This is a genomic window from Paenibacillus sp. XY044, from assembly GCF_002257645.1.
In the GTDB taxonomy this organism is placed as follows: domain Bacteria; phylum Bacillota; class Bacilli; order Paenibacillales; family Paenibacillaceae; genus Paenibacillus_AQ.
Genome location: NZ_NQMO01000006.1, coordinates 403,701 through 460,465 on the forward strand (window position 1 = coordinate 403,701; position 56,765 = coordinate 460,465).

The following is a 56,765-nucleotide window of genomic DNA, read 5'->3' on the forward strand; positions in this document are numbered from 1 at the left end:
GACGAGAAGGGGCTCTTATACGTAGCCGACACGGATAATAACCGGATTGTGAAACTGGACGGCCAGGGGAAAGTGCTGGGCATCTTTGGGAAGGAACAAGGCGTCGAGCTCAGCAGTCCTAGCGGTATCTATGTCGATAACCTCGGTCATATGTTCGTAGCGGACACGGGCAGCGGCAGGATCATCCATCTATCTCCGGAAGGGGCATTGATCGAAGAATTCGTCAAACCGGAGTCATCCTTATTGAATGAAGATTTGGATTTTTCCCCGGATAAAGTCATCATGGATCGGCGCGGTTATCTATATGCGCTCAATAAAAATGATTACAGCGGCTTCATGATGATCGACGCGATGAACCAGTTCCGCGGCTACATCGGCGCCAACCGCGTTCCGTTCGACTGGAAGAAGCTTCTCATCCGGTTATTGGCAACGCCGGAACAGCGGGAGCAGTTGAACAATGCTGTTCCTCCACAAAATTCGAATATCACGATCGACGGCAAAGGGTTTATCTATACGCCGACGGTTCTGATCGAAGCGGATCAGATCAAGAAGTTCAATGCGATGGGTGAAAACATCTACAAGAAGGCGTTTTTCGGCGAATCCTCGATCGAAAGCGGAGCCCTGGAAAATCCTTATTTCATCGATATGGCCGTCGATCAGTACGGCGTTGTGAATGCGCTCGACGCGATGTCGCGGAAGATCTATCAATACGATCAGGAAGGCAATCTGCTTGCCGTATTCGGCGGGCAAGGTGATGAGAAGGGGCGCTTCGAATATCCGACGAGTATCGTCGTCGATAAGGCAGGCAAAATCTACGTGCTGGATCGGGACCGGAATAACATTCAAATTTTTCAGCCGACACGCTTTGCCGAATTGGTCCACCAAGCGAGCCAGCTGCACTTCAACGGGCGTTACCAGGAAGCGATGGTGCCCTGGAAGGAAGTGCTGAAGATCGACGAGAACTATCCGCTCGCCCACCGGGGCGTGGCGAAAGCGCTGATGAAGGAAGAGAGATGGAAGGAAGCGATGAGGGAATTCAAGCTGGGCAATGACCAGGAAGGGTATTCACTCGCCTTCGCCGAGTACCGGCATGGTTTGATGCGCGAATATCTGGGCTGGATCATCATTGCCGTCATTCTCATCGTGGTCGCCATCTACTTTATCGTCAAATTCATGATCCGCGTCACGAATACCGTCATAAGGAGGTATGGCTATTGATCAGAGCGGCGGATATTAAACAGTCGGGTCTCCGGTCACTGCGGCTGGGAATAGCAATACTGTTCCATCCCGTGGACGGTTTTGAGGAGTTGCAGAAAAACAAGCATCTGATTTCGGCATTCGTATTGATCCTGCTGACCATCAGCGTCAGAATTATCGCGATCTATATGACCAGCTTTCATATTACCTCACTTCAGCCGAAGGATGCCAATTTGAATTTGGAAATCATCCGCTTCGTCGTGCCGTTGATATCGGGAGTTATTGCCTGTTATTTAATTACGGCGATTATGGACGGCGAGGCATACTTCAGCCAAGTGCTGACCGCGATGTCCTATGCCCTGATCCCATACATCGTATTTACGATCCCGCTGGCTGCGGTCTCCTTGGTCATGTCAAGAGGAGAACTGGGGCTATACAACAGCATCAACATGATCATTTGGCTGTGGGTCGCCCTGCTCATCTTTATTCAACTGAAGGTGCTGAATGATTATACCTTTAAGAAGGCGGTCGGCGTCCTTCTCTTATCCGTCTTTGCCTTTATTATTTTCTGGGGGACGGTAGGGCTTGTCTTCGCCTTGACGAACCACGTTCTTCAATTTGTACGCGAGTTGGCCGTAGAAGTCAGATACTTACTGGAAAACTGAGGGGGGTACCATGAAAACGAGACTCGCCAAACGATGGATCTACTATTTAACCGTCAGCGTAATCATTGCTGCGCTCGTACTTCTGGCGTTACCCTCCTTACAAAGGGCCGTTGAACGGGCGAAGGAGGAAATGAGGCCGAATAAGAACCAAGTCGTTGAGAGTGAGCAAATGCCGGCTGCAGAGGAGGGCGGACAGCCGCAGAAGCCAACCAGTTATGAGAAGATCGCTGAAAACGACCGGCTGGAGCTGCTGTTCCGCTCATCCGATTCCGCCATCACGGTGATCGACAAGAGCAACGGTTACCGGTGGGAATCGGCAGTTCCGCTCCAGGATGTCGAAACGGACGGGAATGAGCTGTGGACAGCCAGCAGTCAATCGATTTTCCATCTGACCTACACGGATCCTCATCTGCCCGCGCTGGAAACGCAGGAAACGAACTTTGTTCTCGAGCAGCCGAAGATGACGACGACTTCTCTGGAAAACGGGATATCGGTCCGTTACGAGCTGCCTAGGCTGAAAATCAGTTTCGATATGAGCTTCCAATTGAAGGGGAACACCCTCGAAGTCACCGTACCCGGCCAATCGATCCAGGAAGGGGAAGACAACTGGCTCATGTCGGTTGCCCCGCTTCCCTTCTTCGGGGCAGCATCGGATCACGATCAGGGCTATGCGGTCTATCCCGACGGACCGGGTGCGCTGTCTTACTTTAAGAAGAACCATCCGAACTATTTGAATCCTTATCGTGCGAGCGTTTACGGTGCGGATACGATTAACTTCAATTTTTTCGGACGGGAACAGAACGCGATGCTGCCGATGTTTGGCCTAAAAGTGGGCGATAACTCTTTTATGGGGATCATCACCCAGGGGGAATACGACGCAAATATACTCTATTCGCCGAGTGGCTATCTAATCAATTTGAACCGCGTATCTTCCGAGCTTGTCTACAGGCGCGAGTATGAAGCGGTTAAGAAAGACGGTAATTTGACGAAGAAGCCCGAAAAGGATCTGATCCGGGAGGATCATACCATCCGCTACGTTTTCTTCAGCGGCAATGAAGCCGACTACAGCCATATGGCTACCGCCTACAGGGAGTATTTGGTCGACGAGCAGGGCGTGGTTCCGAAGGTGAAAAAAGGGGAGGCCGTTCCTTTCGGGCTTGACCTGCTCATGGGCATTAAGAAAGACCAGATTTTGATCGATCATTTCATTCAAAACACGACGTTCTCAGAGGCGCAGGACATGATGGAAGATCTCAGCAAACGCGGCGTGCAGTCGATCTCGGCGAACCTGCTCGGATGGACGGGCGAAGGCTACATGAGTTATCCGTCGGGATATAAGCCTTCCCGTAAGCTTGGGGGCATAAGCGGACTGGCGAAGCTGAGCGCGTATGCGAAGGGAAAGAACTACCAGCTTTTCCTTCAGGACAACTATGTTGAGGCATGGAAGGGCAACGACGGGTTCTCGTCGCGCAAAGACGTCGTTGTCGGAGCCAATCATTTTGTCGCGACCGACCGTTACAGCGAGCTCTTCTACTTGAATGCAGGCAAGCAGAATGCGCATTTCCAGAAGAAAGTGCTGAATCCGCTGCGCAAGCTGGATATTACAGGCATGAACTTCGACGGCATCGGCAGTCAGCTCTACTACGACTATAACGACGATTACCCGCTGAAGCGCGGGGGAACAGCCAAGCAGTGGACGGAGATGATGGAGAAATCGGTTTTGCAATTCGGCGGTGCGGCCTCTGTTGGAGGCAATGGATACAGCCTGAAGCAATCCTCCCGTCTGTTTGGCATACCGATGGAGGACAGCGGCTTCTTCTTTACCGACGAAACGATCCCGTTCTACCAAATGGCGCTGCATGGCATTATTCCTTACTCGGGCGATCCGCAAAATTTGTTCTACGATCCGCAGCTGCAGTACCTCAAGATGGTGGAATACGGCTATATGCCGTACTACCAATTAACGATGAACCACTCTGAGGATCTGAAGGATACCATCTACAGCGATTTGTTCAGCTCGGCCTACAACAACTGGGTCGATCAAGCGGTCAACTACTACAATGAGATGAACGACAAGCTGAAGCCGGTATGGTCGCAGACAATGAAGGAGCACCGCAAGCTGCAGGAGGATGTCTATGAGGTCGTGTATGAGGACGGGACTCGCGTCATTGTTAATTATACGCCGGATGAGGTGACGGTCGATCATCATCCCGTTCCGGGCAAAAACTTCATCGTGGTGCCGAAGGGGGGATAAGTGTGATAGGGAAAAAATGGAGTCTGGAAAGAAAAAAGATGCTGGCAGGCTATGTTTATATCGCTCCATGGGCGATCGGTTTCGCATTGTTCATGTTATATCCCTTGATTTACTCCCTTTGGCTGGCCTTTCATGAAGTGGTCGGCGTCGGCAATTTCGACCTGGAGTCAGTCGGCTGGGGAAATTTCAACAAAGCGTTCGTGCTGGATACGCAGTTTATTCCTTTGTTCATTTCGGTGGTACAGGATGCTGTTATCAATACGCCGCTTATCTTGGTCTTCTCTTTGTTTATCGCGATCCTGCTGAATCATAAGATCCGCGGGCGCGCTTTCTTCCGCGCGGCGTTCTTCCTGCCCGTCCTGATCGGCTCCGGCCTTGCGATGCAGCAGCTGCTCTATGCAGGGGTCGGCAAAGACACGCTGGTGAACGGAATCGGTGTTCCGGAAGAAGTATTCCTGTATATGGGCCCGACATTCTCGCAGATCGTCTTCGATATGTTAAGCAGGCTTACCGTGATCTTCTGGAAGACGGGTGTGCAAATCCTACTCTTTCTAGCCGGACTTCAGGGGATTTCTCTGTCGCTCTATGAGTCGGCAAGATGCGACGGTGCAACCGAATGGGAGATGTTCTGGAAAATCACGCTGCCGCTGATCTCACCAATCATCCTGCTTAATCTGGTCTATACATGCGTGGATTCTTTCACGGATATCAATAACAGGATGATGGTCTATATCAAAGATACGGCCTTTACGAAGATCGAAATGGGCTACGCGTCCGGTATGGGTTGGATCTACTTCTTGTTTATCTTCCTGCTGCTCATTATCGTATTTGTTTCGACCAGACGCTTAGTCGTATACACAGGTGAAAAATGAGAATGAGGGGCAAGGAGGTAGTGCAGCATGAAATCAATTCCGATTTCGAAGTCCAAGCAGCGTGTGGCTGTGCAGCCCGAAGGTATCGCTAACCGAGCGAAAGCGTTAAGAAATAACAGCGTAATAAGCCGAATAAGCAGCAAAAGCCGCTGGTTTGCACTCATTTACCGCATCTTCGTTTATGTGATTCTGATTGATTTGGCCTTTGTCTTTCTCTATCCGTTTATTTATATGATCACGACCTCGCTCAAGCATCCAGTGGATCTGATCGACTTCGCGATCAAGTGGATCCCGACCAGTCTGGCATGGGAAAACTTCTACTACGGCATGAAGGGGCTGCAATTTTGGACGCATTTCAATAACTCGGCCCTGATTTCCGTGGTGAGCGTAATCGGGCAGGTGTTATCCTGCTCTTTCGTCGCCTATGGATTCTCACGAATCAAGTTTCCCGGACGGGAAGTCCTGTTCGTGCTATGCATGTTCACGATGATTATTCCGCCGCAAACGATCATCGTACCTTTGTATATGCAGTACAAGACGATCGGGTGGCTGGACAGCATGATGCCGCTGATCGTGCCATCCTTCTTCGCCAATGGGCTAAGGGGAGCCTTGTTCATCTTTATCTTCCGCCAGCTGTTCCGCGGTCTTCCGTGGGAGCTGGAGGATGCGGCCAGGGTGGATGGATGCGGAAGCTTCCGCGTATACTGGAAAATTATTCTCCCGCTTACACCGCCCGCGATCGTTGTAACGACCCTTCTTTCCTTGGTATGGCATTGGAATGACTTCTTCGAGCCGTCAATCTTCCTGACGTCGGAGGAGAAGTTCACCTTGCCGATGATGCTTCCGCGGCTCTATCAATCTCTGGATACATTGACAGGCAGCAGCTTTGAAGTGTTCAGCTTGCCTGTCGTCATGGCTGCTACATTCCTTGCGCTGGTTCCGATGCTTGTGGTCTATCTCTTTCTGCAGCGGTATTTCATTCAAGGCGTGGAGCGCTCCGGGCTGGTTGAGTAAGCGTAGTGAACAGCACTCCAATTGTGTGTGGTTGAAAGGAGAGGAATGGCACCATGCTGTGGTCAGAACGCGCGGATGCGGCGCAGGAAGCGCTGCGCCGGCATTATTGGAACCCGGATATCTCGATGTTTAATATTGAAACGCCGTGCCCGAACGGCGACTGCAACACGATTTTCCACTACTGGTGGATGGCGCATGCCGCCGACGTGCTGGTGGACGGACTGCTCCGTACCGGCGAAGCAGTGTACGGGGAGATGCTCGCTGAGCTTCATGACGGCATCCGGCGCCGGAACGGCGGCGTGTACCCGAATGAGCTGTACGACGATATGGAATGGATGGCACTCGCCTGGCTGCGGGCGTATGAAGCAACCGGCGAGGAGAAGTACAAGGAAACCGTCCAAATTCTGTGGGAGGACATCAAGACCGGCTGGAATGACCATATGGGAGGCGGCATCGCTTGGCACAAATCCCAGCTGGCTTACAAAAATACCCCGGCCAATGCGCCCGCCGCCATTCTCGCGGCAAGGCTTTACCGATGTTTTGGCAGTGATGAGGATTTGGACTGGGCCTGCAACATTTACGATTGGCAGAAGCGTTCGCTGGTCGATCCCGCAACCGGCTTCGTCTGGGACGGCATGAACCGGACCGGGGACGGAAGCATTGATAAGGACTGGAAGTTCGCCTACTGCCAGGGTGTCTTTATCGGCGCGGGCGTGGAGCTGTGGCGGGTGACCGGGAAGGCGGTCTTCCTCGAAGAGGTTCTGCGCACGGCCAAGGCGGCCAAGGCGGAACTTGCCGCGGATGACGGCGTGTTCCCGGACGAAGGAAGCGGGGACGGCGGCCTGTTCAAAGGCATCCTGGTCCGTTACCTGGCGGAGCTGGGCCTAGCCTCGGAGGAGGCTGCCCGGCTTGCCGTCCCGATCGTCGCCGGAAACGCGGACGTTCTGTGGGACGCCGGGCGAAGCGCCGCATGCCTGTTCGGAACGGACTGGAGGCAGGCGCCGGAAGAACCGGTATCCCTAAGCACCCAGCTGAGCGGCGTAAAGCTGCTGGAGCGCATGGCGGAGCTGGAGAAACTGGGATTTGTCGATAATGACTATACCCTAAACATTAGGACTTAATCGTTGGTATGGAAGTCAGGCTCAGTAGACCGTTCACGTCATGTGGGCGGTCTATTGGTTTGGATTCCCTCCTTCTAAAAAAAGGATTGCGTTGAAAACGCTTGTATGGTATTTTATGTACATAAAAACGTTTTTATAGTAAAGGAAGAATGGTTATATGGGTAAGGTAACGATCAAGGATGTGGCTAGAGAAGCCGGAGTCTCGATTTCTACGGTTTCGAATGCATTGAATGACGTGGATGTATTGAGCCCGGAGACCAAATCACATGTGCTGAAGGTGGCAGAGCAATTAAATTATGTACCGAACCTGAACGGGAAGCTGCTGAAGTCGGGGAAGACCAAGATGCTGGGCTTCTTTACAACAAGTGTATCAGGGCCTTACTTCTACACACTGGTTGAGTCGATGTCACATGAATGTGATCGTCTGGGTTATGGATTGAATGTATTTATTACGAAGGATAAACAGGTTATCATGAGCAATATTATGGGCGGTCGGGTGGATGGCGTCATCATATTCGAAGAGCTGAAGATCGACGACAAAGACATCGCTGCCATGGAAAAGGACAAGATTAATGCCGTGTTCCTGGACCGCGAGGTTCAGAACGAGACGATGGGCAGCATCATTTTCGACTCCTATGTAGCCGGTTATGAAGCTACCAAATACCTGATCAGCCTGGGGCATAAGAAGATCGCCTATATTTCCGGCGTGGATACGATGTTTGACAGCGTTCAGCGGAGAGAAGGATATCTGGCTGCACTGCGCGAGTGCCAGTTTCCCATCGATGGAGACTATATCCTGCAAGGTTATTTTGAGGAAGAAGGTTCCTATAACGCTGTGAAATCATTTCTTCACTTACACCCCGGCAAAGTGCCCGATGCTTTTCTTGCCGGTAATGACGTTAGTGCCATCGGTTGTATTCGGGCCCTGAAGTCCCAGGGATACGAGGTTCCACAAGATATAAGCGTCGTGGGCTTCGATGATATTGATATCGCGCAGTATTTTACACCGCCCCTATCGACCGTACGCAATCAGATTGCCAGACAAGGCATTCTGGCCGTGGATCACCTGGTTCGCATGATTCAGAAGAAAGAGCAAGGCAAGACTCAGAAATTGCCGGGGGAACTTGTCGTTCGCGGCACCAGTCACGTAAAGATCAATCGGAATGAACCGGTTTAAGTGAAAGGGCCGATCATTCCGATCCGTTTTTTTGAAAATCATTCAAAATAAGAGGGTTTTTTTCGTCTAAAATAAAAACGTTTTTATTTATGTCAGTCATTTTGTGATCAAAGGAGGCTTACCAGGTGGGGAAAACAGCTGTAGTTCAGTCAACCGGCACAGGCCCGGTTCATCCAACCGGAAAGAAGCCGAGGGGGCAGAGAATCAAGGAGTTTTTCATTGATTTTAAGCGACAATGGGAGCTTCAATCGATGATTCTTCCTGGTATTATCTTTATGTTTATCTTTTGCTACATACCGATTTATGGTTTAACCATTGCTTTTAAAAATTACACCGTCATTGATACGCTGGATTCCGCTCCGTGGGTTGGCCTGGACAATTTCAAAATTATTTTATCGGATAAGTATTTTTGGGATTCCGTAGTCAACACGCTGGGCATCAGCTTTTTGAAATTGGCGGTGGGCTTTGTCATTCCGATCATTCTGGCCATTATGATTTACGAGGTAGGCATGGGAAGATTCAAAAAGTTCGTACAGACCATTTCGTATCTGCCTCACTTCTTGTCATGGATCGTGCTGGGCGGAATGCTCATAACCTGGTTCTCAACCTCCGGTTTACTTAACGAAATTCTGCTTGGTTTAGGGTTGATCTCGCAGCCGCAAAACATTTTGCTCGACCCGAGCAAGTATTGGTGGATTGCGACCTTATCGGATATCTGGAAGGAAGCGGGATGGGGGACGATTCTGTACTTGGCAGTCATGTCCAAGATTGATCCTACCTACTATGAAGCCGCAAAAATCGATGGCGCAAGTCGCCTCAGACAAATCTGGAACATCACACTGCCTAACATGAAGATGATTATCAGCTTAAATCTGATCCTTACTGTAAGCGGTTTATTGGGGTCGAATTTGGATCAAACCTTGGTGCTCATGAATTCACAGAACCGGGAAAAGGCAGAAGTCATTAACTCGTACGTGTACCGGATGGGTATGACGCAAGGGGATTTCTCGTATGCCACCGCCGTTGGTTTGGGTGTATCCATCATATCTGTCATTCTGCTCGTTACGGCCAATAAGGTGACCAGCAAATTAAACGATAATCAATCCGTTCTATAGGTCATGCAGGGGGAGGCATTACGGTGAATTTGAAAGCAGCAAAAGGGGATCTCGATAGCAAGATCTTTGATACGATCAACATCATCCTATTGGTTGTATTTACGATTATTATTGTCATTCCGTTATGGAACGTTATCGTTTCATCCTTCAGTTCGGGCAGGGCCCTTGCCGAGGGCGGGTTTATCTTCTGGCCTACGGAATTATCGCTTGAGAATTATCAGGCTGTGTTCAGAGATACAGGCATATGGCAGGCCTTTTTCATCTCGGTTGCCAAAACCGTGATCGGGGTTATCACCCATGTATTCTTCTGTGCCATGGTTGGTTATGGCTTGAGCAAAAAATACGTCCGCGGCCGCAAGTTCTATGTTGCGATGGGTGTCATCACCATGTTTTTCTCGGGCGGTATGATTCCGACCTACTTATTGATTAAAAGCTTGGGCCTGCTAAACAGCTTCTGGGTTTATATTATTCCAGCTCTCTTAAGTTTCTATGATGTCATCATTCTGATGAATTTCTTCCGCAATGTGCCGGATTCGCTGGAAGAGTCGGCGAAGATCGATGGCGGTGGCGACTGGAGAGTTTTTCTGAGCATATTCATCCCTCTTTCCATGCCGGCCATGGCCACAATCGCCTTATTTAACGGGGTAGGGCAATGGAATGATTTTATGACCACCAAATTGTATATCACGGATCAATCGCTATATCCCTTACAGATGATGCTGTATGAAATTATTGTGCAGTCTCAGACGCAATCGATGCAAAATATCGGTTCGGTAGCGATTCAAACCACCACGAAAGGGGTCCAACTAGCAACAATTGTCGTAACAACGCTGCCGATTGTTGTGATGTATCCAATATTGCAAAGATATTTTATCTCTGGAATGATGCTTGGGGCAGTCAAAGAATAGAGAAGCTGCTCTAAGGGGTTGTTCAAAAAGTCCGCTTTTGATAAGAAAACCAATCGAGGCCAATCAAGGATGAGTGACCGCGATTAAAAGGTAGGTTTTCTTGCGATATAGAATTTCATCAGCTCTGCTGATAACGAATAAATTCTATATCTAACACAAGTGAATCAGGGGGCAACTCAGCATCGAATCTTGAATTCAGCCGGGCCTTCCGGTGCTCACGTACCTAAAACGTACGCTCCGCTCCTCAGGCCCTAGCATCATTCAACCTTCTCGGTGCTGAAAACCGACCTTTTTGAACACGCGCTCTAAGGGAGTGGAAAAGAAGCTGCCTGTAAAGACAAGGCTCTATAAGGAAAGCGCTTTAATTAAAAGGGAGGGTATAGGATGTTTACGAACAAAGCTTTTGGAAAGAAAGGACTCACACTGTTTACTGTATTGATGAGTGTTGTATTGGTTGTGAGTGGCTGTAGCGGATCGGGCGGCAAGTCCGGCTCAAAGAAGGAGAATTGGATTTCGATAGAAGACCGTTATACACCGGATGCCGAGACTCCGGCTTGGAAACTGGATAAAAAAGAAGAGGTAACCAACCTGACTTGGTATGTAAATGCGGATTGGTGGAATACGGATTTCGGCAAGGACGTTGTAACTAAGAAAATCAAGGAAGATCTGAATATCAATATCAAGTTCATCACGGGTGACGATACCAAACTGAACACGTTTTTTGCCGGCGGGGAAATGCCGGATTTGATCACAACGTTTGACTCCAACTCCCCGGTGGTACAAAAAGCGGCTACATGGGCGCTGCCGTTAAATGATCTGGCCGAGAAATATGATCCTTACTTCAATAAAGTCGCTGCCCAAGACACAATCAACTGGTTCCAGCTCAAGGACGGCAAAACCTACGGATATCCGAACTATTCCAATACGCAAAAAGACTATGATAGCGGCAACATTCCTGCGAAAACGGCATTTATCATCCGTAAGGATGTTTACGAAGCCTTAGGTAAGCCGGCCATGGGCACACCGGAACAATTTCAGGCCGTTCTCGCGGATATCAAGAAGAAGTTCCCTGCCCTGATTCCATTAGGTTTCAACTCTATTGGTGAAGGAACAGGATCGCTTGGCGATACGCTGCAGGATTTCATCGGCGTGCCGCTGGAAGACAAGAATGGCGGATTCTATAACCGTAACCTCGATGAAGATTATCTGACTTGGGTAAAGACATTTAATTCTGTATACAGAGCCGGGGCTATCAGCGATGACAGCTTTGCCGATGACGGAACGGCTTTTGAAGAAAAGGTCAAAGCCGGCAAATATGCAACCATCATGCTGGATGGAACACCGCAGCAGGGCGGTAACCTGCAAAGTTTCTACAGTAATAATAAAGGTAAAGAGTACATCGCGATTGACGGGCCGCAGAGCACGGTCGGGCATGCACCGACACTGAATCAATCCGGTATCACTGGCTGGATGATCAGCTTTATTACGAAAAATAATGTGGATCCCGCTAAATCGATTCAGCTCTTCACCTACTTGTTAAGCGAAGAAGGACAAATGCTGATGAACTATGGTATTGAAGGCGAGACCTATAAAAAGAACGCGGATGGAACGGTGGAATTCCTGCCTGCTGTGAAGGAGCTTCAGTTAAATAACCCGGATTCCTTTAAAAAGGATTACCGCATGGGCGAATTCATGTTCTTTGGCCATGACCGCCATAAAGCGCTCAGTGGTGACGCATTCCCGGATGCAATCAAGCAAATGCAAGAGTGGGGTAAAGGGAAGCTGACACCACACTTTATTCTGGAGAATATCAACCCTGACCAAGGAACACCAGAAGCACGTTCTTTGGCCGCAATCAATACCAAATGGAACTCAACACTCATCAGTATGATTCGTTCGAAGGATGATGCTGCGTTCGATAACCTCTTGAATGAATACAAAAAGTTTTTGGATAGTAACAATTGGGACAAAATCGTGGAAGTTCGCAACGAGAAGATGAAAGCGAACAAAGAAAAGCTTGGGCTGAAATAAGCATCCACGGATAGGAAACGATATATAGAAATCTGGAGGGAACAACATGTTGAACATTACAATCTACCAGTCGAACGGTGAAGAGGAATTATTCATTAAGAAAACCAAGGAGGAGCTTTCGCCTGTATCTCCTACTGCACTGCTGAATACGGTTGTTATCGATGAGGAGCAGACGTATCAGGAGATGGATGGCTTTGGCGCGTCCTTCACGGATTCCGCTGCTTACCTGATTCATCAAGTACTGGAGGCCGAGCAGCGTTCGGAGCTCATGACACAATTGTTCGATGCGAAGGAAGGGATTGGTTTGTCGGTACTGCGCCAACCCATGGGTGCATCCGACTATGCACGTGACTTCTACAGTTATAATGATCTACCGGAAGGCCAGTCCGATATGGAGCTGAAGCAGTTCTCCATTGCACACGATGAGGACGATATTATTCCACTCCTGCAGGAAGCGCTGCGATTGAATCCGGATATTAAGCTGATGGGTTCGCCTTGGAGCCCGCCAGGCTGGATGAAAACTAGCGGGTCGATGATCGGCGGAGAGCTGAAGCAAGAGTATTATTCGGTTTATGCTAATTATTTCGTGCGTTATATTCAGGAGTATGCAGCAAAGGGTCTACCTATTTATGCGGTTACACCGCAAAATGAGGCATTGTATTCACCAGGTCATTATCCCGGCATGATCATGCTGCCTGAGGCACAAAGTGATTTCATTAAGAATCACCTGAAGCCGCAATTCGTGAAGAACCATGTCGATACGAAAATCCTCTGTTATGATCATAATTGGGATAAACCCGACTACCCGCTGACGGTGTTTGAGCAGGCCGACGATGCGGTGGATGGTGTCGCTTGGCACTGGTACGGCGGTAAGCCGTCGGTCCAATCGGACGTATTCGAAGCTTTCCCTGATAAAGAGGTTCATTTCACGGAAGGGTCAGGCGGGGAGTGGATCCCGCCGTTTGAGCAAGCCTTCTCGAATGTCATGCGAACAGGTATCGAGATTCTCCGCAATCATAGCAAGTCTTATGTATTGTGGAATATGGCGCTGGATGAGGAGAATGGTCCTACCGTACCAGGCTTTGGTACAAGCACCTGTCGCGGTATTGTGACCGTGAATCAACAGACGAAGGAACTAACCTATACGCTGGACTACTATGCGCTGGCGCATTTCAGCAAGGTGATCCGTCCGAAAGCACGGCGTGTTGCTTCGACCAGCAATGATCTAATCCGCTCCGTTGCCTTTAAAAATACGGATGGCTCGATCGCAACCGTTTTGTTTAACGACAGTGAAGCTTTGGAGAGTGTAGCTGTTCAGTTGCACGGAAAAGAGGCATTGCAGCTTGAGATGCCGCCAAAGAGCGCTTTGACGGTCATGTTTGGAGAGTAACTAGTAGACAGATCCGCGGTTAGCGGGCCGATTTACATTAAAAACCAGCTGATCACATGAAAAAACGGCCTTACCATTGAAAAGTATAAAAGAGGATTACATTGCACGGCGATCGCTTCCCGGTATTCAACCGGAGAGTGGCCGCCGATTTTTTTTATCCTGAAACAATAATCTTGGGCTTTACAATCACAATGTTCTAGTGTACTATTCAACTATAACACTAGTACAAAGGGGTTGTGAGTATGAACCTTCGAACAAATATGCAGGCGGATGCCAATGCGCCGGTTCTTTCGCTCCAGGGCGTTTCGAAACGGATCGGCAGCAAGTGGATCGTCAGCCAACTTTCTTTTGACGTTCATAAAGGCGAGGTGGTCGGCCTGCTGGGGCCAAACGGTGCGGGTAAAACGACGACCATCCGCATGATCGCCGGATTGATCGGGATGACGGAGGGGGATGTGTTGGTCCGCGGGAGCAGCATCCGCCGCGACTGGAAGCAGGCGATCCGCCATATCGGGGCGATTATCGAGAACCCGGAGTTCTACCCGTATATGACCGGCTATGACAATTTGAAGCAGTATCAGCGGATGAATCCTGGGATCAGCCGGGAGCGGATCGACGAGGTTGTCCGGCTCGTGGGACTGGAGCAGGCCATGAAGAAGAAGGTGAAGGCCTACTCGCTCGGCATGCGCCAGCGGCTCGGCATTGCCCAGGCGCTGCTGCATGAGCCGTCGGTCCTGATCCTGGATGAGCCGACGAACGGCCTGGACCCGGCGGGCATCCGGGAGATGCGCGACTACCTCAAAAATATCGCCCGCGAAGAAGGCATCTCTATCCTGGTATCGAGCCACCTCCTGCTTGAAATGGAGCAGCTCTGCAGCCGCGTCGTCGTCATTCAAGACGGCAAACTGGTGACGGTCCGCTCCATTGGCGGAGGCAGCGGGGAAGCGGAACAATCGGGACAGCAGGAAACGATTCGCGTCATGTTCCGCGTCGGCCGCTTGGAAGAGGCGAAGCGGCTGCTCGAAGGGCTGGATCAGGCCGAGGTACTCGCGGTGAATCCGGAGCAGAGCGAGCTGGTCCTTTCCTTAAAGTACAAGGACATTCCCGGGGTGGTGGAGCGGCTGGGCAGCGGCCGAATCCCGATTTACCTCATAACAGAGCTCAAGCAGTCCCTGGAAGACGAATTCCTGAAATGGACGGGAGGAAACCAAATTGCGTAGTTTTTCTTTGCTGGTGGTCAATGAATGGCTCAAGATGGCCAAGAAGCGCAGCTTCTTCATCCCTTATGCCATCGTGGCGGTGGCCGCGATCGCCCTCGGCTGGATTCTTCAGCGCTGGGGAGGAGAGATGATGACGGAGGCGAGCGCCCTTGATTATACGGTGCTGATGGCAGGTATGAGCGGCTTCGGCCAAATGACGGCCATGCTGGCGATCATCTTTACGGCCGGCATCGTATCCGGGGAGCACGGCCAAGGAACGATCAAGTTTCTGCTGATCCGCGGGCAGAGCCGATCCGCTGTTCTGGCATCCAAATACACGGCGGCCGTCCTGTTTACGCTGTCGCTGGCCGTATGGCTGACGGTGCTGAGCTTCGCGGCGGGCGCGTTCTTCTTCGGCACGGATGCAGGGCAAGCAAGCTGGCGGGATGTTCTGGTTGCCGGAGGCAGCTCGCTGGTATACAGCATTATTTTCATGACGCTGGCCTTTATGATGGGAGTGCTGACCCGGTCGACGGGAGCCGCGATGGGCGTGGGCATGGCCGCGGTGATGTTCAGCGGAATCGTGATTCCGAAAAGCTTCTATAAATATGTGCTGTTCCCGAACGCGGACCTGTCGGTGTACAGCCAGGGCGGACACGCACCGATTCAGGGGATGAGCCTTGGTTTTTCCATCGCCGTTCTGGCGGCATATCTCGTCTTGTTTCTTGTCGCCAGCTTTGTTACGTTTAAGAAACGTGATATTGCCTGATGCGCGAAGGAACATAAGCTGACGGCGAAAGGAGTCTGTCCTGAAGTGAGTATCGAATTCGACAACAATTTGCCGATCTATCTGCAAATCATGAACCATATCAAGAGACAAATTGTTTCGGGTATCCTGCAGCCGGGCGATAAAATCCCTTCCGTTAGGGAAATGGCGGCCGATCTGCAGATCAACCCGAACACGATCCAGCGCACGTTTCAGGAGTTGGAACGCGAGGAAGTCGTAGAAACCCGGCGCGGGCTGGGAAGATATGTGACAAGCGAGGAATCGAAGATTATGGCGATTAAAAAAGAAATGGCGGGCGATTTGCTTCACCGGTTTATTCATGGCATGCAGGAGCTGGGGTTCAAAAATCAGGATATCGTCTCGATCGTAAGCGAGGCGGTCTCGGAGGAACGGAAGCAAGGAGGAAAGGAGGGATCTGCGGATGGAAACACTACTCAAGGTTGACGGCGTGTCCAAGAAATACGGGGCGAAGCTGGCGCTGAACAGCGTGTCTTTTGGCATCGGGCCGGGACGGATCGTCGGTCTGCTCGGTTCAAATGGCAGCGGGAAAAGTACGCTGATGCGGATTGCCGCCGGGCTGACGCCGCCCTCCGCGGGAAGCATTTCCGTACTGGGCAAGCCGGTCAGTAAGGAGACGCGGAGCCTGATTTCATATATGCCTGACCTGCCGCTGACAGAGAGCTGGATGCGGGTGAAAGATGCAATTGCCTTTTACCAGGATTTCTATGCGGATTTTGACTTGGAAAAGGCGCGCGAAATGCTGGACTTCATGAATTTGAAGGAGAACGACCGGGTCAGCTCCCTCTCCAAGGGCATGGGTGAACGGCTGCAGCTGACGCTGGCCCTTTCCCGCCAGGTCAACCTGTATCTGCTTGACGAGCCGATCGGCGGCGTGGATCCGGTGGCCCGGGGCAAAATCCTCGACGCGATCGTCCGCTTCTACAGCGAGGACAGCAGCTTGATCATCTGCACCCATCTGGTGCGCGACATGGAGCGGATTTTTGACGAGGTCATGTTTATCCAAGACGGCGTCATCGTCCTGCATGAGGAAGTGGAGAGTATCCGCATCAACCGTGGAAAAGGCATTGACGATCTGTTTAAAGAGGTGTTTGGCGAATGATCAAGCTGTTAAAATACGATTTGAAGCGCAACGCGACGCTGCTCCTCGGCGGGATGGCGATTCTCCTCCTGTGCGAGATGGTCCTTCTCTTGTCCAGAGCCACGGATGAAGTGAAAATCGTACTCTCGGTTCTGTTCTTCGGCGCAGTCGCGGTTATTTATTTCATTTCCAGCCTCCGTGTGTTCGACTACAACATCACCACGGTCAGCCGCCGGCTCGTTCCGGTAGGTGCCTTGTCTTACGTGGGGGCTTCTCTGCTGTATGGACTGCTGAACACGCTGGTGCTGACCGTGATCGGCGCGGCGTTCACCGTTTATTTGGTGGCCAGCTTAGGGGGCGGATTCAGTTGGGTCGGCCAGATTCCGGTCTGGGCCATCGTGCTGATCGTGATAGAATACCTGTTTCTGCTTGTGTACGGCTTTCTTACCTTTTACGTGACGATCGGCTTGGCGCGCAGCCTGGCAACCAAAGGTGTGTTCTGGGTCGGACTGCTGATTTTTATCGTCCTGTCCATCGTCCTGTCTTGGATTGAGAATTTACTGTTCGGCCAAGATTCGTCTGCGGTATTCGGAAGCGTGGATGTGGAGTGGAGCTCCGAGTCCGGCATTTTGGCTCGGGAGCTGCCGGGACTCCTGTCTGCCTGGCAAACATGGGGCTCCATCGTGTTTGAAGGACTGGTGTGCGTCGTCTTTTTGTACGTGATCAAATGGTGTATAGAGAAGAAGATCGAAGCGAGATAAAGAAAAAGGTAAAGGGTAGTATAGGCGGCGTGACGCTTGGCAAACGGAATGCAGGACGTGAACTTTGACGCCGCTTGCCATAGAAAAAAGGGGGACTTAAACGGGTACCCGTACACTGGACACTTCAAAAAGTGTTTAGCGTACGGGTACCTTTTTGCATACGGAGCTATTTGAATTTAATGGTGTTTTTGATTTTGCTTCCACAGCCGCAAATGATCGTATGCTTCAAATCTTTAATTGGCTGGTGGCACACAGGGCATACACTTTGACACAGCGGATCGTTACTCTTCATCGCTTCCTCCGTACTTGACGCTGCTTCATACCATCGTCTCTTAGATCCCCAAAAGGCTTGGTTTATTTAATTTCCCCTGTAGCCACGAGAACGGCTCTCCCCAGCGTATGGCCCAGCATAGTGAATCCTAAGAGAGCTGGTGTGGCGCCCGAGTCAACGCCAATATCCTCGACATCCAGCGCATGAACGACAAAATAATACCGATGCGGACCGTGTCCTGCTGGAGGCGCCGCACCGATAAACCGTTCGAGCCGCGCATCGTTCGGAAGCTGCAAGGCGCCTTGCGGCAAGCCGCTGCCATGCTCGTCTCCTGCACCGGTCGGCAGTTCGGTGACGCTGGCAGGGATGTTGATGACGGCCCAGTGCCAGAAGCCCGATCCGGTCGGGGCATCCGGGTCATAAGCAGTGACGGCGAAGCTCTTCGTTCCTTCTGGCACCCCCGTCCACTTTAAATGGGGCGAAACATCATTGCCGCCCTCCACTCCAACCGAGTACTGCTGGGGCGGTAGGGCAAGGCCCTCCGCAATATCGTTACTTGTCACCTGAAAGGCTGCGACCTCCGGCAATTTGGCAAATGGATTGTTATTGTTGTTCAATGTAAACTCCTCCTTTTTTGTATGATTCGATTATATACATAAGAATCGATTATGTAAATATCAATCGTTTTATGTGAGTATTATTGAATTTTCCTTGTTTTTTTATAAATTTCGGTGTAAATTATTTAAACGTGTATAATCCCGAAGTGCATAAAGGAGGATGGCGTCTACATGGCCAAAAGAAACGGTTCGTCCACTTTAAGCGAAAATGTCACAAAGAAACTGAGGTCTGATATTCTGACCGGACAATATGAACCGGGCTCTCCATTAACCGTTTCGGAATTAGCCAAAGGGTTTGATGTCTCGGTTGCCGTCGTTCGAGAAGCACTGACCAGGTTGGCGAGCCAAGGCCTCATCTTGCAAAATCCGAATCACGGCTTTTCCGTGAAGATGGCGTCGGAAGAGGAATTGAACAGCATCATAGAGGCGCGGTCGATCAATGAATCCGCGGCATTACGCCTGTCCATCGCCCATGGCGATCTGACATGGGAATCCAATGTCATCGCTGTTCACCATAAATTATCGCAAACACCCGAGTACGAGGATGACAATCAAAAGCTTATTGTTCGCGAAGAGTGGTCCGACATTCATCGTCAATTTCATTACGAGCTTATTGCCGCATGTCCCAATCCGGTGCTCCTGGATATATGCAGACGCTTGTGGGATTTGAGTGAGTTTTATCGGCATTGTTCTCCCCCGCAGCAGACCATTCGCGATGGCCGTGCCGAACATAAGGCATTAGCGGATGCCGTTGTTAGCCGTGACGGCGATCGTGCCGCCGAGATTTTTAAAGCGCATATCCAACTCACCGCGGATATCCTGTTTGACCATCGATAAGCGGATGCCCCCTACAAGCCGAAGCCTATACTTTAACCCAAAAAAGGAGCAGTCTGCCGTCCGGCAAACTGCTCCTTTATTCAATTAACCCCAAACCGTAGGGATGGTTTTATAAGGGCAATGTTTAACCAGAATTACCGGTTCTCATGCTCTTTTTCCATATAAACCAGACTAAGCTGCCCGTTGATGACGACGGTCCGAAAAACGCAGTATCCGATGCTTTCTTACAGCCGAATATTTTTAACGCTCCGGTCGCCCGCGCACGGACCCGACGATCCGGCCGCCGGCGGCTGCTTTGATAAATACATGGTCTCGGAACTGCATCCGGACCTCTTCTAAAATCTGCGTCAGGGGCTCAATAGAGTCATCGCCGTACAGCTCGGCCTCACTGATATAGGCCAGCTTTTGCAGCTGCAGAATGTCCTCCGCGTCGGCCTCATGGGCGTGTAAAATTTCTAAACTCATCTCAGCTCAACTCACCTTTCTCTTGGCTCTGCTCGCTTTACTTTGCCGATGATAATTCAGTCATATTTTACCATCCCATGACTTTGGGCGAAAACTAGGCCAGATCACGGGAGATGGGGAATCGCCGCTGCGTGCGAATATCTTTAAAATATCACTTTATCTCGGGAGTGCGATTCCTTTAAAATAGAGGGATAAGGTCTGTGAACATTTTCCAATTTTGTGAAGGTCACCGGATCATAACGGATCCATATTTTCGAGCCAGCGAAAGTGAGGAATGACATGAATGGAGGAATAGTCCGTCTACGGGAAATTCTGGATGACATTACGCCATCGGAACGCAAGGTGGCCGATTTTATTTTGCAGCACCCAAGCGAGATGATCGGGCTCTCGATCGCCGAATTGTCCCGCCGGAGCGGGGGGAGCCAGGCCGCCGTCGTCAGACTGTGCAAATCAGCCGGCTTTAAGAGCTACCAGGAACTGATGCTCAAAGTGGCGGGCGATCTGCAGGAAGGCCAGGAGGAGCCTGGAGGCTATCAGGAAATCCGTCCGCACGACTCGGTGGATGCCATTATTCATAATGTGACGAATAACAATATTCAGTCGATCCGCAACACGGTTAAGGTGCTGGACAAGCACATGGTTGAGCGGGCGATCGAAGCGATCGGCCGTGCGGAGCGGATATTTTTCTTCGGGATCGGTGCCTCGAACCTAATCGCCCAGGATGCGCAGCACAAGTTTCTGCGGATCAACAAGCCGAGCTTTTCCTTTGCCGATCCGCATCTGCAGCTGACCTCTTCGGTGCTGCTCACGGAGCGGGATGCCGCCGTCGGCATTTCGTATTCCGGCAAAACGGATTACGTCATCTCCGGCATGAAAGCCGCCAAGGAGGCGGGGGCGGTGACGATCTGTATTACGAAATACGGAAACTCGCCGCTGAGCGAGATTGCCGATATCCAGCTGTACACGTCATCAACCGAAAACGACATCCGCAGCGGGGCGACCGCGTCCCGGATCACACAGTTGAACATCATCGACATGCTGTACCTGGGGGTTGCCAGCCGCAGCTTCGACCAATCGGTGGACTACCTGGAGAAAAGCCGGGAGATGATCAACAAGACGAAGCAAAAAGGAGGCTGAACGAGGGACGGAGCTCGGGCCCGGTTGGAGTCGCCCCATTCCGCTGGTGGCGTCCGCATTCGCCGGGGACATACCCAATACGTACAAGAGTAACGCTGCGGCAAAGGGCTGCTCCGTTTAAGCCGGAGCAGCCCTTTGCTGCGAAAAACAGCAACCTCATCGAATTTCCTGCCAGGAAAAACCTCAAACTTTGGGTTTCGCTCCAGCGGCAGACAAATTATACTTAATTCTGACAAAATGTCATCTGATCTTGAATCGAGCTGCACGAGGAGGATATGTACATCCTTTCATACTCGGAAAGAAAAACATTTGGAACCCGCTGGAAGATCCGACGTAAAAAAATGCTGTAAAGTACAAAGCGATGAAATAAGGGGTGTACTGAAAATGGGAAATGAAATGGAAGTCATTTTGGTCGAAAAGATGTCAAACGGCAGCCTTCGGACCATGGAAGAGCGCAGATGGGGCATGAATATGGTGGCTGTGCTGGAGCATGTCAACTATATTGTCGTCGGCGGCAAGGAATACGAAACGATTGAAGGAAGGCTGAATGTGGATACCGGCAAGCTGGAGCTCCTGCTGGTGCAGATACGAAACGAGTAACAGGGAACTCGGCGAAAGGAGATGCGATCATGGCGAACGAAGAAAAGGCGAAACGGAGCGAGGAATCCGGATCGAAACGGTTTCCGGTCGAAGGGAAGGCAGCCCGGGTATTGTCCACGTCTCTGGGCGTGGCGCTGCTGGCCAATGCCTTTCTGATTCCGGGGGCGACAGCTGCCGGAGCGTCGGCCAATACATCAGGTGACCAGACCGCGGCGGATGAACCGATCCTGGTCTCCTGGTCGACAGAGGAAGTCAAACAGTATTTTGATAAAAACACGGACTGGAACATTCCGCTCAAGGAGCAGCCGGAGGAAGATCAGGAAGGGCAGTCGGCGTCGGCAGGCTCAGGAACGACAGGCGGCACGACCGTCATTAACAATTACGGCTCGGTTCATTCGGGATTCGGCTGGGATGACCTGCTGCTCTACCACATGCTGTTCAACAGCGGATCCAGCTATTCCACCACCAACTATTACAACGGCCGGCCGACGTACTATACCGGCACCAGCCAAACGTATAAGCCGCGGACCTATACCAGCGGCACGTTCCAGAACAAGCAGGTTGTCGGCTCGACGGTGCGTCCGAAGACATCAACCTCGACCGGGTCGATCACGCGGAGAGGAACATCGTCTTCGTCCGGCAGCATCGGCGGCAAATCGAGCGGGTTCAGCTCCTCCTCTTCGAGCTCCCACTCCAGCTCCAAAAGCGGCGGGTTTGGCGGATGAGCAGCGTATTTGAGGTGCTTGCCCGTGGAACCGGCAGCCGTTCGGAGCGGGTAGAGCAGCTGCGGCAGCTGGGTTTTGCCTGGGCCGATCTCGAGGACGAGGAGTACTGGCTGGATCAGATCGTCGTCATGAACGGGGAGACGTACCGCGAACTCGAAGAGGCTTCTTCCAGGCTGTGGAGCGTGCTCGACAAGACGGTCCGCTATGTGCATAAGCGCCGCGACCTGTATGAGCTGATCGGCATTCCGCAGATTCTGTGGGATATGCTGGACGACCGCCCGATTCCAGGGGAAGGTCTGATCAGCCGCTATGCCCGGTTCGATTACGCGGTTGGGCATGACGGAAGCATTAAACTGTATGAGCTGAATGCCGATACGCCGACCGGCTATGTGGAAGCGTCGATCGCGACGCCTTGGCTGTGCGGCGAAGCGGGAATTCCGACGCCGAACGGGCGAATGAAGGAGCTCGTGAAGGCCGCTTGGGCGGTGGAACGCCCGGATACCGCCGCCTGCGTCGCCTACGGAAGCCACCTTGAGGACTCCGGAACGATCGAGGCGCTGGTGAAGCACAGCGGCCTTCCCGTGACCTGCGTGGACTGTCTCGATCTGTGGATCGACGAGGGGATCGTCAAGGATGCAGCGGGTCGTGAGATCAAGCGGATGTTCGCGCTGTATCCGAAGGAGTGGATGGCCGTCGACGACGGCGGGGATGCGCTCGCTTATGCGATCGAAACCGGCAAGCTTGCGCTTTTTAACGGACCGCACAGCATCCTTTTGCAGTCCAAAGGGCTGCTGGCGGCGGCCTGGGGACTGTATGAGCTGGGCCTCCTTTTTGACGAGCGGGAGCAGGAAACGATAGAGAAATATATTTTGCCGACGTACAACAAGCCTGTATTCTCGGGAAGCTATGTGTCCAAATCGATGTTCGGCCGCGAGGGCGGCTCGGTGCGGATGTTCAATGAACAGGGAGAGCTGGATATCCAGGACGAAGCCGGCTTCGATACGAGCGTCCTGTTCCCGTCCGTCTATCAGCTCCGGGCGGAGCTGCCGCGGATGGAGACCGCGTCAGGACCGCTGCACCTGCTGACCGGCATGTTCGTCATCAACGGGCAGCCCTGCGGGCTGCTCGGGAGAGCGGGCGGATTGATAACGGGGAATACGAGTCATTTTATTGCGATGGGAGTGAAATAAATGAAGACCAACCATAAAATCATCCGGACGGGTCTGGGATTGTTCCTGCTTGCGGCACTCCTGCTAAGTGCATGTTCCTCGAATGAACCCTCCGTGTTCGATACAAGCGTGACGACGTCGGAGGATACGAGCGTATCCCGTGTGCCTTGGGATTACCGGATTGTCGAAGGGACGGTCGGCGATCTCATCGGCAGCGACATGACGGTCCTTCCGAACAACGAGCTGATGCCTAACGACGGCAATTATGCCACGGGGGACAAAATTTGGTCTTTGCAGTACATGGACGCCGAGATGACGACCGATGCCAGCCAGCGGACCGACGTCAACCTGTCCGCCTGGGAAACGATCAAGACGTTCAAGTCGCAGGAAGAGGCCAAGAAGGACATGGATAATCTGAAAATCAACGTGACGACCGAAGTCGACCTGGTCGGCGTATACCAAACAAAATACAAGGATCAGACGCGGGATTTTGCGATCGTGGAGCTGCCTTCCGGCAACCGGATCAAACAGCCGATCGACGATGCGCGTTACAAGGAACTGGAGAAGAAAAAGAAGGTTTCCGTCAAACTCGAGGAAGTTCATGATTTCGCCGATTACGATTCGGCGTACGCCAAATTCAGGGGGTGGGCCAGTTAATGGTCGTCGTTAATATTATCGTCAGTGTCATCGTCATCATCATCCTGCAGCTGCTCGGTATGGTGATTTTCAGCTGGATGACGCCGTTTAAAGACATGGAAGAGCTGAAGAAAGGCAACACGGCCGTCGGCATCGCGCTGGGCGGCAAGTTTTTGGGAACGGCCATCATTCTCGGCGTGGCGGCTTACACGAACACGTCCATTTGGTTTCTGGCCATGTGGTTTGCCGTCGGGTACGTGTGCCTGATCGCCGTGTACTGGATCTTCGAGCTGGTGACGCCGGGCTTTAAAATTTCCGAGCAGCTGCAAAAGGGAAACACGGCCGTCGCCGTCCTCTTGTCCATGGTGTTCGTCGGCATGGCTTTTGCCATCAGCAGCCTGATTGTATAAGGCTCTAAATGAAGTCGCCATGTTGAAGAGAGGGTGAGTCCGCTGCATTTTTTTCTCCGGTTATCCGCCCGGATGATGCGGATACGCAAAACGACGATTGGCCTGATGATTGTTATTTTCGTAACGGTGAGCGCCACGATTGCCTATCTGCTCGAGCCATCCACCTTTCACAGCTGGTTTAACGCCCTATACTGGGTCATGACGACGATGGCCACGGTCGGGTACGGCGACTTCTTTGCCGCCACGGTGGCCGGCAAGGCATTTACGCTGTTTTTATACATTTTCGGCATCGGGCTGCTCAGCCTGGTCATCGGTAAAATCATCGATTCCATCGCGGGCATTCAGCGCCAGAGGGAGGCGGGAACGTTGAGCATTCACGGCCGCAATCATGTCATCTTAATCAATTGGAGCCGAAAGGCAAGGTCCGCCATTAACGAAATTCTCACGTACGATCCAAAAGCGCAGATCGTCATCGTCGATGAGATGGACCGCCACCCGGCGCTGGAGATGCATCAGGTGCATTTTATCAGCGGGAATCCTTCATCGGAGGATACGCTGATCAAGGCCGGGATTGGGCGGGCGCGGGCGGCCATTATTTTTGCCGACACGCGGATCGAGGAGACGTCGCTGGCCGACGGCAAGTCGCTTCTGATCGCCTCGAGCATCGAACGGATCGCGCCGGAGGTGCACACGACGGTAGAGATCATGCATGAGAAGCATATTCAGAATTTCCGGTTTGTCCAGGTCAACGAATTCGTGCTGTCCCACGATGCGATCTCCAGCCTGGCAGTGCGGGCCGCGCTGCAGGAAGGGAATTCGGCTGTGATCAGCCAGCTCATCAGCCGAGAGCACGGGGACGACATCTACGAAGTTCCATGCAGTCCTTCCTGGAAAACCTACGGCGAGGCGTTCCAGGCTCTGCTTGGACAGGGCGCAACGCTGCTGGCCGACCGGAACGACATGTCGATCAACCGGCGGTTGAGCGAGCCGATTCCGGCCGATGCGAGGCTGTACGTAGTTGCCGATGAGGCGACGTACCGGCGGATTGCCGGGAAATGAAGTCGTCGTACTATAGTGGATAGAGATAACTTTACTCAAGAACCGATGGCCTGCAAGAGCGAGCTGTCGGTTTTTTAGATATACATCGATAAACGTTTTTGTTATTACATAAAGACGAAGGAGAAGGAGAGAACATGCCATGTTAAAAGGAAACAGCGTATATTTAAGGGCATTAACGATTCAGGACGCGGAGGGAAGCCTGCGAATGCAAGCGGAGAACCGGGCGTTTTTCGAGCAATTTTCGATGCCGCGGGATTCGGAATACTACACACTGGCAGGTCAGTTGGCCAGAATCCGTGCGCAGGAGGAGAGCCGGGAGCAGGACCTGGAATACAGCTTCGGCGTCTTCCGGCTTGAGGGCGACCGTCTGATCGGCAGCATGAATCTGTTTCAGGTGCTCCGGGGCGGGCTGCAAAGCGCGTTTATCGGCTATTTTCTGGACCGGGCCGAAAATGGTAAGGGCTATATGACCGAAGCCGTGCGGCTGATCGTGGACTATGCATTTGCCGAGCTGAAGCTCCACCGGATCGAAGCCGGCGTTATGCCCCGCAACCCGGGATCCATCCGCGTGCTCGAAAAGGCGGGCTTTCACCGCGAAGGCATCGCCCGCAGCAATGTGCTGATCAACGGCAAATGGGAGGATCACCAGGTGCTGGCCATCATTAATCCGGAAGACTAGCGGGATGCGACGGGCTCGCCGCGGCCCTCATTTTGATCGGAGGCTGACGGCAAGCATCGTGCACTGCAATGAAGGAGGACTATATCAATGAGTGAAACGATACGCGTGGAATGGGGCGGCCAGCCGGTCAAGCTGACCTGGATACCGACGAAAGACATGCCGGACCCGGTCAAAGTGACCAGCGTTCACGGCATCTGTATGCTGCGGGGCAACGTGCTGGCCGTCCATGTTGAGGGGCGTGGTTTCGATGTCCCGGGCGGGCATGTTGAGCCGGGCGAGACGCCGGAGGAGGCATTTCATCGCGAAGTGCTGGAAGAAGGCAGCGTCCGCGGCCGCGCCGTGTACATCGGGATGATGGAAGTGAGCCACGAGGAGAACGAGCATTTTGACCCGAACGGCAAATATCCGTTGGTCGGCTACCAACTGTTTTACCGGATGGATATTGAGGAATGCCTGCCGTTTAACCGGGAAAACGAGTGCCTGGCCCGAATTTGGGTAGAGCCCGAAGAGTTCCGCTATGTCATTGATCATGCCTTATTGGGACTGGTACTGGAGGAAGCGCTGAAGCAGCCTGCCGGCCAACCGGGAGAGGAACGATGAGGGAGGGTAAGGGAGCGGCGAATCAGCGAGCGCTCCAGTATCGACGCGAACATTGCTCTGCAGATGCTTGACGTATTATCTCGCGATTGAAAACATGAATCGCAGGGAAGACAGTCACTGCCGCCTCCCCTCGAGTCGGGAAGATTCGGAGCGTCCTATTGCTCGGCTCCCGACTGATGCTCGTAATTCCTCATCAGCATGCCCGTCGCTTTTTTCATGCCCAAACGGGCGTAAAATTCCTGCACATCCGGATCGCACAGCAGATCCACCATATACAGCCCCTTCAGCCTCTCCAGCATCCGTGCCGTCAGCTCCTTGCCGATCCCCCGGCCCTGATATTCCGGAATCACTTCAAGCAAAGGAATATAGGCCGTTAATACTTTGTCTGATAAACAATTCATAAAACCAATCATTCGCTTGGTATCGGCATCGATAGCCAGTATGATAAAAGTGGAGTTCGCAAGCAGCCGAATCAGCACAGCGGGCGAGGGTGGATTGGGCCAGCCGTCGAAAAAGCCGGGGGCGACCGATGATTCCGTGATTCCCTGCAGATGGTCCTGGTAAATAATCAATGAGAGCACCTTCTTTTCGGAGATGAGTTAATACTACTTTACTATATAGGAGGTCAATCATGGACAACAACCTTGTCTGGTCGGAGCAGATGCCAGCCGTTCAGTTCCGAGTGGCGCGCCCGACGCACCAAATCGAGAAAATCAAACAGTTCTACCATGAAGGCCTCGGACTGCCGGTCATCGGCTCGTTTCAGCAGCACCATGGCTATGACGGCGTGATGTTCGGCTTGCCCGATTCGGCCTATCATCTCGAATTTACGCAGCATGAACACGGGGGTCCCGTGCCGCCGCCCTCGGATGACAACCTGCTGGTTTTTTACATACCGGATGCGGACAGACGAAATGCGATCGCGGAGCGTCTTCAGGCTATGGGCTATCCGGCCGTCAAGGCCGAGAATCCGTACTGGGACGTTAACGGCATCACCATCTGCGACCCGGACGGCTGGCGTATTGTACTGCAAAATACAAGCGGCATATAGGATACGAAGCGGATATACAGATCAAGCGAATAAACGGTAAGCAGATCCATGTTGACCAGGCTGCTTACCCAGGAGGCGATTATGATGAGCAGCAATCCAATAAACCCGGCCGAATGGATCGTGGAGGCGGATATAGCCGGCATGCAGGAAGCGATGAATACCGGCACCATGACCTCCGAAGAGCTGGTCCAGCTCTATTTAGAGCGCATACGTCAGTTTGACGGGAAACTGAAATCGATCATCGAAGTGAATCCCGAGGCGCTGGGCATCGCCCGGCAGCTCGACGAGGAGCGGTACGAAATCGGCACCCGCGGGCCGCTGCACGGCATCCCGATTCTGTTGAAGGACAACATTGCTACGCGGGATGCGATGCATACCAGCGCAGGGGCGTTGGCACTGGCGGATTCGGTGGCGGTGGAAGACTCCTTCGTGGCGGCGAAATTGCGGGCAGCGGGGGCGGTATTACTCGGAAAAGCCAATATGACCGAGTGGGCCAACTTTATGTCCAGCACGATGTGGTCGGGTTACAGCAGCCGGGGCGGGTTATGCCTGAACCCTTACGGGCCCGGCGAACTGTTCGTCGGAGGCTCGAGCTCCGGCTCGGCCAGCGCGGTGGCGGCCAATCTGGCGGCGGCAGCTATCGGCACGGAGACTTCCGGGTCGATCATCAGCCCGGCCAGCCAGAACGGCATCGTCGGGATCAAACCGACAATCGGCCTGGTGAGCCGGGCCGGCATTATCCCGATATCGCATACGCAGGATACGGCAGGCCCCATGGCCAGAACGGTAGCCGATGCAGCGGTACTGCTGGGCGCTCTGACCGGCGAAGACCCGAATGACGAGGTGACGCACGGCAGCAGCGGCCAATATTACACGGATTATACGCCGTTTTTGGATGCCGAATTTCTCCCGCAGGCGAGAATCGGTATTCCGAGGTTCTACTATCAGGATCTGGATAAAGACCGGCTGGATATTATCGAAGCCGCCATCAGGGTGCTGAAGGAGAAGGGCGCCGAAATCATCGATCCCGTCGAATTATCCTGCGAGCAGGCGGAGTGGGATGGGCATGTGATGACCCATGAATTTAAAAAAGGGGTCAATGACTATCTGGCCCGTTTGCCGGAATTCGTTCCGGTGCATTCTCTCGAAGAGGTGATCCGGTTCAATGAGGAGCATGCGGATACCTGCCTCCGCTATGGGCAGGATGTTCTGATCCACTCGGAGGCCACCAGCGGCACGCTGACCGAAAAAGAGTACATCCACAGCCTGAAGCGAAGTGTCAGTCAGGCAAGGCAGGGGCTGAACGAGGCTTTCGAAGAGCATAAGCTGGATGCGCTCTTGTTTCTGGGAAATGAGGGGGGCGATGACCTGGCGGCACGGGCCGGGTACCCGGTCATTACCGTGCCGGGCGGATTCGCTGAGCGCGGAATCATTGCACCCGGAGGTTATACCACCAAAGGACCGCAGGGGATTACTTTTATCGGCCGGGCATTCAGTGAGCCGACATTGATCAAGATCGCTTACGGCTATGAACAGGCCACCAGGCACCGGGTGCCTCCCGTTCTGGAGTAGGCAAGGGGATTGGATATGAAGGCGCAGAGGCCGGAGGAGGAAGTGGCGTTTCCCTTTTTTGAAATTACGTTTCGGTAAGACTCTTGGAATTAGGGATGACGTTTCAAGTAACGCCGCCGCGATTGCCCTACCAGAAGGATGGAAACGAACAGTATTCCCAGGCTGGCCGTCATGGGTTGGCCGTAAAACCAGCTCTGGACGATCCGGCCGACGGCAGCCAGCCCAAGAACGAGCGATAGCAGGATAAAAGGGTCCAGCCTGCGTTGTAGTCCCTTGCTGAACAGGAATTTGATGCCCCCGATCACTAGTGCCGACCAAAACAAGATCATCAAGACGGCTGCCGAACCGAACAAGGCGAAATTCAAGCGGGCTACCCCCTTTCCAGGAAAGTGATGTATGATAGCAGTATAGCTTTCGTCCCATAATATGTAAAACGACAACCGGAAAGGGGGCAGCTCATGCATTCCCAGCTTGCCATTAAATATCCGCTGCGGGCAAAATTTTTGATCGGCATGGGTGCTTTTCTCGTGATTACAGTTCCCCAGATTTTCAATTCACCAGACGATTCTTTGGAGAGAGCCATCTTCGTATTACGAATATTATTGCTTTTATTTATTGCAGGGGCCATTACGGTTGCACTCTTCCGCTCGGCAGGCAAACCCAAGTCACTGCTGCTCGAACCGGGAAAGCTTGTTCTGGAAGGTAAGGAAGTGGCCGCCGCGGGCATTCAGGGCGTATGGATCAACGAGCGCTGGTACGGGATCAAGCTGAAGCAGCGGCGGATCGTGCCGATGAAGCTGTGCTTTGTCCTGCAGTCCCGTCAGCCCGCCGGCGAGAAGGAGCTTCTCCAATGGGCAGAAGATAATGAAATCCCCGTGGAACGGAGATTTTTTATCCGGTGGATGTAGCCTGAAATAGCCGCCTTGCAGAGATTGCCTCTCCGCTAGCCTGGTTGCGACAAACCAAGCTAGACCAGCTTCAGCTTCTCCAGATTGCTGCGGATGACGCCCCAGGACGCGGCCAACCGACCGCGTTCATCTCCACTAAGATTTAGCTCGATCATTTCCAGGATCCCGTCGCTGTGAATAATCCCCTGGACACCGACATAGACGCCGTGTTCGCCATATTCTCCTTCGAGGATGGCCAACACGGTGATTATTTTAAGAGATCAGAAAGTATAAACTACCGAGGCTAAACATCCTGATCTTGCAAGAAAAACTTCCGCTAAACGCGGTCTGTCTTCTAAAGAATGTACGTCGATAGACGTTTTTCTTATGCTCGCCGTTCAGGATCGAGCGGTGATGTGGGTGATGGCACTGCCGATGCCCAAATGCGTCGATCCTTTGCGGGTATAGATTCCCGAAGTCACCCTATGGGGGATTTCGGCCAAGGAAGAATATGGAGCTCCCGCCTGCGCCTCCACCAGGCCAGCGATTTCAGGCGAACCCACCTTTTGCACATCGTAGTGCTCACTGAACTGCCCAGTATGGCAATCAGCTCATGCCCATTGGCCCGCTTGAGGCCGGCATACACCGCTGAGCTGAGAATAATTTCGTACACCACGAACGTAAACACGTCGGATCGGGACACGACCCAAACCGTAAACTCGGAACGCCGGGGCCTCCCTTGGTCTTTCTTCATTCCTTTCCTCCTGCCCTGTGCCCTGGGAGATATCTATCGTGGCACCTTGAATCGTGGAATCATATTATTTTATGGAAAATCAAGCTTGGACTATTCGCTCCTAACGCGGTGTGGAAGGTTTCTGGCCGGCTTCGCTTACTCGGCGTACCTTGATCAATGGGAGGGAACATAAAATATGGGCGGCGGTGCAAGCCGTCTTCAGCATATTGCGGATGGCGGATGGTAATAAATATAGTACACGGTAAATCGGGAGCGGCCTTATCGGGATGGGGCTGCTCTTTGCCATGATCAGGTGCAGAGGGGGAATCGAAGTTGGGGTAACGAAGAAACAACGTCCGTTTCTATCGCGTACGATCAGACAAGCCTTTGAGGTAAAGAAGGTTGCGCTTCCGTGGAACCGGGCTTTGAGCGCCGGCTTGTGCATTGGCCTGCCATCCTTGATCGGATTTTGGCTCGGCCAATTTCAGTATGGGATGCTGGCAGGAACGGGGGGATTCGCCTATCTGTACGTGGCGAGTGAACCGTACGCGTTAAGGGCCCAAAAAGTTTTGCTCGCTGCCCTGGGCCTGACCTTCTCCGTGGCAGCGGGTACGCTGCTGGCTTCCTATCCGCTCCTCGCCGCCTTTGTTCTGGGCTGTCTCGGGGCAGCAGCGACCTACCTGTTCGGCGTGCTGAAATTTAAAGGTCCGGGAGCGTTGTTCTTTGTGCTCAGCTTTACGCTGGCCACGGGGATGCCGCCCGACCCTTCCCAGGCGTTCTCCCGCGGCGGCCTGGTTTTTCTCGGGGGTATGCTGGCCTGGTGTTTCGCTATGGCCGGCTGGCTGATCCGGCCGCACGGCCCTGAAATCGGCGCAGTCCGCCAGCTGTATCTCGATCTGGGCGCCATGATGGACGTCGCAGGCACCCGGGAATACAGCCGGGCCCGGCACCAGACGCTGCTGTCGATGTACAGCGCGGAAACCGCCCTCGCGACGGGCGGGCACAATCGGCACGGCGACGAAACACCGCGCCGGTTGTCCCGGATGTACTCGCTCGCGCACCACATTTATCTGCTGACGGACAAAATCCCGCTGGCAGACGGAGAAAGGCTGCCGCCCGAGCTCAGCGCCGCGGTCAGAAGGGCAGGGGAATCGTGCGGGCAGCCGGACACATGGAAGAAAGCCCCGCTGCCGGACGACCCGGATCCCCAAATCCTAGACCTGATGGACCTTGTCGCGCAGTTGGACGCCATTGTTTGCAGTTCGGCATCTGACGGGGAGCAGGGCCGCAAGCTGACCCGGATTCCGGTGCGAAGCATCCTGGCGGGCAATCTGGATAAGGACTCGATCGTATTTCTGCAGGCGATCCGGTTCGGTGTCATTTTGATGGTGGCAGCCGCTGCCGCATATGCGTTTCAGCTCAACAGGTCCTATTGGGTACCGCTCTCTTGCGCTTCAGTGATGCTCGGCGCCACCGTTATCGCCACCTTTCACCGGGCGATTCAGCGATCCCTTGGGACGATATTCGGCATCCTCATCGCCAGTGCGATATTATGGACCCGGCCGGAGGGCTTCGTCGTATCCATTGCGATCATACTTTTCACTTTCTTTACGGAGCTGTTCATCGTCCGCAACTATGCCCTGGCCATGCTGTTTATTACGCCCAACGCACTGCTGATGGCGGAGACCAATACCCGGATACATAACTTCGGCTATTTTGCCGGCGCGAGGCTGACCGACGTGCTCGTCGGCAGCGTCATCGGCCTGATCGGCGTGCTGCTGGTCGGCAGCCGCTCGGCTTCCAGCCGGATTCCGTATCTTCTCGGCCGTACGATCCGCAGCCAGGCACAGTTTCTGGCGCTGCTGTTCATTCGGCAGCCTGCAGGCGCCGCAGCGGAGCAGAGCGCTCAACAGCGCTCCATGCGAAGGCACCTGTCCAATCTGAGGACGGTGTATCAGACCGCGCTTGGCGAGATTCCGCGCAGTGAGGAGGAGCTGGAGAAGCTGCTGCCCGTGATCTGGTCGCTGGATCAGTTCGGATACGTGCTGAATTCCTATGCGCTGAGCGCTATTCGGCCTGTCCTGCCCGACGTTGAGCTGGGAGTGGTGCTGCTCCATCTCGAGAAAATGGCCCAGTCCGCAGAGCAGCGGCGGGAGATAGAGAAGGGGCCGGAAGGGCCGGACGGGCTGGAGCTTCCGCTGGTTCCGGATATCGGGCAGGAGCTCGCCGATCTCCGGCATGCGCTAAACGGGCGGTGAACGGGAGGAGAGGAAAGGTTGGGTAGATAGGGAGGATCGGGAGATTGGAAATACCGGAAATACCGGAAATACCGGAAAGCGTGAACGCAAAATTAAGGACTCCCGTTCATAGGGAAGCGCCAATCATTACAAAAAACAGCCCTCTTCCCATGACAATTGCCTGGAAAAGAGGGCTGCTTCGTTTAACGCGTCAAACTTTGGTTTACAGATTTAGTAAGCCAAAGTGTAGAGAGCTTTGATGTGGGACAGGTAACGGATGTTACTTGCTTCCTTCATCAGGGATGCAGGCAAACCTTTGAGGGACGTGTTGCTTTCGCCGATGGTAGCTACGGCGTCTTTGCGTCCAAGGCTTGCGAGCGTACCGGAGTTCACCGGAGCAAACGTTTCGAATGCATGGTTATCGAGCAGGGCGTACAGGTTGTAGCCGATCAGCTCGCCCATTTGCCAAGCGATTTGCGCTGTCGGCGGTTGTGGACGTCCGCTTGGATCAAACACAACGGCGCTGTCCCCTGCCACAAACACGTCCGGATGGGAAGTGGATTGCAGGAATTCGTTGACGGTAGCGCGTCCGCGGTTCACTTCGAGGCCGGATTCGCCTACGAGCGGGTTACCTTGCACGCCGCCTGTCCATACGAAGGTGTTGGTCACGATCTTTTGACCGTCTTTCAGGTCAACTACGTTGCCTTCCACGTTCGTTACAGGCAAACCTGTCAGGAAGGTTACGCCGCGTTTTTCCAGACTGCTTTGCGCGCGCTCGATGAGCGGGTCAGGCAGTACAGGCAGGATTTTAGGGCCGGCTTCAACCAGAAGCAGTTTCACTTCGGCTGGGTTTACGCCGTATTTTTTAGCCAAACCAGGCATGATATCAGCGATTTCGCCGACAAGCTCAACGCCGGTCAAGCCGCCGCCGCCGATGAGGATCGTTGCGTCAGCTTCATTTTTGGTCTTGGAGTATTCACGGATGCGGTCTTCGATGTGCTTGTGGATGTTCAGGGCGTCTTCTGCAGATTTCAGCACGAAGCTGTACTGCTCCAGTCCCGGAATGCCGAAGTAAGCCGTTTTACTTCCGAGTGCGACAACCAAAGCGTCGTAGGACAGCGTGGAGCCGTCGGAAAGTTTGATTTCTTTGCTGTCCACGGAGAAAGAGTTGACCGTAGCGATCTTCAGGTCGACTTCTTTGCCTTTGAACAGTTTTTCCAGCGGCATGGTGATCGCTTTCTCAGCAATGCTGCCTGCAGCCAGACGGTGCAGCTCGGTGATGATTTGATGCGTAGAGTATTGGTTCACGACCGTAACCCGTGCTTGATCTTTGTTCATATATTTGCGTACGGTCTGAGCAGCAAGCAAGCCGCCGTAACCGGCACCCAAAATGACAATATGTTTTGACATGGTTTTTCCTCCGTCCTTACTGGTTAGATGTATAAAAGATTATTGTTGTTTTGCTTTTTCCGCAGAGATTTGAAGGTAAGCGTTCAGGAACCGGAAGATTTTTTGGGCTTGCGGATCCTTCAGCATCTTAAGCAGACCAAAAAGACCGATAACTTCGTTACTGTCTTCAGCGCGGTCTTTCGCTTCGATGACATTAGCGGCCAGGTTCTTCACCGAATGCTTCACAGGCTCCACAATTTCGGTGATGGCACCAACGGTGTCGCTCTTCAGCACTTTGTCGGTAGCGAAGGATTGAGCGAAGTCATAAGACTTTGTCAATACATTCACAAGCTCAGTCAGCTTTGGAAGCTGGTCGACCAGAATCGTAAGGGATTCCTGCACCTCAGGTTTGAGCAGCTGGTCCAGCACGTCGTTTTGTTCTTTGCCGACAGACACGTTCTGTGTCTCTTGTTCAGAAATTGCTTCTGACATGTCCATTTCTCCTTTGCGTAAGCAGTTGTGCTTAAGTATTTTTATAATGAAAAGGAGCTCATAGACTCCCTTCGAAGGAGTGTCTACAAGCCACAAGACCTTTTCCGTCCGAAAAGGCCTAGTCACTATCGTCCTCCTAATGTTAACATAAATGATCGTAAAATGGACCACTTTACGAAAGAAATGTGAAAAAATATACATGGTACCGCCGCCATCGATTGGAAAAGAGCTTACAGGCCGGGCATCCAGCGGAGCGGACCTGCCTGTTCCATTTGTTTAAAGCATTTTCCAAACGGCCGCGCGCTATGCATCGGCGGGATTATTTTTCGATGTGTGACGGGGAAAATCCTTCGCTCTGAAATGAAAAAGCCAACTCCCCAGTTAAGGAAATTGGCTTATCTGTCGCCTGTTGCAGGAGTACCTGCAGGGAAGGCGTTATTCTGCTTCGCGTGAATCATGGGATCATTCCTCCGGATTCAAGGGATCGGGTACCGAATCTACGCCAGCAGGTGCATACTTCCGATACTGTTTCAGCATGAAAATCCGCCAGCGGAGGATCATGCCAAAGGCCAGAATGAAGAACAAGGCGCCGGTCTGCGGAATCGATACATATTCCTCAATCACCTGGTGCAGCAGCATGCGGACGGCCAGCAGGGCGAAGAGGATGACGATAAAGCTCTTAGAGCGCTGTGCAAACACCTGTCCTCCGCTCACTTCGAACTTGGTGCTGCGCATTAACGGATAGGAGAACAGGAACCACCCGACCAAAAAAGCGATGAGCGCCCACCATAACGGGATTCTCACGGCCGGGGCGACGAACATGAGGAAACCGGTCGCCATGCCCATCGGCGGAATTAATATTTTCTTTATCGTAACGGGTCTGTGGCTGGCCTTGAGACGGATGAGTATGGTCATCAGGGCCAAAACCAACGTCCCAATGGTCGTTCCAATTTGCAAATACAAGGGACTGATGTGAGGCACGTTCAAGGACTCCCCTCTTGTCAATATAATCAATCACATCTAATAGTATATCACACAAATAGAGAAGTAAACTTGAACGTCATATGACATCTTTACCGGGCCAAAAGCGCCAGCCGTTCCGGCGATTACGCGCCGGATTCCAGTCCTTTCAGAAAGGCTCTAAGAACAAAATTCAGGCTCTCGTCAAAATCCAGCTGCATTCGGAAGCCTTTGTTCTGTTCCAGGGAGGCAAAGCCGTGCAGGAGGCTCCGCAGTCCGCGGATCGTATGCAAGGTGTTCTGCTCCCCGAGACCGTAGGGTTCAAGAATCCGGATAAAGATGTTCAGCAGCTGTTCGCCAAACTTCGCGACTTCCGGGGACTCCGACGCATCGGTTTTATAGAAGGCCTCATAGAGGCCGGGGCGCTGGCGGGCAAATGCCAAATAGCTTGAGCTCAGGCTCAGGATCGCCTCCTCGCCCGATTTGCCGATGACCGCGTCGCGTATCAAATCGACCAGATGCTGCATGCAAAAAGCGGCAAGCGCGCTGCGCAGATCCGGCAGACCGTTCACATGGTTGTACAGGGAAGGGGAGCGGACGCCAAGCTTCTGCGCGAGGGCGGACAGCGTCAGGTTATCCAATCCCGCCTCATCGGCCAGCTCCGCCGCTGCGATCAGCAAGGTTTCACGGTCAAGCCCCAACCGGCGAACCATTAGACCGCCCCCTTCTTCAGGGCATCTTCGGCCCGGGAAATGGCGAGAGCCATTTTATCGGTCGGCTGCGGGATCATTTTGCCGTGGCCGACCGCCAGCCAGGTCGGATTCAGACCGGCCAGTCGTTTGGCGCTGGCGATGGAAGTCGCCTTGCTCCAGGTGGCCATCGCCGGGAAAGGGAACAGCGGCTGCATATGACCCGATACGGCCAGGGCAGCGCGGGTTTGGAAGGCGTCGCCCGCGATGAGGATGCCGCTGCGCGTGTCGTAGAACGCCATGTGCCCCGGCGTGTGCCCGGGGGAGGCGACCGCCAGCAGCGACCCGACCCGGTCTCCGTCTTCCAGCAGCACGTCGGGCTTCGTCGTAACCTTGCCCGGGGCGGGGATGGAGCCGCGAACCTGCTCCTGCGGCTCGCCGGGCTCGAGCTCCTTGCTGCCGGCGAGGAGGCGGCTGTCGCGGCGGGAAATATAAGTCTTAACTTGAGGCAGAGCCGCCTTCAGCAGGTCAAACGCTCCGATGTGATCGCCATGAGCATGGGTCAGCACCATCCGCACGATCGGTTTACCGAGGCGGGCTGCGGCTTCCTGGATACCTTTTACGCTGAAGGGCATACCGGCATCAATCAGGGTCAATCCGTCTTCTTCTTCAACCAAATATACATTAACGGGAAATAAGCGGGGCATAAAAGAAACCTGGGTTACTTGCTGAATCGTCGTGATTTTCATGGATAACTCCTCCTCTAAACTAATCTTATTAGTATAATAACTAATGACATTAGTTTTGGCAATACCCAATTTAGAAATTATAGGTGGGAAAGCGATATGGCTTGGAAAACATGCGGTGAGAACCTTGTGGACACTGGAACAAGAAGTATGAGTACCTGGTAGCTTGAGGACTAGGGAACTTGGGGACGTGAGGTATATAAGGAACATGTGGTACATGAAGTAAATGAAGTAAATGAAGTAAAAGAGGTATATGAGGAGCATGAGATAACATGCGATGCATAGTGCGACATGAGATAAAATGATATTAAAGGATAAAAAAGCGTTTTCAATTAGGAAGATTTATACTATAATACCTATTGTAAACCCTTTCATATGTCTAATCTGATTTGGAGCTCCTTCGTTGAAGGGCTCAATTTTTTTGTGTTTATAAGGGATTTGGCCCCGAATCCCTCATAGGTCCGCCGCTGCGATGCGCAGCGGCGGATTTTTTGCGTGTAACCGGGTGGTGAGGGGGGGAAGTCAGTGAAGTCAGTGCTGGAATGAAATAAGTGCAAATGTGCAACTATTTTGCCCAAAACCTCCTTTTGGGTGAAACAACTGCAATTCTGGTCGGAGCCCATTTACGAACTAGATCCACTTTTTGACCTGTTTGGTCGCCAGGCAGATGTTTTTTCAGAAAGTGAGAGTTTTCGGACCCTCGTGCCGTCTATAGATACAGATTGCTTTTGAGGCAGGGAGGATCGTCATGATAGACCCGAAACGGGAGAGCATGCTGATCGAGCAGGTGTTGGCGGGACACAAGGAGGTTTTTGCCGAGCTGGTCGATGCGCATAAAAACAAAATCTACGGTCTGCTCCGGAGTATGGGGGCCGGTCATCAGGATGCCCAGGATTACACGCAGGAGGCTTTTGTCAAAGCGTACCGCAAACTGGCCAGCTACCGCCTGGAATCGAGCTTTGCGTCCTGGCTGTATACGATCGCGGTAAATGTGCTGCGGGATGCAAGGAGGCGGAAGTCGTTTCCGCAAGCCCCGGAAGGGGAAGCATATCAGGCGGCGCGGGAGGAGAACACGCCCGAGAGGGATTTTCTTCGTAAGGAGACCCGGCTGGAGGCTTTGGAGCTGGTTCGGGAACTGCCCGAAAAATACCGTTTGGTGTTTCTGCTGCGGTACACAAACGAACTGAGCTATGACGAAATCGGAAACGTCACGGGTCTGACGGTGGACCAGGTTCGCAACCGGCTGCACCGGGCGAGAAAGCAGCTGCAAAAAAAGCTGAAGGGAAAGGAGGGGATCAGTCGTGAAATGCTTGAATCGTGCTCGGATGGAAGAGTTCATTCTTGAAGAGGCAACCCCAGTGTCCGGCCAAGGCAGCTACGTTCAGCATTGTGCGCACTGTCAGGCGCTGATGACGGAAGTACGTCAAGAGCAGGAAGCCTGGAGCCAGGCGCTGTACCCGGAGCGTTTGACGGAGGAATTCACCCGACAGGTGATGACTTCCCTGGCTGATGTCCCGATTGAGCCTGCAGCTGAGGAGGACGAACCGGACACGATCGTATTGAGAAAAAGGGTGCGTTCCCCGTTTATTCGCCGTGCCGCTCTGGCCGCAGCCTGCCTGCTGATCATCGCCGCCGCGCTGACCTTGTACGCGCAGCCTTCGATTGCGGATTGGGTGAGGTCAATTTTTGCGAGGGATAATGTTGCATCTGACTCCGGACTGTTGGATGCCAGGAAACTTGGTCTTGTCCAAAATCCGCATATAAAGGTAAAAGACAAAGGTTACACCTTAGAGATCGATGAAGTGGTGGTTGATCCAATTCGGATCATTATGGGTGTGAAAATTACTGATCCTCACGGGAAGCCCGTGGTCAATGAGGTGGATTGGAGTCAAGTTACCGTTAAGGATACCGAGGGTAGGGAAGTGGCGAAGCTTCATCCATTAGGAGGATCCGCGGTGATAGAAAATGTATGGTCGCTTCTATCGGACGGGGTCCAATCGGATACGCTCACCGTGGAAGGAAAGATCAATCAGATCGGAAACGAGTACTTTTCCAAGAGGATCGTAAAGGGACATTGGAATTTCAAATTTACCTTGGATATGAAACAAGCCAGCGCGTTGACCAGAGTAACGCCATTGGATCAGAAATATACGACACCAGATGGACTGCATCTACAGATGGAAAAGCTAGTTCGCACTCCGAGCGGTGTGAGACTTGAGCTGAGCACGTCCTTGGACGAGAAAGCAAAGAGCCGTTCTTCCGGATTGCCATGGGAGAAACAGGAACTGGCTTTTCACTTTGAAGACGAACAAGGAAACATCATATCCAGTGTTGATGGTGATGGAACGGGACCGACTTATGCAATGGGAATGCCACAGCGTGTTGTAAAATCAGATCAAGTTCGGTGGTCTTACACTTTTACTTATCTGCCATATGATCAAAAGAAGCTTCGATTTGTATTGGATAATTACACGATACCTATCCATAGTGACGGAGCAATCTCATTTACGCCGCAGGACGTTAACGATCATCCCGTTACTTTCAAAGATCAAGGAGATATGATCAGACTAAGCGGATTCCAGATCGGCCAAGACCCTAACTACCAAGAGAAAAAGGTGGCAGGCCTGATTTCCATGACAGGAACGTTTACCAATGGATTTAATCAAGATGAGTGGGTGCTAAGAGATCAAGATGGGAATGAATATCCTATTGATTTTCGAGGAGCGGTCCAAATGGGTAAAATCCGGGAAGCCGACGGCGACCCCGGCTTCATCGTCGAAGGCTTAACGGCTCTTCCCGAAAAAGCGACCCTGATCCGAAAGGTCACCGACAAGTGGTACAACAACATCAATTGGTCCTTCGAATTGCCGAAGGGCGAGCCCATCAAGGGGCTGGAAAACGTGAATCCGGAGGATTATTGGGAAGCTCCGTGATGTATGCTCTGTCCATTGCGAAAACCGAATCGTTGTATAAAAAAAGCCCCTACCGGCCGCTGCTGGCTGATAGGGGCTTTGATGTCTTTAAGGCCGTTAACTTATTCGCTCAACCGGCCGCTTAGCACATCATAATCAAAGGTGACGCGCAGTGGGCCCTGCTCAGCAGCCTTCCGAATCGCTGCTTCCGGAACGCCCCAGGAGAGCGGGCTCATGCGCAGAAGATGTTCCAAGGCTTCCCCGGCGACGAGCATGTCGTATTCCACATGCTGAATATCGATGCCGCCAAACTTCCGGCCGAACAATTCAGAGGTGCGCCCGGTAGCCGGAACGTGCCGTCCGGTGGTGCTGACGGTAGCGGAAGCTGGCCGGTCAACGGTATACCCGTCGGCAGAAGATGGCCGATTTTCATCCCCACCATGGAACATTGCGCGGATTTCCTGCAGATAGCGGCTCCCCGGGATGACTTTGATCATCAGGCCATCATGCCGGAGTAGGCGCTGGAACTCCTGGTAGTTCGCCGGAGACAAGATGTTAAGGATGACGTCGAACTGCCGGTCGGCGAACGGGCTGCCGGCCAGATCGGCCGCACACCAGATGGCGGGGGCGCCCGTTTTGCCGGCAAGGCGAATCCCTTCTTTGGCGATATCCATGCCTATGCCCAGGATGTCCGAAGCATCCGGTATCTGTAGAGCAGACAGAATCGCCGCCAAATGGGAGCCCTCGCCGCACCCCGCATCCAAAATGCGGAGTTCCCCTGATCGGGAGGGGGCCACATCTTCAATTTTATCGCGAATCGCATCAATCAGCGGGTCAAACAAGCCGTGAAGGCTGGTTTCCCTCCGTGAGGTAAACAATTCTTTGTTGTATTTGGACCGCACGGCGTGCGGAATCAAGTTGACGTAACCGTCCTTGGACAAGTCAAAACAATGCTTACTGCCGCAGATCATGCTGCGTGATCCGTCCATTTTCAAAGGAGTAGAACAGATCGGGCAGCGAAACAGGTGCTCATGCCGGGATATCAGTCCAGCGAGCACGGTTAATTTAGCGTTGTGCACCATAAACACCCCATTCATTCGTTTAGCGTTGAATGAAAAAGGCACAGACAAATAAACCCTCGTCAAAATGTTTTTAAAAACGGGGTCATCGTTATCTGTACCTTACATCAACGGTAACGAATAAACTGAATGATCATAGTTTGCACGACCTCTTTTGCGCAGGATTTGGGAGCCTGCCGCCTTAGTTCAAAAGGACAGGGTCCCGCTATAGTATAACAAACTCTTCACAGCCGGGAAAACCTTCTCTGGATCTGCCAGGAGAGGAGGTTTAATCCATGGAGATTTAAGTCACACTAAGCATACTGGACCGGGGGAAGAACGGTTACGGCGGATTCGTTCACGTCCTTTATTATTTTTCAACGGGAAAACGTCCCAAACCCTGGCAATCCGGTTGACACAAGCAACTGTAAACCATATAATTACAGTAATAAGGGGGAGCGAAAATGAATAGTGAGTTCAACATTGCCGTCCATTGTTTAACCCTTCTTAGCTTGAAAGAAGAACGAATGGCTAACAGCGAAGAGATTGCCAAGAGTGTCTGCACGCATCCGGCACGGATTCGGAAAGTGCTTGGACTGTTGCGCAAACAGGGATATGTAACGACCAAGGAAGGTGTCGGCGGGGGCTATTTGCTGAATCCGGGCACCGAGAAGGTCACATTGGGTGATTTGTACCGCCTGCTTGCAAGAGGATCCTTGAAACCGAGCTGGTGTTCAGGTGGAGAGGAGCTGCCTTGCGAAGTGGCTTCCAATATCGAAGGAATTATGGATCAGATATACAGCGGCGGAGAAGCCGCGCTGGAGCGATATCTGGATGGCATTACGCTGACGGATGTCATTAATCAGATCGAGGAAGCGGGCAGCGCGGCAAACCCCACGTAATGAACAGAATGGAACGACAGGAAGTCCGGCGTAAGCCGGGCTTTTTTGTGCTGTTCCGGAGTGCGGCACGAACCTTCAGGTTCGTATATCACTTGAAAGTGCCTTCTTCCCGCAAAACGATGAGTGGTGGATAATACTGTTAAAAGAACCGGGGAGGGGAGTTATCATGAACGATTCTGTTAAGGTAGAGGTGCTGCATACCGGCCGATTGAAATATGACCGCTCGCTCGCATTTAAGGAACTAGACAGCATACCTCCGGTGAATCAGCGGGGCGAACAATTCCAGTCCGAAGTTCCGCTGTCCAGCTATTTGATTGAGCATCCCAGTGGACAGCGCGTTGTAGTCGATGCCGGATGGCATCAGGATATACGAAACCAGCCAGAGCATCACCTGGGTAGCGATTTATGGCAGTTCATCGAATACGATTTGCCTGCCGGCAGCTCCATCAGGGAACAGCTGCAGGCGCGTGGGCTGACCCCGAAGGATATTGACCTCGTCGTCATCAGCCATCTGGACGTGGATCATATCAGCGGCCTTGGGCTGCTGCAGGGGGCGGGGCGTTTTATCGTCAGTCAGCCGGAATGGGAGTTTGCGGCCGTGAGCCAGGAGGCATGGCACCGGGGAGTGCCCGTAACGCCGTTTTCCCTTCAGCCGATTCCGTATGGCCCGTATCAGTCGGGTCTGGATGTTTTCGGCGACGGCCTGCTGTATTTGGTTCATACCCCGGGGCATACGCCGGGCCATTTGTCCATCTTGGCCAAAGTGGAAAAAGGGTGGCTGCTGCTGGCCTCCGACGCAGGGTACGCGGAAAGATCCTGGCAGGAGATGATCCTGCCGGGGATTACGTCGGATCCCGATCAGGCGATGAAATCGCTGCAGTGGGTTCGAGACTTTTCCATGAGAGAGGACTGCGTCGCAGCGCTGGCCCATCATGAGGCGAAGCCGATTCCTATGCGGTTTTAAACCTCAAATAAACAGATATTGTGCTGGGTGGAGTGTCCCTTTTCTTGGAAAATGGCCCTGGGTGCGCTATATTGAACATAAAACGCATTCGAAAACATTCCAAAGGAGGAAGGGCTATGTGCAGAAATATCAAAACGCTGTTTAATTTCGATCCGCCGGCCACCGATGAAGAGATTCAAGCGGCATCCGTACAGTATGTGCGCAAGCTGTCAGGCTTCCAGAGCCCGTCGAAGGCGAATGAAGAAGCCTTTAATCTGGCGATAGCGGAGGTCGCCGCGGCGTCCAGGAAGCTGCTGGACTCGCTGGTTACGAACTCCAACCCCCGCGACCGCGAAGTGGAGGCCCAAAAAGCCCGCGAGAGATCGGCGAAGCGGTTCGGAACGGCAGAGGCGTAAGCGGTGTGGTTAGGCAGTGCGAGGCGTATGAGACGGCTTAATGGACGCTTTCTTGGGCAAGCGGCGGAATGAAGCCATGGGTCACGCGTGCCTAATATCCGAATAAGGCAAATCCTCTGCCTTAAGGCGAAGCGAGTCCGCCATGTGAGCATGGTTGACGCCGCACTGAAGCAAAACCGAAGAGCGCCCCGGTGAACATTCCGGGGCGCTCTTCGTTCTGCCTTTACCGACAACAGGCGGATAGGGGAGTCATATCATTAACGGCTGGTTTTTGAGGACTGCCTGCCACTTTCCGTACAGCTCCCACGGTTTGCCGGATTCCAGCAGCGCCTTGCTCGTATAAAGGCCCTCCTCAACCGACTGCACCCGATCCGCCAAATGCAGGCGCACCGCCGCATTCAGCAGCACCTGATAGATAAAGGCCATATCGCCCTTGCCCTGCAGCACCTGACCGGTTACCGCCGCCTGCTCGGTGGGCGTCCAGTCGACCTCCGGCAGAGGTGTATCCAAGCCGAAGCTCTCCGGATCAATGATTTGGAGCGAAGTCTCCCCGTTATCGATCCGGTAGGTCCGAGTCGGGCGGTGGATGTACAGTTCATCCGAGCCTTCGCTTCCTTGGATAATCATCGCCCGCTCATAGCCAAGGTTCATGATGAGCCGGCCGAGCCGGTCAAAGACCGTGTTGTGGTACACCCCGAACGTTAAGAAAGGGGAGTGCCCGTAATCCGCAAACTTCTCGGCCGTATTGAGCACGGTCCGCATGCCTAGCTCCTCGCGAATGGGGCGAAGCTTCGCCAGCGGAGGACACCAGGCCTCGGCATGGGCGTACAGCACGCCGGTCTCGCGGGCCGCTTTCAGGCACAGGTCCCTGGACAGCGACGGTCCGGAAATGCCGGTCGCGGCAAAAACATCGGCCAGCGTCGTCCCCCACTTCGGCGGAAGGGACGCCGACCCGTGCAGGGTAACAGGCAGTCCGGCTGCAGCCAGTACAAACGAGGTAGCGATTGTGGACATAAAGGACGACTTTCGGCCATCGTACGGGCCGGCGCAGTCGATGCCCTGCGGAATATCCGAACGTTCGACGTGTTTTCGCAACACCGTTACGAAGGCTTCCAGCTCTTCGACGCTTTCCATTTTAATGCGCTCGGCGATAAAAAACGCCCCGATCTGGGCGGGGGTGGCGGTCACGCCGAGGATCGCCTCGGCCGCCTGGAGGGCTTCCTCATACGTCAGGTCCCGGGCGCCACGCTTGCCCCGGCCGACTTCTTTTAACAAATGGATCATGGTTTCTTGGCACCTCCTGAACCGGATTCCTGAAGCAGCTGATACAGCTTGACGATGGAGGTTGCGACGTCCACCATTCTTTTCCGTTCATTCATCGCCTGCTTGCGCAGGACGTCATAGGCTTCGGATTCTGTTATATTTTTAAGTTCGCAAAGAATCCCCTTGGCCATATCAATCCATTTTCGTTCCTCGATGCGGGCGAGAAGCTGCTTGCGCTCGTTCTTCCACTGCTGCCGTTCATAGAAGCGGGCGGAACTGAAATGCAGCGACCAATGCAGCTCGTGCGCTTTCATGGTCGGAAATAAAAGCCCGTCAATGATGACATCATCCTCACATGATTCAAGGGACATAGAGGCGGCCATATCGCTGCACCACCAAAGAACCGGCGTTTGTTTGTGTTTCTCGAGCTTGGTGCACCAAGCCTTGATCTCGGAGACCGGAAGGTGAAGCACCGCGCCTTCCGCATCCCCGATTCCGGCGAGAGCCTGCTCCTCATCGCGTGCCAGATGGACTTGGTACCCATAGGAACGAAGGATAAACTCCGGCAGAAGCGTCCTGTTATCTGAATCACTTCGCTCTGAGGGAGGGGCCTGGCGGTGGATAACCAGCAATGAACGCATGCATAGACGCTCCCTTCTTAATTCAATCCAGTCAGAGTTTAAGATGAGTGTAACAGACCTTATGTAAATTTATATAACATAAAACAAGGTGACATGTCGATAACCAAATGAAAATGCGGGTCTCATGTTAAATATGTTGACAAACGTTCAGGGGATAGTGTATATTTCCCTCAAGAACTTTATAACAGCCGGATACAACGGTGTATCCTTTATAGCGGCAATGAAGCCTGCTTTCGACTCCTGAGCCAGAGTGCGTCCACTCTGTGCGAAAGACCGAAGGCGGGCTTTTCTGGTTTTTGGTACAAGATTCAAGAGATTGGACTATTGAGGGGAGCGGAAGAGACATGGCGACGAAAAAGCTGGTTATGGTCGGCAACGGCATGGCGGGGGTCAGAGCGTTGGAGCATCTGCTGAAGCTGGCGCCGGATGCCTATGAAATCACGATTTTCGGGGCGGAGCCTTATCCCAACTACAACCGGATCATGCTGTCATCGGTTCTGGCGGGCGGTGCAGATATTCAGGAGATTGTGATCAATGATTGGGACTGGTACAAAGAGAACCGGATTCAATTATATGCCGGGCACATGGTGACCCGAATCGATACGAAAAACCGCGTCGTATTCTCCGATCAAGGCGCGGAGGCGCAATATGACGTGCTGATTATGGCGACGGGCTCCAATCCGTTCATGCTCCCGCTTCCGGGCGCGGATAAGGAAGGGGTGATCGCCTTCCGGGATATTAAGGACTGCGAGACGATGATGGAGACGTCCCAAAAGCACAAAAAAGCCGTGGTCATCGGCGGCGGACTCCTGGGTCTCGAAGCGGCGAGAGGGCTGCTGCACCTCGGCATGGACGTATCGGTCGTCCATATCCACCCTTATTTAATGGAACGGCAGCTGGACGAAACCGCTTCGCGGATGCTGCAGCGGGAGCTGGAAGCCCAAGGGATGACATTCCTGCTGAGCAAGCATTCCGAATCCATTATGGGACGCAAGCGGGTCAAGGAGCTTCGCTTCACCGACGGCACCCGGGTCGATGCTGATCTGATCGTCATGGCGGTGGGCATCCGTCCGAACGTGGCTCTGGCGAAATCCACAGGCCTTGAGGTCAACCGGGGGATCGTCGTCAACGATTATATGGAAACGAACATTCCGGGCATCTACGCCGTCGGCGAATGCGCGGAGCACCGGGGTATCGCCTATGGGCTGGTCGCTCCCCTGTATGAACAAGGGGCCGTGCTCGCTAAACGGCTTGCGGGCGTGGATACCGCCGGTTATGCCGGCTCCGTGACTTCCACCAAGTTGAAAGTGTCGGGCGTGGACGTGTTCTCCGCGGGGCATTTTGCCGAGCCGGAGGGTACAAGGGCTCTGCGCTACCAAGACGAAGTGGAAGGCGTGTATAAAAAAATCGTCATCCACGACGACCGGCTCGTCGGCGCCGTCCTGTTCGGGGACACGGGCGACGGCTCCAAGCTGTTCTCGCTCATGAAGAGCAGAGAATCGGTCAAGGGCCGGGAAAAGGAGCTGCTGCTCGGCTTCGCCGTCGGCGCCGAGTCCGCCGCTTCGCCGGAAGAACGGCTGGCCGGTCTTCCGGATGACGAGATCATCTGCGGATGCAACGGCGTCACCAAGGAGACGATCAAGGACGCGATCTTGAACAAAAACTGCACGACCGTGTCGTCGGTCAAAGCCTGCACCAAGGCGTCCGGATCTTGCGGCGGCTGTAAACCGCTCGTCGAGGGTCTGGTTCAGCTCTATGCAGGCGATGCGGCAGGGGAACCGGACAAAGAAGGCATTTGCGGCTGCACGACGCTGAACCGGGACGAAATCGTCGCGGAAATCACCCGGATGGGCCTGAAGTCCATCAAGGAAGTGATGAACGTGCTGGGCTGGAACAATCCGGAGGGCTGCTCCAAGTGCCGTCCGTCGCTGAACTACTATTTGGGTATGCTGTTCCCCGATTCCTATAAGGATGAAAAAGAATCCCGGTTCACCAACGAGAGATACCACGCGAACATTCAGAAGGACGGCACCTATTCCGTGGTGCCGCGGATTTACGGCGGCGTCACTTCCCCGTCCGAGCTGAAGAAAATCGCCGAGGTCGCCGAGAAATTCGACGTGCCGATGGTCAAGTTTACCGGCGGGCAGCGGATCGACCTGCTTGGGGTCAAAAAAGAGGATCTCCCGAAAATGTGGGAGGAGCTCGACATGCCTTCCGGCCATGCTTACGGCAAAGCGCTGCGCACGGTCAAAACCTGCGTTGGCTCTACGTTCTGCCGGTTCGGCACGCAGGACTCCATCGGGATGGGCATCCGGCTCGAGAAAGAGCTTGAGCGCCTGAATACGCCGGCCAAGGTGAAGCTGGCCGTGTCCGGATGCCCGCGGAACTGCGCGGAAGCGACCATCAAGGATTTTGGCGTCGTGGCCATCGACGGCGGTTGGGAGCTTCATGTCGGCGGCAACGGCGGCGTGCATGTCCGGGCAACCGAACTGCTGTGCGTCGTGAAGACCGAGGATGAAGTGGCCGAATGGGCGAGCGCCTTCATTCAATATTACCGCGAGCAAGCGCAGTGGAACGAGCGGACCTCGGTCTGGATCGAGCGGGTCGGGCTGGACAGCGTGAAGAAGGCGCTGGAGAAGAAGGAAGATCGCGAAGCGCTTCACGCCCGGTTGAAGCTGGCGCTCAGCGTCCAGAAAGATCCGTGGAAGGAAATCCTGTCCGACAACGGACTCCGCAAAAATTTCGAACCTCTGCCGAATGCAGAGGCTGTGAAGAACTAAGGGAGAACTAAGGGGGAAACGGGATGGTTAAACATCTGATCGGTAATATATCGGAAATCGATCCGAAAGGATCGCGGACGGTGGTGCTGGCGGGTACGGAGATTGCCTTGTTCCGCTTAACCGACGGGGATATTCTGGCGGTGGAAAACAAATGCCCGCATAAAGGAGGAAAGCTCTCCGAAGGCATGGTGTGCGGCAAGGATGTGCATTGTCCGCTTCACGACTGGAAAATCGACCTGCGCAGCGGATGTGTACAGGAGCCGGATACCGGCAAGGTCAACACCTATGAGGTTGAGGTGGATCCGGTAAGCGGGGCGATTTACTGCCTGACGGAATCTTAATGAGGGAAAAGGAGGAGCAGCCGATGGATTACGTTAAACCAGGCGAGGTTCTAAATGACATGATTGAGGCAGGCGCGAACAAAGCGAAGCTGGGTCCGGGGCAAATGCTGGTTCGCAGCATGCTTGCGGGGGCGATTCTGGCCTGTGCCACGACGCTGGCCTATACCGCTTCGTCCCAAACGAATATTCCGATGGCCGGTGCGCTTATTTTTCCCGTAGGCTTTGTAATCATCGTGCTGCTCGGGCTGGAGCTGGTAACAGGGAGCTTTGCGCTCATTCCGCTGGCGGTGCTGCAGAAAAAGGCCTCGGTCCGCTCCATGCTTGGCAACTATGGCTGGGTCATCCTCGGCCATGTGATCGGCTGCCTGGTCTATGCAGTGCTGTACGGCCTGACCGCCACCAAAATGGGACACGATATGAGCAGCCCGCTTGTCCAGACGATCATCAAGACGAGCGAAACGAAGACGCTGGGCTATAAAGCGCTTGGAGGAGAAGGCTTGCTGCTGGTCGTGATCAAGGCGATGCTGTGCAACTGGATGGTGACGCTGGGTGTGGTCATGGCGTTTACGTCCAAGTCGACCGCAGGCAAAATCGTAGCCATGTGGCTGCCGATTCTGATCTTTTTCGGCCAAGGATTTGAGCATGCCGTCGTCAATATGTTCGTCATTCCGGCCGGCATGATGCTCGGCGCCAACGTCAGTTTTGCCGATTGGTGGCTGTGGAACCAAATCCCCGTGCTGATCGGCAACTTCATTGGCGGCGCTTTGTTTACGGGTGTGGCGTACTACGTGTCCATCCGGGGGTTTGGCAAAAGCAAGTCCGGCGCGGTCGGAACGGCCGGGGCCCGCGGCTCCATGGAGGCGGCAGTCTCTGCCGAACACGGCCGATGATGCCGGGCATGGTGTCGATCGTCGGCGCCGGTCCAGGGGATCCGGAGCTCATTACGGTAAAGGCGCTCCGGCGGATCCAGGAGGCGGATGTCATCTTGTATGACCGCCTGGTGAACAAGGAACTGCTTGCATACGCAAAGAAGGGCGCGGCGCTCGTCTACGTCGGCAAGGCGCCGGGGCAGCACGCGGTGCCGCAGGCGGAGATCCATGAGCAGCTCGCTGCGTTCGCCTTCAAAGGCAAGCATGTCGTAAGGCTGAAAGGCGGCGACCCGTTGATCTTCGGCCGCGGCGGCGAAGAGGCTCAGGAGATGGCGGCGCGCGGCATCCCGTTCGAGTTCGTGCCGGGCGTGACCTCGGCGATCGGCGCTGCCTCCTCGGCGGGCATCCCGCTGACCCACCGCGGCCGCAGCGCCTCGGTCGCTTTTGTCAGCGGCTCGAGCTGCGCCGGCCGGGAGCAGGGTCCCCGTTGGGACCTGCTGGCCCAAGGTGTCGACACCCTGGTCGTGTACATGGGTGTCGCCGGCATGGCGGACATCTGCCGCGAGCTGATCGCTCACGGCCGGCCGCATTCGTCCCCGGCTGCGGTCGTCGAACAGGGGACGAGCGAGCAGGAGCGGGTCATTACCGGCACAGTGGGCAGCATCCACAAGCTGGCTTCCCTCATGCACGTCAAAAACCCGGCCCTGCTTATATTCGGTGAGGTGGTGCATGTGCGGGAGCAGCTGCTCCGCCTGGCTGAGGAAGCCGAGGAGCGGATCGGGTAGCATAGGAAGGCCGGGAGAGAGGAACGACCGAAGGGTTCCGGTCTAACCGAACGGCTGGCCGAAAAATAGGAAAGGACTGCCGTTAAGCAGGAAGGACTGCTTGGCGGCGGTTCTTTTTTTGTTTATCTGGCATCCGGGGTATGAGAGCCCCTGAGAGTCAGGATCTCTTTTTCTGAAAAAATTGAACTTCATTTAAACCGGATTTTAAAATTGAGATCAAGTAAGCTTCTTGCTTAGAAGGGCTCTGCCGCGGAGCAGGGCCTTTTGCTTTGGCAGCGATAGATGTTTTAGACCATGAAAGATTAAGCGTGTGAACACAGATTTCCAAGGCCGCGATGGATTAAGGAAGGGGCTTATCCCCTGCATCCTCTTGGAAGGGCACGAAAGAAAGGATGGATCTGGGCACCTTTAAACAGCCGTCGTTCATATTATTCCTATTGTACTCATCGGATTAATAATCTATAGTAAGATCAAAGACTTTACCTCTTTCTTAAAGGACGGTGAAACCCGATGAAAGAAATTCCGGAGCCTTATGTCAAAGCGAACCAGACCGGCATCGTGCTGTTCGTGATCCTGACCGCCGTGTTCAACCAGCCGTACATTTTGCTGGCGCTGTGGATCATTCAGGTGCTCGGGCTGCTGACAGGGAAAAATGCATTCGTGCTCCTGGCCAAACCTTTTCTGCGTGTCCAAGGTAAACCGACCCAAGCGCTGGAACTGCAGCGGTTCAACAATGTGCTGGCGGTGCTGTTTCTGACGCTGTCGCTGATCTTTTTTGCGCTGCAGCTGCCGGTGCTCGGGTATATTTTCGCGGGCATGCTGTTTCTGGCGGCATTCGCGGCCCTGTGCGGTTACTGTATTGGCTGTACGGTGTATTTTCAATACAAGCAGTTTAAGGCGAGAAGACGGCTTCATTCCTAAACAGGTTAAATATACAAGGGAAGCGGCGGTCGGTCGGCCCGTACACGTTTTCCATATCATCCAGGCGCTCGCAGGAGCGCTTTTTTGCTGCGTCCAATCTCCTTAATCAGCCGCAGGCAGTCGCAGAGAATAAAATAGGGTAATATATAGAATGAACTAAAGAAATGAATCTTACAGGCTGTATTTGGGCCGTTTTAATTAGGAGGTTCAATGAAAACTTTAGTTCAATCTATAGGGTATAAAGAATGTTATAGTTAATTCAGATTAGGACTTATTTTCTAATGAACAAGGAGTGGTGAATGGTGAATCCGGAAAATAAAAGCTTCTTCTATACAGGTACATACGCCCCTGAGGCAGAGAAGGGGATTTTCCTCTGTTCCCTCGATACGGAAACCGGGGAAATGGCCGTCGTGAACGGCCTGCCCGGCATTGCCAATCCCTCGTATCTGAGGCTGAACGCGGCGGGAGACCGGCTGTATGCGGTCAGCGAAACGGGAAGCGGCGAGATCTTCGCCTATTCGATCGACAACGAAACCGGCGAGCTGCATCTGCTGGATCGGATGCCGACGGAAGGGGCGGACCCCTGCTATGTTTCCCTGACCCGGGACGGGAAGTTTGCCATGGTGTCCAATTATTCCAGCGGCCATATCAATGTGTTCCGGATCGGCGAAACCGGCGGACTGGCAGAGATGAGCTCCATCGTCAAGCACAGCGGTCGCAGTATCCGGGATGACCGGCAGGAAGGGCCGCATCCGCACTCGATTTTTCAGGATCCGGACGGCCGGTTTGTACTGGTCTGCGATCTCGGGTTGGATGAAATCGTGCTGTACCGCCTCGAAGACGGCAAGCTGGTTACCCATGGGGAAGTGAAAACAACACCGGGAGCGGGACCGCGCCACTTTGATTTTCACCCGTCCGGCAAGTGGGCATACGGCATTAACGAGCTCGATAATACGGTGACGGTGTTTGCCTATAACGCACAGGCAGGGGAATTGAAGGTGCTTCAGAACGTCTCCACGCTGCCTGATGACTTTGCCGGGGAGAGCTTCTGTGCAGACATTCATATTTCCCCTTGCGGACGTTTTCTGTACGGGTCCAACCGGGGAGATGACAGCATCGTTCTGTTCCATATCAACGAGTCGACCGGTGAGCTGACCCCGGTGGATTGGGTATCCACGGGCGGCGAGTTCCCGCGCAATTTCGCGATCATTTCGGGATACCTGATAGCGGCAAACCAGAACACCGGCAATATGCTGTCGTACAAAATCGATTCGGATTCCGGGCGCTTGACCCCGACCGGTTTTGCGCTGGAGCTGCCGAAGCCGGTGTGTATTCAGCAGTGGGTGAAGGGCGAATAACAGGAGAATTTCTCAACAACCAAAACCAGGGTTCCATTTTATGGTTCCCCTGGTTTTTTTGATGTGATAAATTGGGGGTAGGCTCCCTCGAAGAATTAGATAGAACGGAGCGATGAAAGGGGGATATGATAATGAGGAAGCTCCGATGGCTCGATTACGCGATTGTGTTTGTCATCGTTTTTGGTATAGGCGTCATTAATATTGTCCCGCCAGCCAATTACGTTGTCATACTGGTCAAGCTCGCAGGATCCGCAATCCTGGTCAGTCTGGTGATCGGCACCGTCACGAACCTTATTTTCCGGTCTCGCAAGAGAAATTGATTTTGTGAAAAAAAGGTTTGACAGGCACGTTCCGGCTCACTACAATATAGCCATATAACATACTAATCAGGTAGGAATAATTACAAATTGTAGTTCTCACCGTACGGACGGAGGAACCTCTGGAATAGACGCAGACAGGTCAGATCATGACCGTGTTGTTTGCAGGCTGTTCTGGATTTTCCTCTGTCTTTTTTGCTTGACGAAACACCGGCCAAACCGAGGATCCCGATGGATCAATCTGGCCGCACATTTTATCACTGGGGGAGTGGGTCATATGGTACATGTATGGAAGAGAAAGCAAATGGTTAGGCGGGGAATGAGCGCAGGGCTGGCACTGCTGCTGACCGCTGCGCTTGCCGCCTGCGGAAATGGAAGCGGCAGCGGAAGCGCGGATAAAGAGGCGGGGGGCACCACTGAAGGAAAAAGCACGGAGGCGCAGGCGGACAGCTCGGCCAAACCGGTTGAACTGCTGAACGTCTCTTACGACCCGACGCGGGAGCTGTACGAGAACTACAACAAGGCTTTTGCGGCCTACTGGGAAAAAGAGAAAGGCCAGAAGGTCACAATTAAGCAGTCGCACGGCGGCTCGGGGGCGCAAAGCCGTTCCGTCATCGACGGACTCGAAGCGGATGTGGTCACGTTGGCGCTCGGCTATGACATCGACGCGATTCAGAAGAAAGGCCTGATCAACGAAGGCTGGGAAAGCAAATTCGAGCATAACAGCACGCCGTACAGCTCGACGATCGTGTTCCTGGTGAAAAAGGGCAACCCGAAGAACATCAAGGATTGGGGCGATCTGATCAAAGGCGACGTGGAGGTCATCACGCCGAATCCGAAGACGTCCGGCGGCGCCCGCTGGAACTACCTGGCGGCCTGGGGCTACGCCTTGAAGCAAAACAATAACGACGAGGCCAAAGCGCAGGAGTTCGTGAAGGAACTGTTCAAGCACGTACCGGTGCTCGACACCGGCGCCCGCGGAGCGACGACAACCTTCGTGGAGCGCGGCATCGGCGACGTGCTGCTGGCCTGGGAGAACGAGGCCATGCTGTCGGTCAAGGAGCTTGGTCCGGACAAATTCGACATCGTCTATCCATCGGTCAGCATCCTTGCCGAACCGCCGGTCGCGGTCGTCGACAAAGTCGTGGATAAGCGCGGAACCCGCGAGGTGGCTGAAGCTTACCTGAAGTACTTGTACTCGGAGGAAGGCCAGACGATCGCTGCGGAAAACTTCTACCGGCCGACGCTGGATAGCGTCAAGGAGAAGTTCAAGGACAAATTCCAGGACATCAACCTGTTTACGCTGCAGGATGTGTTCGGAACATGGGATGAGACGCAGCAGAAGCATTTTAGCGACGGAGGCATTTTCGATCAAATTTATACGCCTGGCAGCTGATCGGCACATGCAAGCCGAAGGCAGGAAAGGATGAACGGTCATGAGTCAAGTGAATGCGGCCCGGCGGAGGGTGCTGCCGGGTTTTGGGCTGACGCTGGGATACAGCGTGCTGTATTTAAGCTTGGTAGTGCTGATCCCGCTGTCGGCGCTCCTTCTGAATTCCACAGGGCTGAGCTGGGAGAAATTCTGGCATGTGGCAACCGATCCGCGGGTGCTGGCCTCCTACAAGATCAGCTTTTTGACCTCGGCGGCCGCCGCCCTGATCGACTCGGTGCTGGGGCTGCTGATCGCCTGGGTACTGGTGCGTTACGAGTTTCCCGGAAAAAGGCTGTTTGACGCCCTGATCGACCTGCCCTTTGCGCTTCCGACCGCGGTAGCGGGGGTCGCCCTGACCGCGCTCTACTCGCAGAACGGCTGGATCGGCTCGCTGCTGGAGCCGTTGGGCATCAAGGTGGCTTTTACGCAGCTGGGCATTACGATCGCGCTGATGTTCATCGGTATCCCGTTCGTCGTGCGGACGGTGCAGCCCGTGCTGCAGGATGCAGAGCGGGATGCCGAGGAGGCGGCCGCCACGCTCGGGGCCAAGCGCTTCCGGACGTTTCGGACCGTCATTCTGCCGGAGCTGATTCCACCGCTCCTGACGGGTTTTGCCCTGGCGTTCGCGCGCGGCATCGGGGAATACGGCTCGGTCGTATTCATTTCGGGCAATATGCCGATGAAGACGGAGATCGCCCCGCTGCTCATTATGTCGAAGCTGGAGCAGTTCGATTATGCCGGAGCCGCCGCCGTAGCGATTCTGCTGCTGCTGATCTCGTTTCTGCTCCTGCTGGTCATCAACTCGCTGCAGCGATGGACGCGGCGCTCGGTACGGTGATGCCCGCCGGGTTATCCAGGCCCGGACTATACTAAATGCTTATGTGTCACTAAGAAAAGGAGGACTTCCCAATGGCAGGTACCGTTCCTATGGCTTCCGTCCAAACGGGTGCACAGGCTTCGCCGGCGACAACGGAAACGGCCTGGGTGAAATGGCTGCTGATCGCGGCGGCCGGGCTGGCGCTGCTATGGCTGATCGTGCTGCCGCTGCTCATCGTCATCACCGAGGCGCTCAAGAAGGGCTGGGATGTGTACGTCGCGGCTCTCGCCGATCCGGACGCGCTGTCCGCCCTGAAGTTGACGCTCATCGTCGCGCTGGTGACGGTTCCGCTGAACACGGTGTTCGGCATCGCGGCCGCCTGGGCCGTGACCAAATTCAAATTCCGCGGCAAAGGAGTGCTGATTACGCTGATCGATCTGCCTTTTGCGGTGTCGCCCGTCATCGGGGGGCTGATCTTCGTGCTCGTGTTTGGGGCGAACGGCTGGTTTGGTCCCTGGCTGAGCGACCACGATATCAAAATCATTTATGCCGTGCCGGGCATCATCCTGGCGACGCTGTTCGTTACCTTTCCCTTTGTGGCCAGGGAGCTGATCCCGCTGATGGAGGACCAGGGCAGCCAGGAGGAGGAAGCGGCCGTAACCTTGGGCGCGCGCGGCTGGCATGTTTTCACCCGGGTGACCCTGCCGAATATCAAATGGGGCCTCCTGTACGGGATGATCCTTTGCAACGCTCGGGCCATGGGGGAATTCGGGGCGGTGTCGGTCGTCTCCGGACACATCCGCGGACAGACGAATACGCTGCCGCTGCATGTAGAAATTTTGTACAACGAGTACCAGTTCTCGGCGTCGTTTGCAGTGGCGTCGCTGCTCCTGCTGCTGGCGCTGGTCACCCTCATTTTTAAAAGTTGGCTGTCGTGGAAAAATGCTCATTGACAGCGATTTTACTCGCATGATAATGTTAAACCATACTAATTTGGTTGGAAAAGAAGGATTATTATTACATTCATCCCCAATGGCTCATCGTCCTTAAAGCCAGGAACTAAAGGAGGCGTCAATTGTGGCAAAACCTCTTATCATTGATGAAGTATGGAAGGAACGTATTGCGAGTCAGCTGAACGATATGGAATTCGGGTCGCTTCACATCGTTGTGCATGAGGGACAGATTGTGCAGATGGAGCGGACGGAACGCAAACGGTTCGAGAACACGCCGAGCAGCTCCGTGAAAGCGGCGGCCAGATCCGAGCGGAGGGCCGGAAGGGAATCCGGGCTGCGCTAGCCGCGAAAAGCCCTCGGTCAGCATATCAACCGGATAATGAATAACCCCGCTGGAATGCCTTCACCTTCCTTCAAGGGAGGGGGCAGGACAGCGGGGTTATTTTTATTTTTCAGCCCATTACCGGACAGATAGAAGCGCCAGCAACATTCAGCAAGGGAAGCGA

60 protein-coding genes (1 of these 60 only partly in view) are annotated in these 56,765 nt (G+C 53.6%); 46 read left to right on the top strand and 14 right to left on the bottom strand.

Annotated elements, in window-relative coordinates:
- The 16 genes from CJP46_RS24170 to CJP46_RS24245 form a co-directional block, all read left to right on the top strand.
- On the top strand, positions 1-1,218 hold the 3' portion of the coding sequence (locus CJP46_RS24170; protein WP_094598169.1) for an NHL repeat-containing protein. Its footprint begins 207 nt before the window's first position; only the last 1,218 of its 1,425 coding nucleotides appear in the window; its start codon lies beyond the left edge, outside the window; its stop codon occupies positions 1,216-1,218.
- Complete coding sequence (locus CJP46_RS24175; RefSeq protein ID WP_179281303.1) at positions 1,215-1,862, top strand: Yip1 family protein; 648 nt, start codon at positions 1,215-1,217, stop codon at positions 1,860-1,862. Before CJP46_RS24170 ends, CJP46_RS24175 begins: the two co-directional genes overlap by 4 nt.
- A gap of 10 nt (positions 1,863-1,872) precedes the next feature.
- Complete coding sequence (locus CJP46_RS24180) at positions 1,873-4,116, top strand: DUF5696 domain-containing protein (RefSeq protein ID WP_094598171.1); 2,244 nt, start codon at positions 1,873-1,875, stop codon at positions 4,114-4,116.
- Positions 4,117-4,118: 2 nt separating this feature from the next.
- On the top strand, positions 4,119-4,988 hold the full coding sequence (locus tag CJP46_RS24185) for a carbohydrate ABC transporter permease (RefSeq protein ID WP_094598172.1): 870 nt from the start codon (positions 4,119-4,121) through the stop codon (positions 4,986-4,988).
- Positions 4,989-5,015: 27 nt separating this feature from the next.
- Positions 5,016-6,002, top strand: coding sequence for a carbohydrate ABC transporter permease (locus CJP46_RS24190; RefSeq protein WP_094598173.1), 987 nt, complete (start codon positions 5,016-5,018; stop codon positions 6,000-6,002).
- A gap of 53 nt (positions 6,003-6,055) precedes the next feature.
- Positions 6,056-7,123 carry a glycoside hydrolase family 76 protein gene (locus tag CJP46_RS24195; protein WP_094598174.1) on the top strand — a complete coding sequence of 356 codons (1,068 nt, stop codon included), beginning with the start codon at positions 6,056-6,058 and terminating at the stop codon, positions 7,121-7,123.
- 157 nt (positions 7,124-7,280) lie between these two features.
- Entirely contained in the window at positions 7,281-8,300 is a 1,020-nt protein-coding gene (locus CJP46_RS24200) for a LacI family DNA-binding transcriptional regulator (protein ID WP_094598175.1), read from the top strand.
- Positions 8,301-8,425: 125 nt separating this feature from the next.
- Complete coding sequence (locus tag CJP46_RS24205) at positions 8,426-9,415, top strand: ABC transporter permease (protein ID WP_179281304.1); 990 nt, start codon at positions 8,426-8,428, stop codon at positions 9,413-9,415.
- Between the two features lie 23 nt (positions 9,416-9,438).
- On the top strand, positions 9,439-10,323 hold the full coding sequence (locus CJP46_RS24210) for a carbohydrate ABC transporter permease (RefSeq protein WP_094598176.1): 885 nt from the start codon (positions 9,439-9,441) through the stop codon (positions 10,321-10,323).
- A gap of 384 nt (positions 10,324-10,707) precedes the next feature.
- A complete protein-coding gene (locus tag CJP46_RS24215; RefSeq protein WP_094598177.1) occupies positions 10,708-12,354 on the top strand; it encodes a type 2 periplasmic-binding domain-containing protein in 1,647 nt (548 codons plus the stop codon).
- A gap of 46 nt (positions 12,355-12,400) precedes the next feature.
- Complete coding sequence (locus CJP46_RS24220) at positions 12,401-13,744, top strand: glycoside hydrolase family 30 protein (protein WP_094598178.1); 1,344 nt, start codon at positions 12,401-12,403, stop codon at positions 13,742-13,744.
- Between the two features lie 242 nt (positions 13,745-13,986).
- The gene (locus CJP46_RS24225; protein WP_094598179.1) at positions 13,987-14,964 is read left to right on the top strand and encodes an ABC transporter ATP-binding protein; all 978 of its coding nucleotides are present in this window, start codon (positions 13,987-13,989) and stop codon (positions 14,962-14,964) included.
- Positions 14,957-15,712, top strand: coding sequence for an ABC transporter permease (locus tag CJP46_RS24230; protein WP_094598180.1), 756 nt, complete (start codon positions 14,957-14,959; stop codon positions 15,710-15,712). Before CJP46_RS24225 ends, CJP46_RS24230 begins: the two co-directional genes overlap by 8 nt.
- 45 nt (positions 15,713-15,757) lie before the next feature.
- Positions 15,758-16,174, top strand: coding sequence for a GntR family transcriptional regulator (locus CJP46_RS24235; RefSeq protein WP_094598181.1), 417 nt, complete (start codon positions 15,758-15,760; stop codon positions 16,172-16,174).
- Positions 16,152-16,850, top strand: a complete 699-nt coding sequence (locus CJP46_RS24240; protein WP_094598182.1) for an ABC transporter ATP-binding protein — start codon at positions 16,152-16,154, stop codon at positions 16,848-16,850. Before CJP46_RS24235 ends, CJP46_RS24240 begins: the two co-directional genes overlap by 23 nt.
- Positions 16,847-17,590, top strand: a complete 744-nt coding sequence (locus tag CJP46_RS24245; protein WP_094598183.1) for a hypothetical protein — start codon at positions 16,847-16,849, stop codon at positions 17,588-17,590. The genes CJP46_RS24240 and CJP46_RS24245 overlap by 4 nt, the downstream gene beginning before the upstream one ends.
- Positions 17,591-17,944: 354 nt before the next feature.
- On the opposite strand, the gene CJP46_RS24250 is transcribed toward CJP46_RS24245, so the two are convergent.
- Positions 17,945-18,478, bottom strand: coding sequence for a YbhB/YbcL family Raf kinase inhibitor-like protein (locus tag CJP46_RS24250; protein WP_094598184.1), 534 nt, complete (start codon positions 18,476-18,478; stop codon positions 17,945-17,947).
- 171 nt (positions 18,479-18,649) lie between these two features.
- On the opposite strand from CJP46_RS24250, the gene CJP46_RS24255 reads away from it, so the two are divergent.
- Positions 18,650-19,315, top strand: coding sequence for a GntR family transcriptional regulator (locus tag CJP46_RS24255; RefSeq protein WP_094598185.1), 666 nt, complete (start codon positions 18,650-18,652; stop codon positions 19,313-19,315).
- Between the two features lie 240 nt (positions 19,316-19,555).
- Here CJP46_RS24255 and CJP46_RS24260 read toward each other — a convergent pair whose 3' ends face one another.
- Positions 19,556-19,780: a hypothetical protein gene (locus CJP46_RS24260; protein ID WP_218831052.1), complete on the bottom strand. Its 225-nt coding sequence runs from the start codon at positions 19,778-19,780 to the stop codon at positions 19,556-19,558.
- A 279-nt stretch (positions 19,781-20,059) separates the two neighbouring features.
- Here CJP46_RS24260 and CJP46_RS24265 point away from each other — a divergent pair, with 279 nt between their 5' ends.
- The 9 genes from CJP46_RS24265 (at position 20,060) to CJP46_RS24305 (ending at position 26,795) form a co-directional block, all read left to right on the top strand.
- Positions 20,060-20,917, top strand: coding sequence for a MurR/RpiR family transcriptional regulator (locus tag CJP46_RS24265; protein WP_094598186.1), 858 nt, complete (start codon positions 20,060-20,062; stop codon positions 20,915-20,917).
- A 384-nt stretch (positions 20,918-21,301) separates the two neighbouring features.
- The gene (locus CJP46_RS24270) at positions 21,302-21,517 is read left to right on the top strand and encodes a hypothetical protein (protein ID WP_094598187.1); all 216 of its coding nucleotides are present in this window, start codon (positions 21,302-21,304) and stop codon (positions 21,515-21,517) included.
- A gap of 29 nt (positions 21,518-21,546) precedes the next feature.
- Positions 21,547-22,242: a hypothetical protein gene (locus tag CJP46_RS24275; protein ID WP_094598188.1), complete on the top strand. Its 696-nt coding sequence runs from the start codon at positions 21,547-21,549 to the stop codon at positions 22,240-22,242.
- Positions 22,239-23,432 carry a glutathionylspermidine synthase family protein gene (locus CJP46_RS24280; protein WP_094598189.1) on the top strand — a complete coding sequence of 398 codons (1,194 nt, stop codon included), beginning with the start codon at positions 22,239-22,241 and terminating at the stop codon, positions 23,430-23,432. Before CJP46_RS24275 ends, CJP46_RS24280 begins: the two co-directional genes overlap by 4 nt.
- Positions 23,433-24,068 carry a hypothetical protein gene (locus CJP46_RS24285; protein WP_094598190.1) on the top strand — a complete coding sequence of 212 codons (636 nt, stop codon included), beginning with the start codon at positions 23,433-23,435 and terminating at the stop codon, positions 24,066-24,068.
- On the top strand, positions 24,068-24,457 hold the full coding sequence (locus CJP46_RS24290; protein WP_094598191.1) for a DUF350 domain-containing protein: 390 nt from the start codon (positions 24,068-24,070) through the stop codon (positions 24,455-24,457). Before CJP46_RS24285 ends, CJP46_RS24290 begins: the two co-directional genes overlap by 1 nt.
- 33 nt (positions 24,458-24,490) lie before the next feature.
- Positions 24,491-25,516 carry a potassium channel family protein gene (locus tag CJP46_RS24295; protein ID WP_306431078.1) on the top strand — a complete coding sequence of 342 codons (1,026 nt, stop codon included), beginning with the start codon at positions 24,491-24,493 and terminating at the stop codon, positions 25,514-25,516.
- Between the two features lie 139 nt (positions 25,517-25,655).
- Positions 25,656-26,195: a GNAT family N-acetyltransferase gene (locus CJP46_RS24300; RefSeq protein ID WP_094598192.1), complete on the top strand. Its 540-nt coding sequence runs from the start codon at positions 25,656-25,658 to the stop codon at positions 26,193-26,195.
- A gap of 87 nt (positions 26,196-26,282) precedes the next feature.
- On the top strand, positions 26,283-26,795 hold the full coding sequence (locus CJP46_RS24305; RefSeq protein WP_179281305.1) for an NUDIX domain-containing protein: 513 nt from the start codon (positions 26,283-26,285) through the stop codon (positions 26,793-26,795).
- Between the two features lie 155 nt (positions 26,796-26,950).
- On the opposite strand, the gene CJP46_RS24310 is transcribed toward CJP46_RS24305, so the two are convergent.
- A complete protein-coding gene (locus tag CJP46_RS24310; RefSeq protein WP_306431079.1) occupies positions 26,951-27,367 on the bottom strand; it encodes a GNAT family N-acetyltransferase in 417 nt (138 codons plus the stop codon).
- A 59-nt stretch (positions 27,368-27,426) separates the two neighbouring features.
- Here CJP46_RS24310 and CJP46_RS24315 point away from each other — a divergent pair, with 59 nt between their 5' ends.
- Both CJP46_RS24315 and CJP46_RS24320 read left to right on the top strand, forming a co-directional pair.
- Complete coding sequence (locus tag CJP46_RS24315; RefSeq protein ID WP_094598194.1) at positions 27,427-27,846, top strand: VOC family protein; 420 nt, start codon at positions 27,427-27,429, stop codon at positions 27,844-27,846.
- A gap of 81 nt (positions 27,847-27,927) precedes the next feature.
- Positions 27,928-29,418, top strand: coding sequence for an amidase family protein (locus tag CJP46_RS24320; protein ID WP_256992499.1), 1,491 nt, complete (start codon positions 27,928-27,930; stop codon positions 29,416-29,418).
- A gap of 89 nt (positions 29,419-29,507) precedes the next feature.
- Here the strand turns inward: CJP46_RS24320 and CJP46_RS24325 are convergent, their stop codons facing one another.
- Entirely contained in the window at positions 29,508-29,783 is a 276-nt protein-coding gene (locus tag CJP46_RS24325; RefSeq protein WP_094598196.1) for a hypothetical protein, read from the bottom strand.
- Between the two features lie 93 nt (positions 29,784-29,876).
- Here CJP46_RS24325 and CJP46_RS24330 point away from each other — a divergent pair, with 93 nt between their 5' ends.
- Positions 29,877-30,326, top strand: a complete 450-nt coding sequence (locus tag CJP46_RS24330) for a hypothetical protein (protein ID WP_094598197.1) — start codon at positions 29,877-29,879, stop codon at positions 30,324-30,326.
- Positions 30,327-30,385: 59 nt separating this feature from the next.
- Here the strand turns inward: CJP46_RS24330 and CJP46_RS24335 are convergent, their stop codons facing one another.
- Positions 30,386-30,565 (bottom strand): hypothetical protein, encoded by a 180-nt coding sequence (locus CJP46_RS24335; RefSeq protein ID WP_094598198.1) that lies wholly within the window; start codon positions 30,563-30,565, stop codon positions 30,386-30,388.
- Between the two features lie 218 nt (positions 30,566-30,783).
- Positions 30,784-31,059 (bottom strand): hypothetical protein, encoded by a 276-nt coding sequence (locus CJP46_RS24340; protein ID WP_094598199.1) that lies wholly within the window; start codon positions 31,057-31,059, stop codon positions 30,784-30,786.
- Between the two features lie 284 nt (positions 31,060-31,343).
- On the opposite strand from CJP46_RS24340, the gene CJP46_RS24345 reads away from it, so the two are divergent.
- Positions 31,344-33,296 (top strand): FUSC family protein, encoded by a 1,953-nt coding sequence (locus tag CJP46_RS24345; protein ID WP_179281306.1) that lies wholly within the window; start codon positions 31,344-31,346, stop codon positions 33,294-33,296.
- Positions 33,297-33,506: 210 nt separating this feature from the next.
- Here the strand turns inward: CJP46_RS24345 and CJP46_RS24350 are convergent, their stop codons facing one another.
- The 5 genes from CJP46_RS24350 to CJP46_RS24370 all read right to left on the bottom strand — a co-directional run bounded on the left by CJP46_RS24350 (position 33,507) and on the right by CJP46_RS24370 (position 37,554).
- On the bottom strand, positions 33,507-34,685 hold the full coding sequence (locus tag CJP46_RS24350; RefSeq protein ID WP_094598201.1) for an NAD(P)/FAD-dependent oxidoreductase: 1,179 nt from the start codon (positions 34,683-34,685) through the stop codon (positions 33,507-33,509).
- Positions 34,686-34,724: 39 nt separating this feature from the next.
- The gene (locus CJP46_RS24355) at positions 34,725-35,156 is read right to left on the bottom strand and encodes a helical membrane plugin domain-containing protein (RefSeq protein WP_143813016.1); all 432 of its coding nucleotides are present in this window, start codon (positions 35,154-35,156) and stop codon (positions 34,725-34,727) included.
- 462 nt (positions 35,157-35,618) lie between these two features.
- On the bottom strand, positions 35,619-36,137 hold the full coding sequence (locus tag CJP46_RS24360) for a CcdC family protein (RefSeq protein ID WP_094598272.1): 519 nt from the start codon (positions 36,135-36,137) through the stop codon (positions 35,619-35,621).
- A gap of 125 nt (positions 36,138-36,262) precedes the next feature.
- Positions 36,263-36,829, bottom strand: a complete 567-nt coding sequence (locus tag CJP46_RS24365) for a TetR/AcrR family transcriptional regulator (protein WP_094598202.1) — start codon at positions 36,827-36,829, stop codon at positions 36,263-36,265.
- Entirely contained in the window at positions 36,829-37,554 is a 726-nt protein-coding gene (locus CJP46_RS24370; RefSeq protein WP_094598203.1) for an MBL fold metallo-hydrolase, read from the bottom strand. Before CJP46_RS24370 ends, CJP46_RS24365 begins: the two co-directional genes overlap by 1 nt.
- A gap of 745 nt (positions 37,555-38,299) precedes the next feature.
- Between CJP46_RS24370 and CJP46_RS24375 the strand changes: the two genes are divergently transcribed.
- The gene (locus CJP46_RS24375; protein ID WP_094598204.1) at positions 38,300-38,896 is read left to right on the top strand and encodes an RNA polymerase sigma factor; all 597 of its coding nucleotides are present in this window, start codon (positions 38,300-38,302) and stop codon (positions 38,894-38,896) included.
- Positions 38,853-40,484: a DUF4179 domain-containing protein gene (locus CJP46_RS24380; RefSeq protein ID WP_143813017.1), complete on the top strand. Its 1,632-nt coding sequence runs from the start codon at positions 38,853-38,855 to the stop codon at positions 40,482-40,484. Before CJP46_RS24375 ends, CJP46_RS24380 begins: the two co-directional genes overlap by 44 nt.
- Positions 40,485-40,585: 101 nt before the next feature.
- On the opposite strand, the gene CJP46_RS24385 is transcribed toward CJP46_RS24380, so the two are convergent.
- Positions 40,586-41,587 carry a putative RNA methyltransferase gene (locus CJP46_RS24385; protein WP_256992506.1) on the bottom strand — a complete coding sequence of 334 codons (1,002 nt, stop codon included), beginning with the start codon at positions 41,585-41,587 and terminating at the stop codon, positions 40,586-40,588.
- 398 nt (positions 41,588-41,985) lie between these two features.
- On the opposite strand from CJP46_RS24385, the gene CJP46_RS24390 reads away from it, so the two are divergent.
- The 3 genes from CJP46_RS24390 (at position 41,986) to CJP46_RS24400 (ending at position 43,782) form a co-directional block, all read left to right on the top strand.
- Entirely contained in the window at positions 41,986-42,423 is a 438-nt protein-coding gene (locus CJP46_RS24390; RefSeq protein ID WP_094598207.1) for an RrF2 family transcriptional regulator, read from the top strand.
- A gap of 166 nt (positions 42,424-42,589) precedes the next feature.
- Positions 42,590-43,387, top strand: coding sequence for an N-acyl homoserine lactonase family protein (locus tag CJP46_RS24395; protein ID WP_094598208.1), 798 nt, complete (start codon positions 42,590-42,592; stop codon positions 43,385-43,387).
- A gap of 116 nt (positions 43,388-43,503) precedes the next feature.
- On the top strand, positions 43,504-43,782 hold the full coding sequence (locus CJP46_RS24400; protein ID WP_094598209.1) for a DUF2277 domain-containing protein: 279 nt from the start codon (positions 43,504-43,506) through the stop codon (positions 43,780-43,782).
- 249 nt (positions 43,783-44,031) lie between these two features.
- Here CJP46_RS24400 and CJP46_RS24405 read toward each other — a convergent pair whose 3' ends face one another.
- Positions 44,032-45,066 carry an anthranilate phosphoribosyltransferase gene (locus CJP46_RS24405; protein ID WP_094598210.1) on the bottom strand — a complete coding sequence of 345 codons (1,035 nt, stop codon included), beginning with the start codon at positions 45,064-45,066 and terminating at the stop codon, positions 44,032-44,034.
- Complete coding sequence (locus tag CJP46_RS24410) at positions 45,063-45,686, bottom strand: ANTAR domain-containing response regulator (RefSeq protein ID WP_094598211.1); 624 nt, start codon at positions 45,684-45,686, stop codon at positions 45,063-45,065. The genes CJP46_RS24405 and CJP46_RS24410 overlap by 4 nt, the downstream gene beginning before the upstream one ends.
- A gap of 344 nt (positions 45,687-46,030) precedes the next feature.
- Between CJP46_RS24410 and nirB the strand changes: the two genes are divergently transcribed.
- From nirB to CJP46_RS24465, 11 genes are all read left to right on the top strand, one after another.
- A complete protein-coding gene (nirB, locus tag CJP46_RS24415; protein WP_094598212.1) occupies positions 46,031-48,466 on the top strand; it encodes a nitrite reductase large subunit NirB in 2,436 nt (811 codons plus the stop codon).
- Between the two features lie 23 nt (positions 48,467-48,489).
- Positions 48,490-48,807 (top strand): nitrite reductase small subunit NirD, encoded by a 318-nt coding sequence (nirD, locus tag CJP46_RS24420; RefSeq protein WP_094598213.1) that lies wholly within the window; start codon positions 48,490-48,492, stop codon positions 48,805-48,807.
- 23 nt (positions 48,808-48,830) lie between these two features.
- Positions 48,831-49,697: a formate/nitrite transporter family protein gene (locus CJP46_RS24425; RefSeq protein ID WP_094598214.1), complete on the top strand. Its 867-nt coding sequence runs from the start codon at positions 48,831-48,833 to the stop codon at positions 49,695-49,697.
- An 8-nt stretch (positions 49,698-49,705) separates the two neighbouring features.
- Positions 49,706-50,461 carry a uroporphyrinogen-III C-methyltransferase gene (gene cobA, locus CJP46_RS24430; protein WP_256992500.1) on the top strand — a complete coding sequence of 252 codons (756 nt, stop codon included), beginning with the start codon at positions 49,706-49,708 and terminating at the stop codon, positions 50,459-50,461.
- Positions 50,462-50,971: 510 nt separating this feature from the next.
- The gene (locus tag CJP46_RS24435) at positions 50,972-51,382 is read left to right on the top strand and encodes a DUF4395 domain-containing protein (RefSeq protein ID WP_094598216.1); all 411 of its coding nucleotides are present in this window, start codon (positions 50,972-50,974) and stop codon (positions 51,380-51,382) included.
- A gap of 299 nt (positions 51,383-51,681) precedes the next feature.
- Positions 51,682-52,740, top strand: coding sequence for a lactonase family protein (locus CJP46_RS24440; RefSeq protein ID WP_306431080.1), 1,059 nt, complete (start codon positions 51,682-51,684; stop codon positions 52,738-52,740).
- A 131-nt stretch (positions 52,741-52,871) separates the two neighbouring features.
- Positions 52,872-53,060, top strand: coding sequence for a hypothetical protein (locus tag CJP46_RS24445; protein ID WP_094598217.1), 189 nt, complete (start codon positions 52,872-52,874; stop codon positions 53,058-53,060).
- Positions 53,061-53,334: 274 nt separating this feature from the next.
- Positions 53,335-54,453, top strand: coding sequence for a sulfate ABC transporter substrate-binding protein (locus tag CJP46_RS24450; RefSeq protein ID WP_094598218.1), 1,119 nt, complete (start codon positions 53,335-53,337; stop codon positions 54,451-54,453).
- 40 nt (positions 54,454-54,493) lie between these two features.
- Entirely contained in the window at positions 54,494-55,327 is an 834-nt protein-coding gene (cysT, locus tag CJP46_RS24455; protein WP_094598219.1) for a sulfate ABC transporter permease subunit CysT, read from the top strand.
- Between the two features lie 71 nt (positions 55,328-55,398).
- Positions 55,399-56,259, top strand: a complete 861-nt coding sequence (cysW, locus tag CJP46_RS24460) for a sulfate ABC transporter permease subunit CysW (protein WP_094598220.1) — start codon at positions 55,399-55,401, stop codon at positions 56,257-56,259.
- A 124-nt stretch (positions 56,260-56,383) separates the two neighbouring features.
- Entirely contained in the window at positions 56,384-56,602 is a 219-nt protein-coding gene (locus tag CJP46_RS24465) for a YezD family protein (protein WP_094598221.1), read from the top strand.
- Positions 56,603-56,765 lie beyond the last annotated feature (163 nt).

Excerpts from the sequence above, each read along its gene's own strand:
- CJP46_RS24180 (WP_094598171.1), top strand. The coding sequence starts at position 1,873 with ATGAAAACGAGACTCGCCAAACGATGGATCTACTATTTAACCGTCAGC.
- CJP46_RS24190 (WP_094598173.1), top strand. The coding sequence starts at position 5,016 with ATGAAATCAATTCCGATTTCGAAGTCCAAGCAGCGTGTGGCTGTGCAG.
- CJP46_RS24195 (WP_094598174.1), top strand. The coding sequence starts at position 6,056 with ATGCTGTGGTCAGAACGCGCGGATGCGGCGCAGGAAGCGCTGCGCCGG.
- CJP46_RS24200 (WP_094598175.1), top strand. The coding sequence starts at position 7,281 with ATGGGTAAGGTAACGATCAAGGATGTGGCTAGAGAAGCCGGAGTCTCG.
- CJP46_RS24215 (WP_094598177.1), top strand. The coding sequence starts at position 10,708 with ATGTTTACGAACAAAGCTTTTGGAAAGAAAGGACTCACACTGTTTACT.
- CJP46_RS24220 (WP_094598178.1), top strand. The coding sequence starts at position 12,401 with ATGTTGAACATTACAATCTACCAGTCGAACGGTGAAGAGGAATTATTC.
- CJP46_RS24225 (WP_094598179.1), top strand. The coding sequence starts at position 13,987 with ATGAACCTTCGAACAAATATGCAGGCGGATGCCAATGCGCCGGTTCTT.
- CJP46_RS24240 (WP_094598182.1), top strand. The coding sequence starts at position 16,152 with ATGGAAACACTACTCAAGGTTGACGGCGTGTCCAAGAAATACGGGGCG.
- CJP46_RS24245 (WP_094598183.1), top strand. The coding sequence starts at position 16,847 with ATGATCAAGCTGTTAAAATACGATTTGAAGCGCAACGCGACGCTGCTC.
- CJP46_RS24255 (WP_094598185.1), top strand. The coding sequence starts at position 18,650 with ATGGCCAAAAGAAACGGTTCGTCCACTTTAAGCGAAAATGTCACAAAG.
- CJP46_RS24260 (WP_218831052.1), bottom strand. The coding sequence starts at position 19,780 with ATGAGTTTAGAAATTTTACACGCCCATGAGGCCGACGCGGAGGACATT.
- CJP46_RS24265 (WP_094598186.1), top strand. The coding sequence starts at position 20,060 with ATGAATGGAGGAATAGTCCGTCTACGGGAAATTCTGGATGACATTACG.
- CJP46_RS24270 (WP_094598187.1), top strand. The coding sequence starts at position 21,302 with ATGGGAAATGAAATGGAAGTCATTTTGGTCGAAAAGATGTCAAACGGC.
- CJP46_RS24275 (WP_094598188.1), top strand. The coding sequence starts at position 21,547 with ATGGCGAACGAAGAAAAGGCGAAACGGAGCGAGGAATCCGGATCGAAA.
- CJP46_RS24280 (WP_094598189.1), top strand. The coding sequence starts at position 22,239 with ATGAGCAGCGTATTTGAGGTGCTTGCCCGTGGAACCGGCAGCCGTTCG.
- CJP46_RS24285 (WP_094598190.1), top strand. The coding sequence starts at position 23,433 with ATGAAGACCAACCATAAAATCATCCGGACGGGTCTGGGATTGTTCCTG.
- CJP46_RS24290 (WP_094598191.1), top strand. The coding sequence starts at position 24,068 with ATGGTCGTCGTTAATATTATCGTCAGTGTCATCGTCATCATCATCCTG.
- CJP46_RS24300 (WP_094598192.1), top strand. The coding sequence starts at position 25,656 with ATGTTAAAAGGAAACAGCGTATATTTAAGGGCATTAACGATTCAGGAC.
- CJP46_RS24305 (WP_179281305.1), top strand. The coding sequence starts at position 26,283 with ATGAGTGAAACGATACGCGTGGAATGGGGCGGCCAGCCGGTCAAGCTG.
- CJP46_RS24315 (WP_094598194.1), top strand. The coding sequence starts at position 27,427 with ATGGACAACAACCTTGTCTGGTCGGAGCAGATGCCAGCCGTTCAGTTC.
- CJP46_RS24320 (WP_256992499.1), top strand. The coding sequence starts at position 27,928 with ATGATGAGCAGCAATCCAATAAACCCGGCCGAATGGATCGTGGAGGCG.
- CJP46_RS24330 (WP_094598197.1), top strand. The coding sequence starts at position 29,877 with ATGCATTCCCAGCTTGCCATTAAATATCCGCTGCGGGCAAAATTTTTG.
- CJP46_RS24340 (WP_094598199.1), bottom strand. The coding sequence starts at position 31,059 with ATGAAGAAAGACCAAGGGAGGCCCCGGCGTTCCGAGTTTACGGTTTGG.
- CJP46_RS24345 (WP_179281306.1), top strand. The coding sequence starts at position 31,344 with ATGATCAGGTGCAGAGGGGGAATCGAAGTTGGGGTAACGAAGAAACAA.
- CJP46_RS24350 (WP_094598201.1), bottom strand. The coding sequence starts at position 34,685 with ATGTCAAAACATATTGTCATTTTGGGTGCCGGTTACGGCGGCTTGCTT.
- CJP46_RS24355 (WP_143813016.1), bottom strand. The coding sequence starts at position 35,156 with ATGTCAGAAGCAATTTCTGAACAAGAGACACAGAACGTGTCTGTCGGC.
- CJP46_RS24365 (WP_094598202.1), bottom strand. The coding sequence starts at position 36,829 with ATGGTTCGCCGGTTGGGGCTTGACCGTGAAACCTTGCTGATCGCAGCG.
- CJP46_RS24370 (WP_094598203.1), bottom strand. The coding sequence starts at position 37,554 with ATGAAAATCACGACGATTCAGCAAGTAACCCAGGTTTCTTTTATGCCC.
- CJP46_RS24375 (WP_094598204.1), top strand. The coding sequence starts at position 38,300 with ATGATAGACCCGAAACGGGAGAGCATGCTGATCGAGCAGGTGTTGGCG.
- CJP46_RS24390 (WP_094598207.1), top strand. The coding sequence starts at position 41,986 with ATGAATAGTGAGTTCAACATTGCCGTCCATTGTTTAACCCTTCTTAGC.
- CJP46_RS24395 (WP_094598208.1), top strand. The coding sequence starts at position 42,590 with ATGAACGATTCTGTTAAGGTAGAGGTGCTGCATACCGGCCGATTGAAA.
- CJP46_RS24400 (WP_094598209.1), top strand. The coding sequence starts at position 43,504 with ATGTGCAGAAATATCAAAACGCTGTTTAATTTCGATCCGCCGGCCACC.
- CJP46_RS24405 (WP_094598210.1), bottom strand. The coding sequence starts at position 45,066 with ATGATCCATTTGTTAAAAGAAGTCGGCCGGGGCAAGCGTGGCGCCCGG.
- CJP46_RS24410 (WP_094598211.1), bottom strand. The coding sequence starts at position 45,686 with ATGCGTTCATTGCTGGTTATCCACCGCCAGGCCCCTCCCTCAGAGCGA.
- nirB (WP_094598212.1), top strand. The coding sequence starts at position 46,031 with ATGGCGACGAAAAAGCTGGTTATGGTCGGCAACGGCATGGCGGGGGTC.
- nirD (WP_094598213.1), top strand. The coding sequence starts at position 48,490 with ATGGTTAAACATCTGATCGGTAATATATCGGAAATCGATCCGAAAGGA.
- CJP46_RS24425 (WP_094598214.1), top strand. The coding sequence starts at position 48,831 with ATGGATTACGTTAAACCAGGCGAGGTTCTAAATGACATGATTGAGGCA.
- cobA (WP_256992500.1), top strand. The coding sequence starts at position 49,706 with ATGGTGTCGATCGTCGGCGCCGGTCCAGGGGATCCGGAGCTCATTACG.
- CJP46_RS24435 (WP_094598216.1), top strand. The coding sequence starts at position 50,972 with ATGAAAGAAATTCCGGAGCCTTATGTCAAAGCGAACCAGACCGGCATC.
- CJP46_RS24440 (WP_306431080.1), top strand. The coding sequence starts at position 51,682 with ATGGTGAATCCGGAAAATAAAAGCTTCTTCTATACAGGTACATACGCC.
- CJP46_RS24445 (WP_094598217.1), top strand. The coding sequence starts at position 52,872 with ATGAGGAAGCTCCGATGGCTCGATTACGCGATTGTGTTTGTCATCGTT.
- CJP46_RS24450 (WP_094598218.1), top strand. The coding sequence starts at position 53,335 with ATGGTACATGTATGGAAGAGAAAGCAAATGGTTAGGCGGGGAATGAGC.
- cysT (WP_094598219.1), top strand. The coding sequence starts at position 54,494 with ATGAGTCAAGTGAATGCGGCCCGGCGGAGGGTGCTGCCGGGTTTTGGG.
- cysW (WP_094598220.1), top strand. The coding sequence starts at position 55,399 with ATGGCAGGTACCGTTCCTATGGCTTCCGTCCAAACGGGTGCACAGGCT.